Origin of the sequence: Azospirillum sp. Sh1 (assembly GCF_008365135.1) — a bacterium.
Lineage (GTDB): Bacteria > Pseudomonadota > Alphaproteobacteria > Azospirillales > Azospirillaceae > Azospirillum > Azospirillum oryzae.
In genome coordinates this window covers 172,294-227,330 of the sequence record NZ_VTTK01000001.1, presented here as the reverse complement: position 1 = coordinate 227,330, position 55,037 = coordinate 172,294, and the positions used below count along the sequence as shown (strand labels likewise).

Below are 55,037 nucleotides of genomic sequence, written 5' to 3'. Positions count from 1 at the left end.
GCGCCCGTCTGGTGCGACATCAACGGGCCGAATGAAGACCCAACGCTCCGCTTGGTCAAGGCAATCAACAGCATTCTGCGCATTCACGGCCCGATGACGGCCGAACAGGTGGGGATGGCTCTCGTCATCTATGGCTACGGCCCGATGCTTGTGGCACTCGACGCGCCGCCGACAAAGCGCCCGCGCCTCAACCGCGAATGCATCAGCCCACGCTGGAGGCAGGGCCGCCTGCCGGGAGTCGCATGATGTCCGAGCGGACCTTCAGCCCCGAGATCACCAGCGAACTGACCGACATCCGCGACCATATGCCGAGGGCTTGAGCGATGCCGACCCCGCCCAGCAACATCACCCGCCTCCCGGTGCAGCCCGCCCGACGGATCGTCGCGCGCCATCCGCCGGCGGAGCGGGCGCGGGGCATCGCCGCCGACCTGCGCGAGGCCATCGCGGAGCGTGCCATCAGCCGCGACGACCTGCGGACCATCGTCCAGCGCCTGGATGCGCTGGCTCGCGATCTGGAGGGCTTGCCGACGTGAGCCATGCCATCGCCCTGCCGGAAGTCAGGGTCCCGAGCAACGAAGATGCGGAACAGGCGCTGTTGGGCGCGATCCTGGTCAACAACCGCGCGTTCGAGCGGGTCGCCGATTTCCTGCGGCCGGAGCATTTCCACGATCCCCTCCACCAGCGCATCTTCGCCGCCATCGCAGCGATGATCGACCGTGGCCAGACGGCCAACCCGGTGACGCTCCAATCCGTCTTCGAGCGCAAGGCAGACGGCGGCCGGGACGAGGTCGCCTATCTCGCGGAGCTGGCTGGCAACGTCGTGACGGTGGTGAACGCCGCCGACTATGGCCGCACCATCCGCGATGCCTTCCTGTGTCGCCAACTGATCGAGATCGGCTTCGACATGATCGAAACCGCCGGACGGCCGGGAGTGGACAAGGACGCGACGGTGCTGATCGAGGAAGCCGAATCGCAACTGTTCGAGTTGGGCGACCGCGGCAGCGCCCTGCGCCCGGTGCTGTCGTCGGCCGAAGGGGTGGAGGCTGCCCTCGCAGCCACCGAACGCGCCTGGCGGAACCGCGGCCAGCCGCTTGGCGTCACGACGGGGCTGGCGGATCTCGACGCGAAGCTGGGCGGTCTTTTGCCCGGCCTCTATGTGCTGGGCGCCCGGCCCTCGATGGGCAAGTCGGCGCTGGCATTCAACACCATCATGCTGTCGGCCGCGCGCACCGGCGCCCGCGTCCTGGGCTTCTCCACCGAGATGACCGCGGAGAAGGTGTCCCGCCGGCATCTCGCCGCCCACACCGGGATTCCGGCCGACCGTCAGGCGCAGGGCGACCTGACCGACGACGACTGGTGCCGGCTGATCAACGCCAAGGCGGAGCTGGGCTCGCTGCCGATCCATCTCGACGACACACCGGGCGTCACCGTCTCCCACATCCGCCGGACTTGCCGCCGGCACAAGCGGCGCCACGGCCTGGACCTGATCATCGTCGACCACCTCCACCGCATGCGCGCATCGGCGCAGGCCGAGAAACAGGGCGAGACGGCGAAGATCACCGAGATCACCGCGGCACTGTGCTCAATTTGGAAGGAGTTCCGGGTGCCGGTCCTGCTGCTGGCGCAGTTGAACCGCGGCCTGGAGATGCGGGAGGACAAGCGCCCCAGCATGGCCGACCTCCGGCAGTCTGGCTCCATTGAGCAGGACGCGGACGTCATCGCCTTCCTCTTCCGCGAAGAATACTACCTCTCGCGCACCGAGCCCGGCCGCAGGCCGGACGAATCCGACGAGAAGTTCAACGAGCGTTACGAGCGCTGGACCCGGCGCTCCGACGAAGCCCGCGGCATCGCCGAGATCATCATCGAGAAGAACCGCGACGGCCCTATCGGTACCGTCCGCGCCCATTTCGACGGGCCGCGCACGCTCTTCAGCAACCTTCATCGCGACCACGGGAACGCCTGAGCCATGGCACGGATCCGCACCATCAAGCCCGAGTTCTGCACGTCCGAACAGGTCGCCGAGTGTTCGCCGAACGCTCGCCTACTGTTCGTCTGCATGTGGTGCTTCTGCGACGACAGCGGCATCCACCCCGACAGCGCGAAGCGGCTCAAGATGGAGGTGTTCCCGGCCGATGACTTCACTGCGGCGGATGTTGCGGCCATGGTGGACGAGTTGATCGCGGCCGGGTTGCTGGAGCGTTACGAGGTGGGCGGATCATCCTTCCTGCGGGTAACCGGGTGGCGGAAACACCAGAAGATCGACCAGCCGAACTACCGGCACCCACTTCCGGGTGGTGAAGTGCCCGCCGCACCGTCACGACGCAGTGGTGGAAGTTCGCCGAACGCTCAGAAGGATGACGACGAACGTTCGCCGAGCGTTCGGCGAACAGGTGACGACGCATCGGCGAACGCTCACCGAACGCTCGACGAGCGTTCACCCCCGGAAGGGAATGGAAAGGAAAGGAGTAGAGAAGAGAAAGACTCACCACCCCCTACCCCTCCTCCAACCACCGGACGCGCATCGCCGGGGGCGGTGGCGGTGGTCGATGCGTTCGTCGCAGCGAAGGACGCCAGATGGCCGGAGCATGCCGAGCGGATTGCCCCCCGGATGACCCTGGAGGCGCTGGCCCAGCAGCACCTCGACGCCGGCGGCACGGTCGAACTGCTGACCGAGGTCATCCAGCGCGCCGTGCGGGACTGGAAGAACCCGACCCCACCGACCAGCCTTTCCGCACTGAAGAACTCGCTCGCCGACCGGGTGGCGCAGCATCGGCGCGCTCTAGACGGCGGTGGCGGTCGCAGCGCATCCGGCTCGGCCGGAGATCCGCTCGACGTCGATCCCCACGACCAGTCCCGCCAGCGGTTGCGGCATTGGCTCCGCACCGGCTGGTGGGAACCGCGTTGGGGCGAGATTCCAGGGCACCGCAGCTGCCTGATCCCCGACCGGGTGATCCTGGAGGTCATCCCGGATTTCACGCCAGGGTGGCGCCCTCCCGCCGCCGCTGGCAGCGCCGGAGGTGCCGCATGACCGCCCCGTTACCCGACGCGTTGAACGAACTCGCCACCCGCCTTCGCCGGCTGACGCCGAGCTGGCAGAACCCGGAGCGGTTCCACGAGGCGAAGTCCGAGCTGATCGCTGACCTGCGCCGCCTGGCCCGGCAAGCTCCGGAACCGACCGTTCGCCGGGTGCTGGTGCCGGTGGAGCGGATCGTCGAGCGGGAGCGCGTTGTGTACCTGCCGCGCCCGATCCGGCGCCGCGGCAGCCAGGCCGAACAGCCAGTGGTCCGGGACCTGTTCGGCGATGGCGGACAGGATGGCTTCGACCAGACGCCTGCCAACGCGGGAGAATCGGCTTGAGCACGAAGGCGAAGAAGGCTGCACGCCGCCGCGGCCGCAAGCGGTCTATGGGGGGCCGGGAACCGAGCGGCCGGATCAGCCGAGCCGATCGGGAGCAGCAGGGCCCGGTGATCCTCGACGAGGCGCTGGCGCAGCGGGCAAGGGCGATGGGGGTGGAGTGCATGACCGTCGACGCGAAGCTCCGGAAGGCGATGCAGGATGAATGGGCCGGGTTTCCGCTCGGTCGGCTGCGCCTGCTGGGGGAGATCACCGACCGCCAGTTCCGAGCTGGCGCCAGCTATGCCATCCTCCGCCGGCGCTGGGACCGCCTGGCCGAAGTGCCGAGCCGGCATGCCAAGGTGGCGCGCCTGCCGATCGCGTCCGAGTGCCCGCAGGACCTCGCACCGCAGGTGATCGACCTGCTGGCGCTGGAACGGGAATCCGACATGGACGGCGCGTGGCTTCGGGCCAAGCTGCACCTCCGGAAACTCGGGCGCCTGATCGGGCAGGGTGAAACTGTGTCGGTGCTGGAGGCGGTATGCGTCGAGGAGGCCGCGCCAGCGGTGCGCGATTGGTTGCCGCTGCTGCGGGTGGCCCTGGATCGGGTGGCTGAGCACTTCCGCCTTCCGCCGGAGAGAGAGAGACGAACCACGAAAGTCGAAAGTGGTGCCATCTTCAGAATTTGTTAACGGATAAGAGGTAGGGCTGTGAGTGTCATTAATTCAGGCTCGACGTAATCCGCCAGCCTGATCGCCAACCCGCCCGGTTCCGCCGCGGCGGGTTTTTCGTTTCCAGACCCTGAGAGCATGGAGCGGCGCTTGCGGCCTGGGGGTACGCCACTCTCCCCGTAACGGTCGATGGTTCCCCATCCACCGAACCGGACCGGCGGTTTCCCGGTTGTCGAGGCCACAAGCGCACCGACCATACACCCGGCGGCCGGCTTCGGCCCGCCATCCTTCGCCCGCCCGGCTCTGCTGCGGCGGGCTTCGTCGTTTCTGGAGTTCCGCCATGGCCGATCCCACTGCTCACGACCTTGCCCAGATGGCGAAGTCACTCTCCCCCACGGCCATCGGCGTTGCCGCCGGCATGGTCGCCCGCTGGTCCCGTGAAGCCCGCAACAGCGGCTGGAAGGGGCTGGTGCGCATGGTCGTCCTCGACCTGCCCACCATGGGCGCGCTGACCATCGCCGCCGGCTCGGTCGCCCAGCAGCTCAACGCCGACACGCTGACGGCGACGGGCATCGGTACCTGCGCCGGCTATGCGGGCTCCGAGATCCTCAAGACGCTGCTGGCGTGGCGGGCGGGCAAGCTTCCCGGCGGGCAGGGCTGATCCCATGGACCGCAAGCCCCTGTCCCAGTCCATCGCCGACGCTGCCGATCTGATCGACTGCGTCGCCCAGCGCGAAGCCTACCGTCGCGCGACCGAGCTGATCGGGCCGAGCCTGGAGCGTGTCGCCGGCCGCATGCCTGCCGGCGCCCTGGACGGCTGGACCCTCGATGCGTCTGTGACGGCCTGACGCCATGCGCGCCAGCGTCACGATCACCGGCAGCCTGGAGGACGCCTTCAACGAATGGACGGAAGGGACCGCCCGTCGGCTGACCGACGTCACGGAACAGGCGGCTTCCACCATGCGGGACGAGTTGCGGGCTGCCATGTCGACTGCCGGTCTCGGCAAGCTGGGGCGGGCATTGGGCCATGCCGGCTATCCGGGAGGCGGCAACTACAGCATCCATCCCGCCGCCGAGGTGTTCGTCCGGGGCCGGGCAGCATCGGCTGCGAAGTGGGAAGGGGTCATCGACGCCTTCAACGACGGCGCGACGATCCGCTCCAAGCGGGGCTGGCTGGCGATCCCGACGAAGAACTGCCCCAAGGGCTCGCGCGGTCGCTTCCTCACCCCTGACCAAGTCGCCGAACGGTTCGGCCCGCTGCGCTCCATCGCCGCCGGCAAGTCCGTCCTGCTGTTCGCCGACGTCATCGCCGGCAAATCCGGTGGTGTCCGTAAGGCGACGGCCGGGCGCATCGCACAGGGCCGGGAGTCGAAGTTGACGCTGATGTTCGTCCTGGTGAAGGACGCGACGATCCGCAAGCGCCTGGACCTGGACGCCGTCATCCGGCAGTGGGAGACGCGCTTCCCTGCCATGATCGCCGACGTGCTGAAGGACGGGTGAGGCCAGTCCCATGGGGCGCCCGCTGATGCGTCCTCCTCCGTGACCATCCCGCGCGTCCGATCCGCCAGAGGCCAGCCACGGGCCGCCTGACGGGCGGGACAGGGGCGCCTAGGGGTATGGGGTGGGGTAGGGGGTGGTGTCGTGGGTCCTTCCGGGTGGCCCCCCCTATCAGGGGTGGGACAAGTCCGATCATCGTCCAGGTGTGAAAATTCCATAGGGGGGTTCCGCTTCCGGTTGGGCCGTCCGGTGAGGTGCAACCATGGCAACCCAGGCTGAGATCGCAGCGCATCTCGATCTGACCGACCGCACCGTCCGCGATCTCAAAAAGCGAGGCGTTTTCAACGCGGACAGGCGTGGTCAGCTGGATTTGGACGCCTGCCGCGTCGCCTACATCCGCCACCTTCGGGAACGTGCCGCCGGCCGGACTTCGGACGAAGCCGAAGCGGAAGGCCTCGACCTCGTCGCGGAGAAAGCCCGGCTGGCGAAGGAGCAGGCCGACCACTACGCGATGCGCAACGCGGAAAAGCGGGGCGAGCTGGTGCCGGTCGCCGATTACACCGCCGCGGTGCTGTCGGTCATCGAGATGGTCAAGGCGAAGCTGCTGCGCATCCCGGCCAAGGTCGCCAAGACCGACAGCCGGCTGAAAGACCGCATCGCCGATGCGCTGGAGGATGCGCTGGACGAATTGAGCATGGCCCGGATCGCCGAAGAGCGGGGCGGCGCAGACGAGGACGACGATGCAGACGAATGACGTCGTCCGTGTCCGCGGCGCCGTGCTGGCCGAGCATGTCGCCCGCTGGCTGCTGGCGCTGAAACCCCGCCGGCGGATGACGCTGTCGGACTGGTCGCTCCGCAACGCCCGGCTGGAGGACGGCACGCGCTACCGCCCGTTCCCCTTCCAGGTCGGCATGATGGACGCCTTCACCGAGCCGGGGGTGCGGCAGATCACGGCGAAGAAGTCGAGCCGCATCGGCTACAGCCAGATCGTCAAGAACTACATCGCCTACTGCGCCGATCAGCTGCCCAGCCGGGTGCTGGTCTATCAGCCGACCATCGACGACGCCGAGGACTTCGCCAAGGATGACGTCGCCAAGCTGATCCTCTGGCCGGCGGTGCGGAGGCTGTTCTCCACCAAGACGCGGAACAGCAGCAACACCATCCGGTCGAAGCGCTTCCCCGGCGGCTGGATCAAGATCAAGGGGGCAAACAGCCCGAAGGAGTTCCGCCGCATCACCGCCGACAAGGTCATCCTGGAGGAGCCGGACGGCTATCCTCCGACGGCTGGTGTCGAGGGCGATCAGGTGGAGTTGGCTTTCAAGCGGTGCCTGACCTCCGACGATCCGCTGAAGGCGGCCGGCTCCACCCCGACAATCAAGGGGCATTCCAAGATCGACGCGCTGTTCGAGCAGGGGACGCAGGAATACCGCTACGTCCCCTGTCCGCACTGCGGCGAGATGCAGATCCTCACCTTCGGCGCCGGCAGCGGCGCCGGCATCCGCTGGGAGCCGAAGGAGGCGCCGGCCAAGGCCTGGTACGTCTGCGTCAACGGCTGCGTCATCGAGGAGGAGCACAAGGCCGGGATGGACGAGCGCGGCGAGTGGCGGGCGCATGCGCCGCAGAACTGGCCGCACCGCTCCTTCCACATCTGGGCCGCCTATTCGCAGTTCCCCGGTGCCGCGTGGCTGGAGATCGCCAAGGAGTTCGTCCGGGCCAAGTCGGACCCGAACAAGCTTCGGGTGTTCGTCAATCAGGTGTTGGCCGAGACCTACGAGGTGAAGGGAGAGGCGCCGCAATGGCGCGTCCTCTACGACCGCCGGGAAGACTATCAGGGCGTTCCGGCCGACGGGCTGGTGCTGACCGGCGGTCTCGACGTCCAGAAAAGCCCCGGCCGCATCGAGCTGTTCGTCTGGGCCTGGGGGCGGGATTTCCAATGCTGGCTGGTCGATCACGTCGTGATCCCCGGCAATCCCTACGACGCCGCGGTGTGGGACGAGGCGTCGCGCGTCGTCCAGGGCACATGGCGGCATCCGTCGGGCGTCGATCTGCGGCTGTCGAAGGTCGGGGCCGACACCGGCTTCGCCACCACCCAGGTGGAGGCCTGGGCGAAGAAACATCCGGGCTTGGTCATCCCCGTGAAGGGCGCCACCACCATCGGCGCGCCGTCCTTCGCATGGTCCAGCGTGCGCGAGGCCAACGCCAAGGGCGGTAAGCGCAAGCGCGGCCTGCAACTCGGCATGGTCGGCGGCCATGTCCTGACCCTGGAACTGTACGGCAAGCTGAGCCTGCAGCCGCCCACCGACGAGGCGGCGGCCGGCGGTGCCGGCTTCCCGGCCGGCTATGTCCACCTCAACAGGCTGGCCACCGAAGAGCTGTGCAAACAGCTGGTCGGCGACCAGTGGATCGAGGGCCGCGGCGAGTGGAAACAGGTCCACGCCACCGAGGCGCTGGACGGCTGGAAATATGCCCGCGCCTGCACCGTGGCCATGGGGATGGAGCGCTGGACCGCCGCGCGCTGGGCGGAGTTGGGCAAGGTGCTGGCGCCGCCGGTGAAGACCGAGCAGCCGCGGGCGAAAGCGACAGAGATGCCGCCGGCACCGCCGGTCGATCCGGAACCCGAACAGGAACACCCCGCCCGGCAGAGCGAGCGGCGCCCATCCGCCGGCGGCTGGCTTGGCGGGCGCGGCGGCGGATGGGGAAGGCGGTAGAGCATGGCACTGACGCAGACGCACCTGAATACGCTGGTCGAAGCGTGGGCATCCGGCACCACCAGCGTCACCATCGACGGCAAGCGGGTGGACTATCGCTCCATGCGCGACCTCGCCGCGGCCATCGCCACCACCGTGGCGGCGCTGGGGGTGGCGAACCCGCTCTACGCAACGCAGGCCGCCCCGCGCACCAGCGTCACCAAGTTCTCCCGAGGCTGAGCCATGAACATCCTGGACCGGGCCATCGGCTGGTTCGCCCCGCAGACCGGCGCCAAACGGGCGCGGGCGCGTGTCGCCATGTCGCTGATGGCGCGCAGCTACGACGGTGCCAGCACCGGCCGGCGCACCGACGGCTGGAACACCAGCGGCACGTCGGCGAATGCCGAAATCGGCCCGGCCCTGGCCCGGCTGCGCGCCCGCTCCCGCGATCTGGTGCGCAACAACCCCTATGCCGCCCGCGTGGTCGACATCTGGGCCGCCAACGTCGTCGGCACCGGCATCATGCCGCAGAGCCGCACCGGCAATGACGATCTGGACAAGCGGGTCAACGCGCTGTTCCGGCGCTGGTCGGACCAGTGCGACGCCGAAGGGCAGCTGGACTTCGCCGGCCTGCAGACCCTGATCCTGCGGACGGTGGTCGAGGGCGGCGAAGCGCTCCCCCGCCACCGCAACCGCCGCCCGGAAGACGGCCTGCCGGTGCCCTATCAGGTCCAGGTGCTGGAAGGCGACTTCCTCGACTCGTCCCGCGACAGCACGCTGACCGGGCGCCGCACGATCCAGGGCGTCGAGTTCGACCCGCTGGACCGGCGAACCGGCTATTGGCTGTTCCGCAGCCATCCCGGCGATCCCTACAGCATGACGGCGGAGGGCCTGACCAGCGCCCTGGTTCCGGCGTCGGAGGTGATGCACGTCTATCGCAAGCTGCGGAGCGGGCAGGTGCGCGGCGTGCCGTGGTTCGCTCCGGTGCTGCTGAAGGCGCGCGACCTCGACGACTTCCACGAGGCCGCCATCGTCCGGGCGCGGATGGAGGCCTGCATCGGCATGGTGGTGACGCAGGCCGAGGACGGGACGGAACGGCCCATCGGCGTCACCAGCGAAACCGCGGACGGCCGGCGGGTGGAGGGGATGGAGCCGGGCATGGTTCCGTATCTGAAGCCCGGCGAAAGCGTGCAGTTCCTGAACCCGACGGCGTCGCCGTCCTTCGATCCCTTCACCCTGCACACCCTGATGGCGATGGCGGTCGGGACGGGCGTCACCTACGACCAGATGACCGGCGATCTGCGGCAAGCCAACTATTCCAGCCTGCGCGCCGGCAAGGTGGAGTTCCGCCGGCTGGTCGAGCAGGCGCAGTGGCAGATGCTGATCCCGATGTTCTGCGCGCCGGTGTGGCGGCGCTTCATCGAGACGGCGGTCCTGTCCGGTGAACTGCCGGCCGGGGACTATCCGGTCGAGTGGGCGACGCCGGCCCATGAACCCATCGACCCGGTGAAGGACATGCAGGCCGACATTCTCGCCGTCCGCACCGGCCGGCTGACCTGGGAGCAGTTCGTCGCGCTGTGGGGCTTCGATCCGAAACGGCAGCTCGCCGACATCGCTCGCATCAACGCCGCCATGGACGAGGCGGGCGTCACCCTCGACACCGATCCCCGCAAGGTGACCAAGGCCGGCGGGGCGCAGCAGGCGCAGCAAGGAGACCCGCAGAATGCCTGACAGCCAGACCCCCGGCGGCCAGACCATGGACATGCCGATGCAGACCCGCGCGGCGGCTGTCCAGACGGTGGACGAAGCCGCGCGCACCATCGAGCTGGTCTGGTCGACGGGCGCCGCGGTTCCGCGCATCAACCCCATGACCGGGGAGCGCTACCTGGAGGAACTGTCCCTCGATCCGGCGCACTGCGACCTGACCCGGCTCAACAGCGGCGCGCCCGTCCTCAACAACCACGGCAAGTACGACCTCAGTCAGGTCATGGGCGTGGTGGAGCGCGCCGCGGTCGATGGGACCCGCGGCACGGCGACGGTGCGCTTTTCCGACCGGCCCGACGTCGAGCCGTTCTGGCGGGACATCCGCAGCGGGATCATCCGCAACGTCTCCGCCGGCTATGTCGTCCGCAAGTTCGAGGTGGCGCGCGAGGACGGCAAGCCGCCGACCTACAGCGCCATCGACTGGGTGCCGATGGAGCTGTCCCTGGTGCCCATCGGTGCCGATGCCGGCGCCGGCACCCGTTCCGCCAACCCCTCAACCACCCCCTGTGAACTCGTCAACCGGGCGTCGCCCGCCAACAAGGAGAGTGCCACCATGCCGGACAGCGTCCAGCACGAGCCGGGCAGCGAACTGCCCACCGAACAGACCCGGTCCGCCGCCCCGGCCGCCACCGATGCCGCGGCGCTGACCGCCGCCGTCACGGCCGAGCGCGCCCGCATCGCCCATGTCAACGACGTGGCGCAGCGTCACGCGCTGGGGGCCGAGTTCATCCGCACCCATGTCGACGGCGGCACCACCATCGAGGCGGTCAACGCCGCCGCCCTGACCGCGCTCGCCGCCCGGTCGGAGCAGTCGCCGACCTCCCCGATCCGCGTCGGGCTGTCCCATGACGATCCGGCGGCGGTCCGTTCGGCCATGGCCGATGCCATCGTCGCCCGTGCCACCTACGCCGCCCCGGAGAACGAGCGGGCGCGCGGCTACATGAACGTCAGCATGCTGGAGATGGCGGCCGATCTCTGCGGCATCCGCTCGCGCAACCCGGACGACATCCTGCGCCGCGCCATGCACAGCACGTCGGACTTCCCGCTGCTGCTGGAGGCCGCGGCCAACAAGGTGCTGCTGCGCACCTATCAGGCGGCGCAGCCGACCTACCGCCGCATCGCCCGGCGCCGCGACTTCAACGACTTCAAGCCGACCAAGTTCCTGCAGGCCGGCGACTTCCCGCCGCTGCTGGAATATGGCGAGACCGGCGAGATCAAGGACGGCACCGTTTCGGAAGGTCGCGAAACCGTCACGCTGTCCAGCTTCGGCCGGATCGTCACCATCAGCCGCCGGGTGTTCGTCAACGACGACCTGGGCGCCTTCAACGATCTGGTCAACATGGCGTCGCGCCGGGTCGCCGATTTCGAGAACGCCACCTTCTACGCCATGATGCTGAAGAACAGCGGCGCCGGCCCGACCCTGTCGGACAACAAGGCGGTGTTCCATAGCGGCCACGGCAACCTTGCCGCATCCGGCGGCGCCATCGGCGTTTCGACCGTGAGCGACGGGCGCGCGGCGATGCGCAAGCAGACCAGCCTCGACGGGCTGAAGATCAACGTCACCCCGTCGATGATCGTCTGCGGCCCGGACAAGGAGACGGAGGCCGAGCAGCTGCTGGCGACGATCCAGCCGCAGCAGGCCGGCAACGTCAACCCGTTCTCCGGCCGGCTGTCCACCGTGGCGGACGCCAATATCACCGGAAACCAGTGGTGGCTGTTCGCCGATCCGGCGGTCGCTGAGGTGTTCGTCTACGGCTATCTGGCGGGCAACCCCGGCCCCCGCTTCATGACCGAGGAGGGGTTCCGCACCGACGGCGTGGCGCTGCGCGTCACCCTGGATTTCGGCTGCGGCGCGGTCGATTACCGTGGCGGCTACCGCAACCCCGGCAACTGATCCACCGCCCCCATAACGACGGCATGAGGGCGCCCGCTGCGGCGCCTTCGCCGTTTCTGGAGATCCCGAGATGAAGAACTTCGTTCAGCCCGGCAAGACGGTGACCGTCACCGCCCCCTATGACGTGGCCAGCGGCGCCGGCTGTCTGGTCGGCTCCCTGTTCGGCGTCGCCACCATGGACGCCGTCAGCGGCGCCAGCGTCGATATCACGACCTGCGGCGTCTATACCCTGCCGAAGACCAGCGCGCAGGCCTGGACCGTCGGCGCCAAGGTCTATTGGGACGACACCAACAAGGTGGTCACCACCACGGCGACCAGCAACACGCTGATCGGCTGCGCCCTGGCGGCCGCCGCCAACCCGTCCGCCACCGGCACCGTCCGCCTCAACGGCACGGTCTGACCGTGAGCGTCTTCGACGCCATGTTCGGCGTCCTGTTCGCTGATCCGAACATGGCGTCGGACGCCGCCTATACCCCGCCCGGTGGCGGCGATCCCGTGTCCTGCCGCGCCATCCTCCGTCAGCCGGACATCGATTGGCGCGGCGGCGAAGTGGAGGTCACCACCCCGTCCCGCATCGCCGAAGTGCGGGTCTCGGAGGTCCCCTCGATGAAGGAGGGCGGCGTCCTGGCTGTCGGCGGGAAATCCTACACGATCCAGAAGACCTGCCGGCCGGACACCGACCGGCTCCTCTGGCGCCTGGAGTTGCGCTGATGCCGACATCCGTCCGTGAACAGGTGCTGTCCGCCTTCCTGACGATGCTCGGCACCGTCGCGGCGGAGAACGTCCCCGGCACGATCAAGGTCTATCGTGCCCGCCGCAAGCCGCTGTCCGACGACGACGAAGCGGACCAGTTGCCGGCCCTGCTGATGCGGTCCGGCCCGGCCGGAGCGGAACAGACCAGCGCAGCGGTAACCCGCAACCTGGAGCGGATCACCATCACCGCCGTGCTGAAGGCCGACACCGACGAAGCTCTGGACCAAGCCCTTGCCGACATGTGGGCCGCCCTGCAGCGCGCCGTTGAAGCCGACCCGACGCTAGGGGGTGTGGCGATGGACGTGACCCTTGCCGACGCCGACCAGAGCGCGGCCGACGGCGACGGCATCGGCGGAGTGGGCGACGTCTTCGCCGCCTATGACGTCGAGTATTGGACCCGGCCGGGCGACCCCTACGCCTTCGCCCCCTGACCTCTCTTCATCCTGGAGACCAGCCCATGACCATCCCGTCCCACCGGGCGGCGGCGGCGGTGCCGACGTCTGCCCACAGCTTCGAGCTTCGCGCGGGCGAACTCGTCAACCTGACGGAGGCGGAAGAGGCCGCGCGCAAGGCCGCTGAAGCGCCCGAAACCGCCGCGGCGCCTGTCGCCAAGTCCCGCCGCCCCGCCAGCGACGCACCCGCCGGGGCCATCCCGTCGGCCGAACAGTAAGGAGCCGTCCCATGGCACTGCGCACCCGTAACGCCGCGCTGTTGGCGAAGATCGAGACCACGGAAGGCGTCGACGCCTCTCCGGTTGCCGGCACGGACGCCGTGCTGGTCGAGAACCCCCAAATCAGCTTCAATCCCAACAACATCCAGACCAACGAAGCGACGGGCAGCCTGGACGGGCGCGGCCCGATCACCGGCGGGATGACGGTGCAGATCACCTGCGACGTCTACCTGAAGGGGTCCGGCGCTCCCGGCACCGCCCCGGAGTGGGGCAAGCTGCTGAAGGCCTCCGGCTGGGCCGAGACCATCACCAGCACCGCCGTTCCGGTCGCGGCTGAAGCCGCCACCGCCGGCACCACCACCAGCCTGACGCTGGGGGCCGGAGCCAGCAGTACCGCGCAGACCTATCGCGGCATGCCGCTGCTGCTGACCGGCAACCCGGCGGCCGGCGCCACCTCCTTCGTGGCCGACTATACCGCCGGCAAGCTGGCCACGCTGACCGACCTGTTCGGGACGGCCCTGTCGACCGGGACCAGCTATCAGGTTCCGGTGAACGTGCTGTACCGGCCCGCCTCCACCTCCATTCCGTCGCTGACCCTGTACCTCTACATGGACGGCGTGGTCTACAAGGTGGTGGGCGCCCGCGGCAACGCGACCATGCGGCTGACCAGTGGCAACGCCGGCCGCTTCAGCTTCACCTTCACCGGTATGTTCGTGTCCAAGGCGGACGCCAGCGTGCCGGCCGGTCTCGTCTATGACGCCACCCGGCCCCCGATCTGGAAAGGCGGCAAGGCGCTGGTCAACCGCGTGGCGTCGGCCATGTCCAGCCTGTCGGTGGAGTTCGGCAACAGCCTGACCAACCCGGACAACCCGAACGCCGCCGAGGGCTACGACCCCTCCATCATCACCGCCCGCAACATGACGGGGTCGTGTGACCCGCTGGAGGTGCTGGTCGCCACCCGCGACAGCATGGCTGCCTTCCGCGCCGGCACGGCGCAGATCGTCCACGCCAGCTATGGCGCGGTGGCGGGGAACCGGATCGGCCTGACCCTGCCGGCGGCGCAATACACCAACCTGCAGCCGGGCGACCGCAACGGCCTAATGACGCTGACCCATCAGTTCGCCTGCACCGGACAGGACGCGGGCGGCTTCATCTGCATTTTCTGACCCTGCGACCCCGGCGGCAACCGGGCAACCGGTCGGCGACGGCCGACGGGGCACTGTCTTGCGCCCGACGCGGGTGGTGTTGCCGGCACCACCTGCCCCCTTCCCGGCAGAGGACCCCTTCCATGCTCCCCATTTCGTCCAAGGACATCGTTCCCTTCACCCCGCGGCTGGACTTCCTCGCCACCCTGCGCGACCTGCTGAGCAAGGCGGAAAGCGACAAGGCGCGGGCCGATTTCCAAGCGATGATCGACGCCGTGCAAGCCGAGATCGACGCGGCCCCGCAGCCGGTCTACCGCCTCGCCGTGCCGAGCCACCTCCAGCGCGCCGCCTTCCGCCGCGACCTGCTGGCCACCGGCGCCACCTATGCCGGCGACAAGGCGCTTTATGCCGCCCTGCGCGCCGATATCGAGGCCATTTCCCCCGACAATCTGGCGGAAGCGCTGGAGATCATCGACGCCGTGGAGGCGGTCGGCAAGCCGGCCGACGCGGACCCGGAGTTGCGCGACCGCTACACGGAAATCGCCCGCATTGCCCGCGGGCTTGGCGGACGCTATGCCGGAGTGGAGGGCGACTTTGAATATTACCTGTCGGTCGCCCCCTTCATCGCCTGCCGTCACTTCCTGATGGGATGGGAGGGCGTGAAGGAAGCCGCCGGCACCGATGCGCCGTTCATCCGCCGGGGCAACCTCACCACGGACGAGACGCTTGGCCATCTGGACGAAAACGAGATCCGGGCGGTCGGCTTCAAGATCCTGAACCTGATGCAGCCGACCAAGGCCGCGGAAAAAAACTCCGCATCGCCGTCGCGGTCAGCCTCCAGCCGGACGCTTTCCCCGACGGCGAAGAAGAAGCGCCCGACGGCTCGGCGTGGAACCTCTTCGGCGAGCGCTACAAGCGCAACCCCCGCCTGACCCTGTCCGACGGGGACCTGGAAATGGTGCGCTACTGGCGCGCCTACCGCCCCTATCCCGGACGCATCGCCGGCATCATCCCCGCCACCGGGCACCTCCCGGAGTCCGGCGGCTACGGCGACCAAGCCGCGATCATGCTCGACGCCTTCGAGATCATGAGCGGGGCGGAAGCCGAACTCCTCGCACTGGAACGGTGAGACCATGGCCGGACGCAACGTCACCGCCCGCTTTGCCGTCGAGGCCGACGTCGCACAGGCGAAGCGCGACCTCGAAGCGGTGACGCAGCAGATCGACCAGTTGGGCAAGACCCGCGTCGACGGCGCCCGGCAGGAACTGGAGCAGCTGAACGCCGCCACGGGCAAGTTGGCGGCCGGCTATACCGCGCTGACCGAGGACCAGCGCAAGCTCTACCAGCAGCGCGAACAGGATGCCCAGCAGGTCGACAAGCTCCGCCGCACTTACAAGACCCTGGAGGGGGCGCTGGAGACGCTGGACGTCCAGGTGAAGAACGGCTGGCGGTCGATGGAGGAGGCCGCCCGACTGCAGCCGCAGCTTGCCGCCGCCTATACCCGGACGGGACAGGCGGTAAGGCAGGCCGGGGCCGATCTGCAGGCGGGCGCCGCGGCGACGAAGATGGCGGCGGCGGCACAGGACGCGGCGGGGGAAAGCGCCGGCCGGCTGCGTGGCGTGATGGGCAATCTCGGCTATCAGATCCAGGACGCGGCGGTCCAGGCGCAGATGGGGACGAACGCCTTCGTCATCATGGCGCAGCAGGGGCCGCAGATCGCGGGCGCCTTCGGCCCGGCCGGCGCCGCCATCGGCGCGGTGATCGCCGTCGCGTCGGTGGCGGCCGGGGTCGTCTTCGGCATGGGCAAGAGCGCGGAGACGGCGGAAACCGCCTTCACCTCCTATGCCAAGGCCCTGGAGTTCGCCGCGGCGGCGTCGGAGAAGACGCGCACCGCCTCCGAAGGGGCGAAGGCAGCCGTCGACGCCGAGGCGCGCTCGGTGTCCGCCGCAGCCGAAGCGCGGCTGGCCAAGGCGCAGGCGGAGCTGCGGGCACTGGAAGCCGCGATGACCTTCACGGCATCGGGCGACGCGAGTGCCAATGCCGGTGCGGCGATCACCTACCTGCTGAAGTCGGGCGACGTCCGGGCGCTCGCGCAGGAGGTGCTGATCCTGCGGGCCGCTCTCGGGCAATATGCCGACGGCGCCCGCGACGCGGTGCTGCAGACCGAGATCGGCGCCAGCAAGCTGCGCGACGCGCGGAACGCCATCGAGGACTACCGCGCCGGTCTGCGCGAGCAGATCGTCGAGTTGGGCGTCGAGGTCGCCACCTTCGGCGCGTCGTCCGAAGCGAAGCTGCGCGCCAAGCTGGAGATGGAGGCGCTCGCCAAGGCGCAGGCCGCCGGCCGGACCGAGATCGACGCCGGCACCCGCGCGCTGATAGAGCAGGTGGTCGCCCTGCAGAGCCAAGTCGATCACCTCGACGCCTCGAAGAAGGCGATGGAGGAGGCGGCCAAGGCCGCCACTGTGCTCGCCACCGCGCAGGCGCGGGCCGGCGCGTCGCTCTTCACCACCGAAGCCAACCTCGACGCCAAGATCGCGGCGCTGAAGGGCGGCGAGGAGGCGATGAAGGCCTATGCCGCCGAACAGGTCCGGTCGGCGGCGCGGTCCAAGGCTTATGACGACGCCATCCGGGCGGGGCTCTCGCCGCTTGACGCGACGGCGGAGGCCAACCGCGTCGCTGCCAAGGCGGCGGAGGCCTATCGGCTGGAGCTGGAGCGCACGGAGAAGCAGAGAGCCGGCAGCAAGGCGGAGTCGCAGGCGGAGCGCGAGGCCAAGGCGCATGAGAAGGCCATCGAGCAGGCCGACAAATACATCGACCGGCTGAAGGGCGAAACCGACGCGCTCGGCCTGACGGAGCGCGAGCGGTTCGTCGCCAACAAGGCGATGGAGTTCGAGCTTCAGAACCGCGGCAAGCTGTCCGGCGCGGAGATGGACGCCTATCTCGCCAAGGTGAAGGAGGAGGCCGGCGCGCTCTACGACAGCACGGAAGCGCGCAAGGCCAAGGCCAAGGCGGACGCGGAGGCGCTCCGCGCGCTGGAGAAATACCAGCAGGACGTCACCCGCGTCGCCACCGACATCGGCAAGGACATCTCGGAAAACCTGTGGGACCAGATCACCGGGCAGGCCAAGGCCGGGGACGCGCTGCAGTTCTTCAAGAACTGGGCGAAGCGGCTCGCGGTGGAGATGCTGAACCAGAACATCGTCCTGCCGATCACCATGCAGATCGTCGGGTCCATGCTGTCGCTGTTCGGCATCCAGGCGCCCGCCGGTGCGGCGGGAGCGGCGGGCAACGCCACCGGCGGCCTGACCAACACCGTCCTGTCGAAGGCGATCAGCTGGGGCGCCGACAAGCTGGGGCTGACCGGCGGCATCACCAACGCCATCGACAAGTTCGGCTATTCGACGCTGGGCATCGGCACGATGGTCGGCACCCAAGGCACCATGATGACCACCGCCGCGGGCGGGCTGGCCGCCGACATCGGCGTCATGCCGACGCTGGGCGGCGTCAGCAACGCGGCGGCGGCCGGCAGCACCACGGTTGGCGGCATCACTGGCGGCCTATCCGGCTTTTTGGGAGCGGGCGCCGCTGGTCTTGGTGGCGGCATGCTGGGTGGCGCACTCGGCACGGCAACCAACAGTAAGGCGGTTGGCGGCCTGTCCGGAGCGGCCCTTGGCGCTGGGGCGTCTTACCTTGGCGGTTCGCTCTTGGGCATCGGCGCGATGACCGGCGGCATTGGTCTGGCCATCGCGGCGGCTGTCGGCCTCATCACCGGATTGCTCAGCACGCAGAAGGCGACTGTCGGTAAGACAGCGTCGGCAGACGTGACGATCAATTCGGGTGGCAAATCGGCGACTTTCGGCAACATCCTGACCGACAATGATGGCGATCCGGAAGTTGGCAAGGCTCTCGGCACTGCCCTGTCTGGCATCTATACCATCGCCGCGATGGGTGGCGGCAAGCTGACGAAGGACTTCGGCATCGGCCAGACCGCCGCCAAGGGTCTCTATGTCGGCGGCTCGGTGCCCTACAAGGAGTTCGGCAAGGGCGACAACGCCATAGGCGACCTGCTGCGCTACACGCTGCTGGATCAAGGCGGGCTGAAGGACGGCGGGGCGAACACCATCGCCGCGCTGAAGGCGACCAAGGCGAAGGATTGGGAAGAGGCCGCCAAGGACATCGGTCTCGGCGCCAGCATCGACGCCGGCACCACCGCCCTGGCTGCGCTGGACAAGTCGCTGAACAGCTTCACCAAGTCCGCCAAGGAGACCACGGCGGAGGCGATGAAGCCGATGCTGGAGGAGTTCGAGCGGGCCAAGAAGCTGGGCATCGACGGGGCGTACAAGGCCCTCGCCACCGACCAGCTGAAGGCGTACCTCGACCAGCTGAAGAACCCGGTCGACTATACCCAGACCGAACAGGACATGGCGTCGCTGACCGGGCGGTTCCAGGCGATCCGGGAGGCGGTGACGCAGCTCAACCCGGCGATGGCGGCTTATGTCGACCAGATCGAGGCCGAGACCCGCGCCCGCATCAAGGCGAGCGTCCAGAATGACGCCAATCGGCAACTGAACAGCGCATTGGGCCGCGACTACATCAACTCCATCAACGATCTGGTGGAGGCGCGGGACGTCAATGCCCGCAATCTCACGGCGGTTGGTCTCAGCACCCAGCGCGCCACCGAGATTTACGATGCATCGCTGCGGAGCCTGCTGAATGGGCTGGACTCGTCGCAACTCGATGTCGTCGCAACCCTGTTCAGCGGGTCTATCCACGATCTGGCCGTGTCGATGCGTAGCACCAGCGCGGCGACGGTCCAGGCCGCCGCCAACCTGCGGGCCTACAATGCCGACATCGCCGGGCGGGTGCAGACGGCGTTGGGCAACGACCGCGGCGCGGGGCTGATCGCGCTCGACGCGCAGCAGGCCGCCGACCTCGCCGCCGCCCGCGCCAACGGGTACGACATCACCACGCTGCAGCAGGTCCAGGCGACCGAACGGGCGCAACAGGCCTTCCGGCTGGCGCAAAGCGACCTGTTGGCCGCCTATGACCAGCAGATTGCGGCGCAGCAGGACTATGTCGCCTCGCTCACCGACGGCGCGGTGAAGATGGCGCAGTCGGCCCGCGAGTTCCGCTCCGCCTTCGACGCCCTGGCGCTCAACGACAACTCGCCGCTGAACGCCAAGGACCGGCTGGAGGAGGCGCGCCGGCAGTTCGCCAACGCCCTCACCACCTACCGCGACGATGCGGCAACCGCCGACGCGCGGGATGCCGCCAAGCAGACCTTGCTGTCGCTCGGGCCCTCGCTGGTCCAGCTGGCCAAGGGCTTTTTCGGCTCCACCAGCACCACCGATTACGACCATGTCCGATCGGTGTTCGCCGAGTTGGGCGACGTCGCGGCGATGGGGGTGGACACCGCCGACAAGCAGTTGGAGGCCGCGAACGCCACGCTGAAGGAGATGCAGCGCCAGCGGGCGGACGCCGCGGCCATGGGGCAGAAGCAGTATGGGGCGCTGACCGACCTCAACAGCATCATGCAGCAGTCCTACGTGCTCTGGCAGGCACAGTTGACGGCGCTTCAGGCCAGCACCGGCGGCACCACCGGCACGCCGCCGACCTATGTCGACAGCAGCTTGGCCGGCAAGCGGGCGCGTCTGGAAGCCTTCACGAACGCAGACATCGAGAGGACCTTTGGCGGCTTCTCGGACATCATCGCGGCACGGGCGGCTGATCCGACTTTCAACCTTGCCCTGTGGTTCAAGACCTACGGACTGAACGAGGTGCTGGCCGGCACCCGCAAGATCCCCGGCTTCGCCACGGGCACCCTCTCCACCCCGCCGGGCGCGGTGTGGGTGGGAGAGAACGGCCCGGAACTGCTGTGGCAGGGCGGGGCGGCGGCGGTCGCCTCCTCCGTCGATAGTCTGCGCATCGCCAAGGCCTTCGAAGCGGCCAATGACCGTTGGTCGGGCAATGTCACCCCGCCCCGGTCCAACACCTCCTCTGCGCCCGGCATGGGCGGGATCGAGCGGCGCCTGGATCGCGCCATCGCGGTGCTGGAGCGGGTGGTGGCGGCCATCGACGCCGGCAACGACGAAGCGGTCCCGGCGCTCAAGACGCTGGTCCGGCAGGCCGGCCGGTCGGCAGCGCCGCTCGGCCGGCGCCTGTAATTCGCGAGGACCCTCATGCCCTACCTGATGCGCGCCGAGCCGTACGACGCCAGCCTTGGCACCGTGCGGCCGATCTACCGCTCCGACACCGGCTTCACCACGGAACCGCGGGACAGCCCGGCCAACACCTATTTCGTGCGCCGGATCGATACCCCGCTGACCGTCAAGCGCAGCCTCTACAACAGCACCGCCATCGGCGGCTATTCGGAGACCAGCTTCGGCGCCGTCACGCTCGGCAACGACGACGGTGCCGACGATTGGCTGGCGGACCTCGATTGGGACGGCCGGCTGGTGGAGATCCTCTACACGCCGAAGGAGCGTCCGGCCCTGGCCGACTTCGGCGTGCTGTTCAGCGGCGCCGCCGAACAGCTGGTATTGGGCGACGCCATCGAAATCCAGCTGCGCGACCTGCTGGTGCTGCTGGACACCCCCGCCAGCCGCGGGCAGTTCGGCGGGGCCGGCGGCATCGACGGCACGGCGGAGTTGAAGGGGCGGGAAAAGCCCTGGCTGGTCGGCCGGCGCCGGCAGATCGAGCCGGTGCTGATCGACGCCGCCAACAACGTCTATATGGTCGATCCGCTGGGCTTCTCCGCCCTGCTGACCGCCCGCGACAAGGGGGTGGACTATCCGGCAACGGTGGGGGATTACCCCTCCTATGCCGCCCTGGTCTCCGCGCCGCTGACCGGCACCGACGTCGCGACATCCAAGGCCGCCGGGCTGATCCGTCTCGGGCAGAAGCCTGCCGGGCGCTTCACCATCGATGCCGACGGCGTGTCGGTCTCCGGCGCCTGGATTTACCGTTTCGCCGATCTGGTGCGCCATCTGGTCACCGGCATGACGACGCTGACCGACGCGGACCTCGACGGCGACTCCTTCACCGCCTTCAACCTGAAGCAACCGGCGGTGCTGGGCTACTGGAGCGACGGCTCCAGCGTGCCGAAGGTGCGCGACGTCATCGACCAGTTGTCCGCCACCGTCGGGGCCTATTGGGGCTTCGGTGACGACCGGCTGCTGTCGCTGGGCCGCTACGAGGGGCCGGCGGCCACCGCCGACTATGCTTTCGACGCGCGGGACATCCTCGACCTGACGCCCGAACCGGTGGAGCGGCGGATGAAGTCGCTGAAGCTGGGCTATCGCCCCTTCGGCGTCGTGTTCACCGCGCAGGACCTCGATCAGGTCAACGTCACCGATGCCAACGCCGAAGCCTTCCAGACCGAATATCGCTGGACCGCCGTCGCCACCGACGCGGCGGCTGAGGCGGCGTCGCTGCTCGCAACCGAGGACGAGGCGCAGACCCTGTTCGACTCCGAAGCGGACGCCGTGGCGGAGCGGGACCGCCGGCTGACGCTCTATGCCGCCAAGCGCAAGGGCTTCTCCGTCACGGTGCCGATCACGCCGGGCCTGACCACAGGCCACACGGTCAAGCTGACCGACGAGCGCTATGGGCTGGATGCCGGCTGGCGCGGCGTCGCCCTGGAGATCGAGCGGAACGCCAACGATGAAACCCTGACCATGAAAGTGATGGGCTGATGCACGCGCTCTGGAAGAAGCCGACCGACGACGGGAGCTATTCCAACGGCTCCTGGGTCGGCACGGGCGGCTTGTCGTTGGACAACCTGAAGACCCAGGACGTGATGGAGCTTGCCCGCTCCACCGACACGGCGGAGGCCTCGACCTGCTGGCGGGTGGACCTTGGCCGGCTGACGCCGTTGTCGATGTTCGCGATCCTCAACCACAACGGCAGCACGGTGGCCCGCCGCCGGCACGTCGTCACCAACAGCCCGACCGACAGCGGCACCCCGGTCTACGACACCGGGTTCGAGCGGATGCGCAAGCCGACCGAAGTCTGGGGCTCCCGCCCGTTCGGGGCGTTCTCCTTCGACGGAATCGACACGGCAGCCTACCCAGGCGGCACCATCGACCTGCATTTCGCGCCGTCCACCGTCTATGGCCGCTATCTCTTCACCTATGTGAGCGACGTCGACAACCCGGCCGGCTATTTCCAGGCCGGCCGCTTCATGGCGGGTGAGGCGTGGTCCCACCGGGTGAAATACGGCTTCCAGGTCCGGACGGTGGACCCCAGCGAAACCCGGCGCACCCGCGGCGGCCGGCGCCTGGTCAGACGGCGCCCGCGCTACCGCACCATGACGATGACCTTCGAGGCGATGACGCAGCGCGACGCCTTCGCCACCGGCTTCGAGATCGACAATCAGCTGGGGAAGGACGGCGACTTCCTGTTGGTCTACGACCCGGACGACGATCCGACCGTCCAGTTCCGCCGCACCATCTACGCCGCCCTAACCGACACCGCCGGCATCACCACCACCTCGCACGGCCGGTACGGCTGGGCCATCAACGCTGAGGAACTGATCTGATGGCGACCTTCAACGGCACCGACTGGACCTTCGCCGATTTCTCCGGCGCGGACGGCTATGCCTACACCGAGAACTGGGACCCTTTCTGGGATGACGTCATCGCCGAGATGGACGCGCGGCGCGAAGACCTGGGCAGCGCGCTGGCGGCGACGTCGGCGACCAACAGCGTCGCCATCGGCACCGGCTCCAAGACGCTGACCATCACCACCGGCAAGGGCTTCGTCGCCGGCATGTGGGTGGCGGCGACCGATGCCGCCAATGCGGCCAATACGATGGTCGGACAGGTGACGAGCCACGTTCCCACCACCGGGGCGCTGACCCTTTCGGTGCTGGCCGGCAACACCACCGGCGGCGGCACGCCGTCATCCTGGACCATCGGCATCAGCGGCAAGCCGGGACCGACACCCTCCAGCTTCCCGGCCGGCACGGTCGGTGCGCCGGGTTGGGCGGTGACCGGCGATCCGAACACTGGCCTTGCACAAATCGGCGGTGCGGACACCATCAGTCTTGTCGCTGGCGGCACTGAGGCCCTTCGCGCCACCACCGGCGGCAACATCGCTGCGGCTGGAACGATGACAGCGAGCGGTATCAGCGCGACGGTGCGCGTAGACATCGGGGGGACTGACCCCACGCTCTGTATGACCGAAAGCGACGCCGCGGCGGACAACAGGAAGTGGGATTGGCTCCCGATCAACGGTGCTCTGAACTGTCGTCTGGTGAATGACGCCTACAGCGCTGCATATACATGGCTGACCGTTAGTCGGGTCGGCGTGATGTCGGCCCGCATGGCGTTTGGAGGGCCGGCGACTGCAAAACAGGCGACCGTCGCTTATGCATCCACCATCACCCTGGATTTCGCGTCGCAGGATTACGTCATCGGCGACCTGACCGGGCCGCTGACCCTCGCCAACCCGTCCGCCTATCCGGTGGGTCAGCGCGGCGAAATTCTGGTGCATGAGGACGGCACGGGTGGCCGGACGGTCGGTTTCGGTACGAACTGGATCAAGATCGGCAAGGACACGGTCAACTCGGCGGCGGGAAAATACAGCGTCATCACCTATTGGGTGGTCTCCGGCAGTGTCGTCATCTACAGCATCGCCGGTGGTGCGTGATGGCGGTGTTCGGCTCCTTCCGCATGGCGTCGTCCAAGGCGTGTGCCGTCGACCCTTCCGCCGGATCGCGGACCTTCCTCATGCGCGGCGATGGCACTGCTGGATTGGCTCCGACACAGGACAATCTTGGCGCCGCCGTGACAATGAGTGCAAGCGGGCGCACCAAGTATCAGGCCTCGCCGAAATATTGGGGCGATTACGCCACGGCTCTGTACTTCGACAATTCGGGCTACACGACAGCTGGCGCGCCCTTCAACTTCGGCCCAGGAGGCGCTCCGTTTTCCTTGCTGCTGCGCAGTTGGTTTATCTCCGGCGTCGGTGGCGAGACGGCGCAGCCGATTTTGGGGACCGGCAATGGCTTCGGAAGCTGGGGGCCGGGCGGCCTGCAGAACGAGTTTCGGTTGATCGGCGCGGGTGCCATCCGCTTCGGCTACTGGACGGGGTCGACCAACCAGTTCTTTGACTTTGTTGCGCCCTCCTCGCTGATGGATGCCGGACATGAGGTGCTGATCACGTATGACGGCATCACGCTACGCGGCTATACCGACGGCTCTCTCCGCGGCAGCGTTGCCGCATCCATGGCCGGTATCGGCGGCACGCTGACTGCGCGGGTCGGCGACCCGACAGAAGCCTCCTACGTCCGCGTCGGCATGACGGATTTCACCGCCTATGCGGTCTGCCTGACGACGGCGTCCACCTACACCCTCCCGACACTCCCGCCCTGCTGAGGATCGCTGACATGCAGCTTCCTGCCATAATCGTCTACCCGGACGGCACCCGGTCGGTGTTCCATTCCCCCGCCAGCTTTCCCTACACGGCCGTCATCGCGCCCCACGCCCAAACCGTAACGACGACGGAGCAAGAGCCTTATGAAGATCCCGATACCGGTGCCATTGTCTGGCGGTCGGTCGAGGTCGAAACGGTCGCGGTGGTCGGTGCGGGAGATGTGCAGACCATCCTCCACCCGCCGGAGGCATGGGTGCTGTGGACGCCGGAGGATTGGGCCGCTACATGCCCGGGACTGACCGTGCGCCCCGTGATTGATCCCGGGCCGCAGATCATTTATGGCAAGCGCGCCGTCCGTCTCCCCGCCGATCTGTGGGACATCGGTGACGAGGTGGCGACGGTCACCTATGCCATGGAAGGTCTGACCGCCGAAGAGAGGGCCGCGCAGATGGCGGGCGCCCGCGTCGGTCGGGTCGCGGCGATCAACGAAGAACGCGACCGTCGGCTGGCCGCTGGCGCACCATACGGGGGCAAGCGGATCGACGTGAGCGACCGCGGCCGCGCCGACCTGGGCGGCATGGCGATCGCTGCCATGCTGGCAACGGCTGGGACCGTGCCATGGACCGGGGGCTATTCGGCCGGCTGGATCACGATGGACAACACGCGCTTTCCCCTGCCGACCCCGGCGGATGGGCTGGCGCTGTCGGCGGCGGTCGGCGACTGGTACGGCCGCACCATGCAATACGCCCGCGACATGAAAGACGCCGTGTTGTCGGCGGCCGACCCGGCCGCCATCCCGATCGCCGACGGCTGGCCCGACTGACCGCCGCGACAACGCTCCAACCTCTGACCGATCCGGCCGCCCGTGAGCGGCCTTTTTCATGACGAAAAGAAGGAGCGGCCCTCGCACACAGGGCCGCTCCAAGGGATAGACAGCATATCCCTTGAACTCGTTCTCACGCCCGCCGCCGGACATCACCCCAGCGTGTCACTGATGGGTGATCCCTCCTTGTGCCGCCGGGCGAACCCGCCACGGCCCCAACTATTCCGCCGAAAGGATCTGAACCATGGTGACGCAGACCACTGCGGCAATCCCGCGCGACCCCACCGAAGCCATCATCGACACCATCCTGCGTCGGGAGGGCTGGCCCCGCTACACCGACCGGCCCAGCGACCGCGGCGGCCCGACGAAGGGCGGCATCACCCTGGAGACGCTGGCCAGCTGGCGGAAGCGCCCGGTCACGGCGGCCGACGTCGCAGCCCTGGACGAGGCCGAGGTGCGGGCGATCTACCGCGCCCGCTACATTGAGGAGCCGGGCTTCGCCGGCATCACCGACGATGCGCTCCGCGCCCTGGTTATCGACTCGGGCGTGAACCATGGCCCGGCCCGCGCCGGGGCGTGGCTGCAGGATGCGGTCAACGATCTGGCTGGCCGGCCGCTCCTGAAGGTCGACGGCGCCGTCGGGCTGAAGACGCTGACCGCGGTGAACGGCAGCGACGCGGGCGGGCTGTGGCGCTCGGTCTTCGCTCAGCGGATGCGCTTCTATGGCCAGATCATCACTGGCGACGCCCGCAAGCGCGGCAGGACCGAGGATGACGCCCTGAATGCCGCCGGGTGGCTCAACCGGCTGGCCGAGTTCATGGAAGTGTGAGCGCCGGGGAGGACGCCACCCCCTCCGTATTCCGTACCCGCTGCCAGGGCGGGATCGGCGAGCCGGTTGCGGTATTTGCCCGGTCGTCCGGCGGTCTCCGTCTGCGACGTGAACGTGCTGAGCAGATGCTCCCCCGCCACTAAACGGCCGAACCGCTTCGCAGGTCACCAGCCTATCACGACATCCCGCCCGCGCCATCCCGGCAGCGGGCTTTTTTATGCCCAACAGGAGGCACCCATGGCTGTAGCCATCCCCCTCATCACCGCCCTGACGCCCGTCATTGCCGACCTGATCGACAAAATCCCGGACCCCGACGCCAAGGCGAAGGCCACCGCCGCGGCGAATGCGCAGTTGGTGGCCATGCTCCAGGCCGGCGACACGGCGCAGCTCGGCGTCAATGCAGCAGAGGCCGCCAACCCCAACCTGTTCGTCTCCGGCTGGCGGCCGGCGGCCGGCTGGGTATGCGTTCTCGGCTTGCTCGTCCAGACCGTCGGTTATCCGCTGATGGGGTGGGCACTGTCGATGTGGTCGCCTGGCACGCCCATGCCGCAGATCGACACCAGCACGCTGATGGGGCTGTTGGTGCCGATGCTGGGCTTGGGAGCCTACCGGAGCTACGAGAAGGCGAAGGGGGTGGCGCGGTGATGCGGCGACTGATCGAGACAATGCCCCTGAACGATAGCCCGCACGGACCGGTGCTGCGCTCAGCCAGGGACGCCCTGTGCGCGGCCGGGCTGGCGGCCGGCGTCACGCTGGTGCTGGTCGAGGAATGGGAGGCGCTGGCGGAGCTGAACGACCGGCACCGTGGCGACTGGTTTCCGCTCTTGCCCCGGCCGGCGGCGGCGCAGTCCTTCTGGGTAGCCGAGGTCAACGCCGACGGCGAGTTCGTCGCCACCCATGGCGTGGTGCTGCTCGACTGCTCGGCTGCCAGCTTCGGCGCGCGGGTCGGGGACCTGACGGCGTTCCATGATCCTGGTGCTGCTCCATCGGAAGAGTTCGGGTTCTGCGCCTCGCCGGCGGCGCACAAGACGTGCGGAGCGGTGGCCTGGATCGTCGCCGGCTGGAACCGGCCGGACTGGCGCGGACGGGGGCTGTTCCACCTGCTGGGCGCCGTGGCGCGTCTGGTGGCGCTGGACCGCTGGTCGCCACGCTGGGTGGTCGGGCTGGTCGATCCGGAGACGGTGCCGGTTTGGGTGCGGCGTTGCGCCGGGCGGGCGCTGCTGGAGCCCATGCCCGCGGTGCTCTACCAGCAGGCCGGCGTCGGGCGGCTGCCGCTCCACTTCATGCGCTGGAGCCGGCCAGCGGTGCTGCTCGACCTGCAGGACGCGGCGCAGGCTTGGTCAATGCAGGGTCTGGACGTCGACGGCGGACAGAACGGCACGGCGGCCCCGATCCTCCCACCCATAGAGCGCGTGGGTGTAGACGAAGGGCCGGCCGACACCCGAGACGGTCACCCGGTTGAAGACGGCCTCGCCGGCGCCGATGCTCTCGGCATACTGCGCCCCGATGCTGTGGGCGAACTCGACATGCGGATCCGCTTCGTCGGGCTGGTTGATGACGGCCCGGCCCCAGGCGCGCCCCAACACCGACAGGGTCGGCACCCCCAGATGCCGGAAGCACAGCGGCTCGGCCGGCCCGGTGCTGGACAGGAAGGTGCAGCGGTCCATCAGGCCGGCACGCTTCAGGAAGGCCGGGAGGGACGGGGTCAGCACGCGCTGGCGCCGGCACTCCGCCACGATGGTGCGCTGCCAATCCTTCGCCTCGGCGAGCGTCAGCCGGACGATGGCGGTCTCCGGCCGGATGGTGGGGCGCTGGGCGCCCCGGTCCTGGGTGGGAAAGGCGAGGATGGTCATGCGGCGCGCTCCAGCTTCAGGGCCTCCACCGCGGCGGCGTAGGCCGCTTGGAACTGCGCCGGGGTGATGCCGGCGGCGCTGGCGCCGGCGTCGACCATGCGGCCGGTCGGCTCCAGCGGCAAGGCCAGCGTGGCGGGCGCCTCGGCCTCGAAGGCGGCGATCGTGTCGGCGAAGGCGTCGGGTTCCTGGCGCTGGTCGTTGGCGGCCGTCGGCAACGCCTCCAGCATTTTGATTGTCCGCCACAGGATCCGAGCCTGGAAGTCGGTGAGGTCTTCCTCGTTCGGTTCGCTTCCGCTGAGAATGGCCCTCTCCCCCTCGAGCGTGCAGCAGGTTCGCAGGAACAGGTAGCGCAGCAGGATCGCAGCGCCGCAAGGGGTTTCAGGAGAGAGGGTCACAAGGTAATCCGCCGCGGCTTCCATCGCCTCTTCGTATGGCTGGCGCTCCTCTTCCGATGCGCTGTCCGAGAGTGCACTTTCGGCCCTCATCGCCTCCAGCAGTGAACTGTAGGCGCTCGACAAATCCACGTCGCCAACCGGGTCTTTCAGAATCTCTCCACCCACTGCGGTGCCGTCCTGCTCGCCTGCGACATCGGCCAGCTGACCCTGCAGCCATTCGCGGTAATGCCGGGTCATTCCATGCTCGCGAGCAAAGTCCAGCATGGCGTCGTGCAGGTGCGATGAAACGGGCAAGAAGCGCATGAACGACAAGAAGCACTTGCGGCTTTCCAGATTCAGCGCACGGAAGAGGCTGAGCGCCTTCTCCTGCTGTCCATGTACGTGATCAGGCGCCCGAGCATCCTCTTCCGCCTCTTCCGCACTCGCGGCGCTGTTGCGCGCGCACGCCGCCTGCATAGCCCGGGAAACCTCCTCGGGGAGCTGGTAGGTTTCGGCCCGGCGCTCAGCCTCCTCCGCCAGCTTCACATGCCGCTGCATCAGCTGCCGCAGCCCAGCCACCATTGCCCGAAACGGTTCCCGGATATCGACGGCCAGTTGCTCGGCGCCGTCCTCGATCAGGAACAGCAGGCGCGGCCATGGGCGCGAGCTGCTCTCGTCGATATTCGGCAGAAGCTCATCATCAAGCAGATCGTTCGATCTCTTGAGAAAATAGCCCAGCTTTACAATGGCGCCACTAAGATGCTGCACCGGCTCCAGTTCCAGCCGGTCTTCGATTTCGTCGAGAGCCGCTTCCGCGGCTTCGTGCTCCTCTTCGGACAGCCCTTCATCAAGGTAACGAGCGCGCGCAACGACCCACCGTACATAGAGGCTGGCGAGGGTGTCCTGTGGCGCCTCTTCTACAGCTTCAGGAACTGAAAGGTGGGGTCCGGTCAGCAGCGACCGCAGCCGCTTCACATCATCCTCCAGCATGATGATCTCGGCTTCGAGATATTCCATCTGGCGAATACCAAGCGAAGGGCATGCAAACCTCTCCACCTTCGCGAAGAGATCGCCGACGGTCTGCGCGGGGGTGGACATGATGGCCTTTTCGATTCGGCTCCACTCCTCGCAATCGGCGTCTCTGGCAGCCTCTCGCCGTTCGAGTTCCGCCTTGTCCTCTACGCCGTCGTCCTCACCCCTCGGGCTGCTATTCGCACGCTCCACCATCTCCCGCACCCGGTCAGCAGCCTCCCGGAAGGTCATGCCGATGCTGTGGATGATGCTGGTCTCGTCCGGAGACGCGCTTCGAGCCGTTTCCACGACTTGGTGCAGGAAGGCCGCAACTCGGCGCACGGCGGGAATGTCGCGCTGGGGAATGTGGGTGGCATCGTCCGGAAAGATGCGGTCCAGGATCGACGCAGCGTCCAAGATGGTGCTGGGCACGGCGGCGATGACAGCGTTTTCCAACGCGCTCCACTGGGCGGCAAAGGCGTCGGCCTGTTCGTCGGTCAGCGGGCCGGAACCATCGTGCTCGGCCAGCAGATCGGCGGTCTTCCGGCTGGCCTCGGCGATCGTCATTCCCAGGTGGGGGAGGGAGGTGCTTCCCAGCAGCATCGCTCGCAGGTCCTGGACTTCGCGCTCGGCGGTGCGTTCGTGCGCCGTGACGGTGTGGCGGGTAACCCAGACGATGGGCGTAGCTGAGGCGTTCGCGCCCTTGGGCGCGTTGGTGATGGTCGTCATGGTGGGGAACTCCTGTCGGTGCTTTACGCCCAGCGGGTGATGCGGACATACGGCGCGCCGGCCGAGTCCATGACATAGCGATGGCCGTTCGCGATCTCCGCTCGAAGCACATCGGCGGGGTCGTATTCATCGTTATGCAACACCAGGCTGCCATCGACCTTCAGTTCGGCAATGAGGCCATGGATTTCGGTGGCGGAACGCGGTTCGGGCGCGTTGGTCGGGTTCATAATGATGGGGAACTCCAGGGGAGGGCCTTGCCCTGGACTCCGGGCGAGAGGCCATCGTTCCAAGGGATCAGCGAACCGACAGGTCGGTGCCGAACCAGCGGCCGGACAGGCGCGCGGTGGTGCCGTCCTCGGTGGCGCTGGCGATGGCCTGGGTGAAGCGGGCGGACAGCTGGTCGCCCTTCCGGACGGCGACAGCCACGCCGCCGCCCAACACACCGCCGCTGAAGGCGGGGCCGGCCGGGATCAGGTCTCCGCCGGCGGCGCGCAGGGCCTCCACCGATGTCCGGGCCGTCAGCATCGCGTCGACGCGGCCGGCGGCGAGGTCCAGGGCCGCGGCGTCCACCGTCTCGTAGAAGCGCAACCGGGCGCGGGGAAACAGCGTCTCCAGCATGTGGGCGTGGATGGTCGATGCCTGCACGGCGATCACCTTCCCGTCCAGGGCGCGGGCGGCGCTGCTGGCGATGCGCTGGCCGGCCGGGATGGACAGGTCCGCGCGCTCCACATCGGGCATAGCGTCGACCAGTTCGGAGCCCGGCCGCACAGCGAACACGGCGGGATCGGCGGCATAGGCGGCGCTGAAGTCGACCACGGTGGCGCGCTCAGCGGTGGCGGTGACGCCCGCCATCACGGCATCATATCGGCCCTGCTGCAGGCCGGGCAGGATGCCGGTCCAGTCCTGGGCCACGATGGCGCAGCGGACCCGCATCCGGTTGCACAGGTCCTGCGCGAGATCGACTTCGAAGCCCACCAGCTTGCCGTCGGCGGTGATGGCGTTCCACGGGGCGAAGGCGCCCTCGGTGGCGATGCGCAGCACCGGGGGCGGCTCCGGCTGCTGGTTGGCGAAGGAGGCGGCGCCGGCGGCGATGGTGATGGCGACAGCCGCGGCGGCGGCGAACATGGCAAGGCGGCTCATGCGGGATCCTCCAGGCATGGCGGGGGCGTTCGCGCCGGATGGCGCGCTGTGGACGCAGCGGTGAGAGGTTCGGATCACGGAGCTATCAGTTGGAGCGGAGCAGAGAGGCTTTCCGGCGTTCTTCCTGTTAAGCGTTGCGCTGTCTCGCTCGATAGGTACAATGTATCGACGGAAGGGGTAGCCCGTCAATACAAAATTGCTATCCGTCGATACAGGGTAACGCTTGATGATTACCGGGGATCAAATTCGCATGGCCCGTGCGGCAGTTCAGTGGGGTGTCCGCGAATTGGCGAAGGAGGCAGGCGTCACGCCGAACACCGTCAGCAGGATTGAGAGTGGTTGCGACGCCCTGGCTGGCACGCTGAGTAAGCTTCAAACCGCGCTGGAAGCGGCGGGCGTAGAGTTCATTCCAGCCGGTTCTTACCGGGGGGAGGGCGGTCCAGGCGTGCGCCTTCGCAAACCGGCGCCAACCGGCGGCGGAGCCTCCTTAGAATGAGCATGGTGGAGAACGAACGGACCAAACTCACTTTCGGTCCAATCTGCGCCCTGTCGTCACAGTTTATTCTCGATATCGACTTCCGGCTATAGCCTCTTCATAATCTCGGTTGCGCAGAGTCGATCCGGCTCGCGCCATGGGATGGGGGCGGGGATGCGGCGTGCCTGGATGATTGGATTAGGTCTAACGGCAGTGGCGCTGAGCGCTTGCCAATCGCCGCGTGGCGCAGCGAACCCGGCATTCTATTCAGGAGCAGCCGCTTCCAATGTCGGCGGGACCGCAACATGCCGTTCTGGCCTAACAGGAATCATTTATACGGTCCACGGTGCCAACTGCTCCAACGGCGATACGCCGGTACCGCAGGGGGCTGTTGACTCTCCGATTGCGACCACGTCGGCAACAACTTCGCCGTTGGCGAAACCAACTGTCGCTCAGCCTCAGCGCGGCTTGTCTTGTGAAGAGGCGGCGGCTCTGGGGCCGGCAAAGGCGATGAAGGTCGACGACCTATTGACAGCCCTGCGACCGCTCGCTCGGAAGAAGGGTGAGTTCGAAACGACGGCCGAGTATGAGGGGAAATTCACGCCTGCCCTGGAGAAGATCTCCGCAAAGGCGAGAGCAACAACCGACCAGGACCGCGTGATCCTCGCCTTCCCGATCCGGCCCAGCAGCATGTCGTACGATGCAGACAAGGGGCAGATCACGATCGGTTCAACCGTCTCCCGATACATAGGGCTGTTGCCTTCGAAGTGGGCGCTCGGGGCGGAGGGGTATATCCCGACTTCCTCGAAGCGCGTCGGTTCCTCAACCTATGTCGGTTCCAACGCGTTTGGTGTGAAGAAGAACGTGATCAAGGTTGCCACAATGGACACGGGCGTCTTCGTTCCCGGCAAGGCCCTGAGCGGCTGGCCGTCTGAATTTTCAGCGATAACGAGGGCCATGGCCCCGCGAGAGGCAATGGTTGCCAAGAACAGCATGTACGTGATGATGGCCGGTCGCCTTCAGCCGCCATTCGTTGTTACCGGGGAGGCTTATCAGGGGGCGACCATCAGCCTCCCAATCGAATCGGCCACGAAGGTCGAGGCCCTGAAATTTACCCCGGAGTGCGCCATCGTCTACGACGCCGGCTCCAGGCAGGTGATGGGCTCCGTACCATTCAAACGCTGATACTCGCGGCGGATAACCTTCCCATGGCCAATCTCCCCGCCCGCGCGGCCACCCTGGATCTGCTGGTCGAGAGCTTGGATGGGGTCGACGCGCTTGCGGTGGTGCTGGCGCGTGTGACTAATGGGCTGGCGGAGAGGTGAGATGATGAACCAAGAAGAAAGTGATCACCTTTACAAATCTCTTCTGATTTTGGGGTCTATTGCGGAAGCCCACATAAATAAGATCGACAGTCTAAATTTGGCTGTTCAGTTCTTGCTTTCAACCGTCGTGCCGAACTTATCAACTGATACAGGGGCGCTGGCGTTTATTGAGCGCCTACAAAAGCTTCTTGATGATGACGCCGAGCAAGTAAGGAAGTCCTACGAAATGGTTGAATTCGTTATGGAAGGCGCCAGAAAGCATCGGGGGGACTGATGGCGAGCGCACAAGAACGATTTGAGGCACGCCTTGCGGAGGCGGAGCGACGCCGGAAGGAACGCGGTCGTGACGGCGTCCCCCTTGACGGTGGCGGGGGTGGGGGCCATCCTCCCGATATGGAACAGCGCGTCGCAAAGCTCGAAACGAATGCCAGCGAGATCAAGGCAACACTGGGCCGCCTTGAGCCCATCCTGACGCGCATTGATACCAGTACTCGAAAGCTAGAGGCAGATGTCGGTGAGCTGAAAGGCCGCGTCGCTCAAATGCCCACCGCATGGCAGTTGTTGGTCGGTATCATAGGCATCATGGGCGCCACCTTCGGCCTGCTGAAGATGGCTCTGCCGCACTGACGCCCGCACTACTACGACAGCCCGCCAGAACCCGCTGGCGGGCTTTTTCGTGCCTACTTTTTCTCTAGCCGGAGCCTTTCCACCAGAGACAGGTTCGTTCCCCTGTGCGAGCGGGCGCCTCTCGGCGAGGGTTCGCGAACCAGTTTGATCGGCTTGGTCGAATCGATATACCGGGCGCTCTCCAGCACGTAGTAGCACCGCCCCTGTTTCTCCGGCGCCGGATAGATGCGGCAATCCCGGGCCCAACGTCGCAGGGTGGCCAGCGAAGGCGGGTTGTTTCCGTATACCTTCTCGGCCCATTCGGTGAGGGTCAGCAGTTTGTCCATGCTCGCATCGTTGTGAGGTCTACCGTTGCAACATGTGGGGCGGCGAGCGATCTGAATCGTCTGGTCGGAAGCGGTACAGGGACCAATTGGATACCGCCGGCCTCATCCATCTCGGCAATGCGGCCCGGCAACATCGGCCCGGCACAACCCACCGATCGGCAGCAATTTCCCACGGGAACAGGGTGCGAACAATCGGTCGACCCGTGTTGCGTCCGTGTTGCATGGAGTTTTCGGGAATGGTCGGAAAACGGCGGATTTGCTGGGTTTCGCCATGAAGCGCCATGCAACACGGCCATAGGGGGATTTCTCCCTCTATGGCCTTGTTCTAACAGCGTTTTCCGCCGTTCAGTTCGCGAAACGTCCTCAGAACGGCATGATGATGTCGTACAGCTGCTGCCCGTAGCGCGGCTGCTGGACGTCGGTGATCTGGCCGCGGCCGCCGTAGGAGATGCGGGCCTCGGCGATCTTCTCGTAGCTGATGGTGTTCTGCGCGGTGATGTCCTCGGGGCGGATCACGCCGTGGATTTGCAGGTCGCGCAGTTCGTAATTCACGCGGACTTCCTGGTGCCCCTGGATGACCAGGTTGCCGTTGGGCAGGGTCTGGGTCACCAGCGCCGCCACCTTCAGCTCGATCTTCTCGTTGCGGTCGACCGAGCCCTTGCCGTCGTTCGAGGTGTCGCTCGACAGGTCCACGAGGCTGGCGGCCGAGGCGCCGGCCGGCAGGACGCGGCTCAGCGTGGCGCCTTCCAGGCCGAACAGGTTCGGCATGCCGGCCTTTTCGGTGTTGGCGCGCGAACGCTTGCTCTCGTTCGACAGCTTGGCCTGGTCGGCGATGGAGATGTTGATGGTCAGAATGTCGCCGACCTTGGCCGCGCGCTGGTCCTTGAAGAAGGCCTTCGCGCCGGTCCGCCACAGCGAGTTCGGATTGCGCTCCGTCGGCAGCGGGGTCGGCATCGGCAGGCTGACCGGCTGGTAGCCGGTGCGGGCCTGCGGGTCCTGGATGCTGCTCATCTCCGGGGCCTTGCCGATGTCGGCGATGCGCGAAGCGGCGCCGCAGGCGGTCAGCGAGGTGGCGGCGGCGGCGATCATCGCGAAGCGGATCAGGCGGGTGGTCTGGGTGGCGGACATTGGAGCTTTCTCCTTACTGCGCGATGATGCCGGGCTTTGCCACGGCGACGACGTTGGGGCCTGCGACCGTCGCTTCGACGATGCGGTTGGATTGGGTGTTCACGACGCGGATGACCTCGCCCTTGCCGCCGTCCTGCAGGGCCTTGCCCTGGGTGGTCAGCGTCATGGCGGGGGTGGTCAGGGTGATGGTGACCATCGAGCCCTTGTCGACCATGCGCGGCGATTGCAGGTCGCGCAGGCGGACCGGCTGGTTGGTCGACACGCCGCGCTTCGGCGTCATGCCGATCAGCTGCGCGTCGGTGGCGGCGGTGTCGCTGGTGGTCTGGTCGGCACGCACGTCCTGCCAGTCGATGTCGCCCGGACCGATGATGTCGCCGGGGATGATCCGGCGCGACAGCACCGGGATCTGCACCACGCCGAAGGCGCGGCCCGACACCGGCAGGCGGACCTGGGTGCCGGTCACCACGATCTCGGCGGCGAAGCGGCCCTGGACCGGGCTGTAATAGAGGTTCTCCACCGCCAGCCCGCCGGCGCCCTGCGGCGCGCGCAGTTCCACCGCGCGGCTGTCCAGCTCCATCTGCAGCCGGCCGGCGGTGATGACCCGCGACAGCGCGTCGGACAGAACAGCCTCGACATGCGGCATGCCATAGACCACGTCGGGCGCCGGACCGGAGCCCGCCACGGTCGCCGCCGACACCGACGCCGCGGCTGCCGGCGCCATGCCGACGCCCATGACCGGAACGGTCATCAGGGCGGCGCCGAGGATCAGGGCGGGCAGGCGGCGGGTGGCGAGGTGGCGGATCATGGCGGTGGTTCCCGATGTGAAGGCTGAAGCGAAGCGCCGGCAGCGTTGCGTCACGCGGCGTTACTTCATCTGGCTGGCCTGCTGCATCATCTCGTCGGTGGTCTTGATGACCTTGGAGTTCATCTCGTAGGCGCGCTGGGCGGTGATCAGGGTGGTGATCTCCTGCACCACGTTGACGTTCGAGGTCTCCAGCGCGCCCTGGGTGACACGGCCGAAGCCGGGGGCGCCGGGGTTGCCGGTCACCGACTGGCCCGACGCGCCCGATTCCATGAACAGGTTGTCGCCGGTGGCTTCCAGGCCGGCGGCGTTGGCGAAGGTGGCGAGCTGGATCTGGCCGACATTCTGGGTGGCGGTCTGGCCGTCCAGCTTCACCAGCACCTCGCCCGACGAATTGATCGACACGTCGACGGCGTTGGTCGGAATGGTGATGTTCGGCTGGATCGGATAGCCGTCGGCGGTGACGATCATGCCTTCCGGCGACAGCTTGAAGTTGCCGGCGCGGGTATAGGCGGTGTCGCCGCTGGGCAGCGTCACCTGGAAGTAGCCCGAGCCGTTGATCGCCACGTCCAGCTTGTTGTCGGTGATGTTCAGGTTGCCCTGTTCCAGCACGCGGGCCACCGCGGCGACGCGCACGCCGGCACCCACCTGCACGCCGGTCGGCACCACGGTGCCGGCATCCGACGAGGTCGAGCCGATACGGCGGAAATTCTGGTACAGCAGGTCCTGGAACTCGGCCCGCTGCTTCTTGTAGCCGGTGGTGGTCGAGTTGGCGATGTTGTTGGAGATCGTCTCGACGTTGAGCTGCTGGGCGATCATGCCGGTGGCGCCGATGGCGAGGCTGCGCATTGTGGTCTTCTCCTCTCGTCGTCGGTCTGGTTCAGGCCGTCCGGCCCAGACGCTGGATCATCGTGCGGATACGTTCGTGCTCGTTTTCGATCATCCGCTGGGCGGACATGTACTGACGCTGGATTTCGATCATCTGCGTCATCTCGACCACGGGCTTCACGTTCGAACCTTCTAGCAAACCCTGTGCCACTTTCGTCTCGACCGGGGCCGGCTCCGGCTGCTCGTCGCTGACGTACAGGCCGTTGCCGACCTCGGTCATCAGCTGCTCGTTCTTGAAGGTGACGATGTTCAGCTTGCCGACCGGGCCCAGTTCGGTGGCGACCGTGCCGTCACCGCTGACCTTCACGTCGCCGGTGCCGGCCGGGATGGTGATGGGCTGGCCATTGTTGGCAAGGACCGGCAGGCCGCCTGCATCCACCAGCTGGCGCTGGTCGTTCAGGCGGAAATTGCCGGCTCGGGTGTAGCGGGGGCCGCTGGCGGTATCGACGGTGAAGTAACCCTGGCCGGTCAGCGCCAGATCCAGCGGGTTGCCGGTCTGGGTCATGGCGCCGTTGGCGAGGTCGCGCACCACCGCGCGGTCCTGGACGAAGCTGACCTTCTCGTGCAGGCCGGGCTTTTCCAGGAATTCGGTGAACATCATCCGCTGGTTCTTGTAGCCGGTCGTGTTCATGTTCGCGATGTTGTTCGACGTCACGTCCAGCTGGCGTTGCAGCGCCATCTGGCGCGACAGGGCGACGTAGATCGAATTTTCCATCTTGCGGCCTCTTCACCTTGCGAACGGATCGGGCGACAGCGTCCGACCGGCGAAAAGGGTATTGCAGGCGGCGTGCCAACTTCGGCAAGCGCTGGGAATCCGGGGAGTCCGGGCAAGGCGGTGGCATTCCCGCCGAATGGGGCAGGCGATGCCGGGCAGAATCTGCCGGGGTAGGGGCGCTCCTTGCCGGGTTGGACCGGGCAAGACTCTCCCGTTCCCGCCGCATGGTCGGTGCGGCGGGGCGATGGACCACGGCCCCGCCGGTCCCAGGGGGATTGCGGGCGGTCGCGGCCGGACTCCGGACGCGGAGTGCCAAGCAGCCCCAATCAAGAACCGTGCCGAAAAGGTGACAGAAGGGGGAAACCTGCCCGTCCGGGGCGGTCCATTCCCCACTCGAAAGGAGTTATTAACTATCCCAAAAGTAGCTTTGACCGTGTCAGGCGGCGCATGCCTGAGCCGTTGCGTACCTCGAACGATCCCAGGATGTCATGGCTGCCGAAACCGACGCCGGTGAACTGACCGACGGCCTGCCCCGGAAGAAATTCAGCGGCAAGAAGCTGGTCCTGTTCGTCGTTCTTCCCCTGGTCCTGCTGATCGGCGCCGGTGCCGGCGTCTATTTCTCCGGCCTGCTCGACAGCTTTCTGGGGAAGGAGAAGCCGGCGGAGGAGGGCGAACACGCCGCCGCCGAGGGTGAGCACGGGGCGGAGCCCGGCAAGGCCGATCCGCATGCGGCACCGATCTTCTACGATCTGCCGGACATGTTGGTGAACCTGAACACCGGCAACAAGCGTCCGGCCTTCCTCAAGATCAAGATCTCCATCCAGCTGTCGAAGCCGGAGGATGTCGGCGCGGTGGAGCATGTGCTGCCGCGCATCATCGACAATTTCCAGGTCTACCTGCGCGAATTGCGGCTGGAGGACCTGCGCGGGTCGGCCGGCATGTACCGGCTGCGCCAGGAACTGTTGCTGCGCATCACCGCCGCCGCTTTTCCGGTGAAGGTGAAGGACGTGCTGTTCAAGGAAATGCTGGTCCAGTGAGGGCCCGGGCAGCTGGGGATAAGGGCCGATGAGCGACACCGGTGAACTGAGCGAAGAGGAACGCCTTGCCGCCGAATGGGCGGCATTGGCCGAGGACAGCGGCGACGTCGGCGACATGGGCGGCGGCGGATCGACGCGCGTTCTGAACCAGGACGAGATCGACAGCCTGCTGGGCTTCGACCAGGGCGGTGCCGGCGACGGCGACAACTCCGGCATCATGGCGCTGGTCAACTCGGCGCTGGTCAACTACGAACGCCTGCCCATGCTGGAGGTGGTCTTCGACCGCCTCGTCCGCATGATGTCGACGTCTCTGCGCAACTTCACCTCCGACAACGTCGAGGTCAGCCTCGACCAGATTTCCTCGGTCCGCTTCGGCGATTACCTGAACTCCATCCCGCTGCCGGCGATGCTGTCGGTCTTCAAGGCGGAGGAGTGGGACAATTACGGCCTGATGGTCGTCGATTCCGCCCTGATCTATTCCATCGTCGACGTGCTTCTCGGCGGTCGGCGCGGCACGGCGGCGATGCGCATCGAAGGCCGTCCCTACACCACCATCGAACGCAACCTCGTGGAACGCATGGTCCATGTGGTGCTGTCCGACCTGTCCGCCGCCTTCGACCCGCTGTCGCCCGTCACCTTCCGCTTCGACCGGCTGGAGACCAACCCGCGCTTCGCCACCATCGCGCGGCCGGCCAACGCGGCGGTGCTGGTCAAGCTGCGCATCGACATGGAGGATCGCGGCGGCCGGCTGGAGCTGATGATCCCCTATGCGACGCTGGAGCCGGTGCGTGAACTGCTGCTCCAGATGTTCATGGGCGAGAAGTTCGGCCGTGACTCGATCTGGGAAACCCACCTGGCCTCGGAACTGATGGTGACGGACGTCGATCTGTCGGCCGTGCTGGACGAGGTGACGATGACCCTGCACGACGTGCTGAACTGGCGCGTCGGCACCCGCATCCTGCTGAACGCTACCCCCGACGGCGCCATCGAGCTGCGCTGCGGCGACGTGTCGATGTTCCAGGGGCGGATGGGGCGCAAGGGCGGGCACATCGCCGTCCGCCTGGAAAAGGAACTGCCCAAGCAGGAGGTCATGAGGCTATGAGTCCGCTGGTCTCCATCATCATCGACGTCGTGATGGTCGGCCTGCTGGCCGCGACCATCGCCTATGCGATCATCCTGAACCGGCAGATCATCGCGCTGCGCGAGAGCCGCGGCGAGATGGCCGAACTGATCCAGGGCCTGAACGACGCGATGGCGCGGGCGGAGACCGGTGTGCGCACGCTGAAGAAGGCGGCCAGCGACACCGGCGAGGATCTTCAGCGCACCGTCAACAAGGCGCAGACCCTGCGGGACGAGCTGGAATTCATGATCGAGGCCGCCGACGCGCTGGCCAACCGGCTGGGCAACGTCGGCGACCGCGATGGCGGCCGTGATGCTGGCCGGCGCGACAGCGGGCGTGATGGTGGCCGCTCCACCGCGGTGGCTCCGGCACTGGCGTCGCGCGCTCCCGCCAAGGCGCCGCTGGTGGCGCCGCGCCCGGCCCTGCGCAGCCTGCCGGTCGAGGACGACCACGACCATGACGACCACGCCCCGCCGCCGGCGCGGCTGGACGCGCCGCCGCGCCGCGCCGTCGCCCGCGCCGAACCACCGGCCGAGGCGCGCGACCCCATCACCCGGGATGGCGAGAGCCTGTCCAGGGCTGAACGTGAACTGCTGCAGGCGATCGAGAACGCCGGCAAGGGGCTTGGATGACCATGCGCACCAATGACGGCAAGCCCGCGTCGGCGGGCGGCGAACCCAAGGTCGTGATCCGCCCGGCCGGAGCCGCCCCGACCGGCGTCCGCACGTCGCCCACGCTCGCCGCCCAGCAGGCGCAATTGCCGGCGGTGCGTCCCGCAACCGGCAAGGTCCCGGCCAAGGCTTCGGCGAAGAAGGGCAAGGCGAAGGCCAAGGCGCGCAAGCCGGCGACACCCCGCGTTCCGCTGACCGAGCGGCTGCGCGCCCGCGCGCGCAATTTCCGCTTCCGCCTGCTGCCGCTGACCATCTTCGTGGCGGTGATGATGCTGGGGGTGCGCGTCGGCGACCTGTGGCGCCTCGCCACCCACGACGCCCGCCTGCCGGACTTCCCGGTCACGCTCGCCCAGGGGCCGCAAAGCTCGACTCCGGCGACGCCGCCCACTCAGATGCCACCGGGTCAGCCGCCGTCCGCCACGACGAAGCCGTCCGGCAAGGACGCGCCGCCGGCGCCCGGCGGGGCGAGCGGCCCGGCGAATGCTCCGGCCGCCAACGCACCGCTGGCGCCGCTCGGCCCCATCGACAACCAGGAACTTCTGCAGCATTTCGCCGAGCGCCGCGCCGAGATCGAGCGCCGCACCAAGGAGATGGAACAGCGCGAAGCCCTGCTGGCCGCCGCCGAAAAGCGGATCGAGCAGAAGGTGGTGGAGATGGAGAAGACCAAGGCCGACATCCAAAAGCTGATGGCCCAGGGTGACGAGAAGCAGTCGGCCCAGCTGGAAAGCCTGGTGAAGATCTACGAGACAATGAAGCCGAAGGAAGCCGCCCGCATCTTCGAGGAACTCGACATGCCGGTGCTGCTGGGCGTTATCCAGAAGATGAAGGAACAGAAGACCGCCCCGATCCTGGCCGCCATGGACCCAGTGAAGGCCAAGGAGGTCACCTCGGCCCTGGTCGAACGCCGCGTGCCGCTGTCGGCGACGGTCACGGCGCCGAAGTAGGGGGAGTGGTTACTTAGCGGGAGAAGTCTCGCTGTGGTGCCCCCTCCCTAACCTCCCCCGCTTCGCGGGAGAGGGGACTGCCGCCGCATTGCAAATCTACCCTCTCCCGCTGAAAGCGGGGGAGGGAGGGACCCGCGGCGAAGCCGTGGGAGGGAGGGGGCCCCCGTGAGCACCCCACCCAACCTCACATGAACCGGTTGTTCTTCGGGAAGCCGTTCGGCGGCATCTTGCCCTGGCCGGCGCGGTCGCCCATCCAGCCGGTCAGGTCGGTGACGTTGAAGTTGCGCTCGCCGTTCCTCCAGCTCAGGCCCTCGGCCAGCACGAAGGTCTTCACGTCGGCGACACTGGCGTCCTTGTACTTCTGAAGCTGGACGCCCTTGCCGCGGGTCATCACCGGCACCTGTTCCAGCGGGAAGACCAGCATCTTGCGGTTGTTGCCGATGATGGCGACGGTGTCGCCGGTCACCGGATGGCAGATGCGGGCGGACTTGCCGTCCTCCAGGTTCAGCACCTGCTTGCCGGCGCGGGTCTGGGCCAGCACCTCCGCCTCGTCGACGCGGAAGCCGCGGCCGTCCTCCGACACCACCATCAGGGTGCGGCCGGGCTGGTGGCGGAACAGGTCGACGATGTCGACGTCGTTGCCGAGGTCGATCATCAGCCGCACCGGCTCGCCGAAGCCGCGGCCACGCGGCAGCTTGTCGACGCCGATGGTGAAGAACTTGCCGTTGCTGGCGAAGACCAGAAGCTTGTCGGTCGTCTCGCACCGCTCGATGAAGCCGCGCGAATCGCCGTCCTTGTACTTCACATCCTCCGCCTCGGCATCGGTCAGATGGCCGCGCACCGTGCGGATCCAGCCCTTGGCGGAGCAGATGACGGTCACCGGCTCGCGCTCCACCAGCGCGTCCAGCGGCACCTCGATCACGGCGGGTGCATCGGCCACGTCGGTGCGCCGCTTGCCGAGCGCGCCTGTGCCGAACTTCTTCTTGATCTCGGCGACGCCGTCGGCGATCCGCTTCCAGCGCAGGGCTTCGTCGCCCAGCAGCTCCAGCAGGCCGTTCTTCTCCTTGGTCAGGGCCTCGTGCTCGCGCCGGATCTCCATCTCCTCCAGCTTGCGCAGGTTGCGCAGCCGCATGTTGAGGATGGCGTCGGCCTGCACGTCGGTCAGGGTGAAGGCGCGGATCAGCTCCTGCTTCGGCTCGTCCTCCTCGCGGATGATGCGGATGACCTCGTCCAGGTTCAGATACGCGGCGAGATAGCCGCCGAGGACCTCCAGCCGGTGGTCGATCTGTTTCAGCCGGTGGTTGGACCGGCGGACCAGCACCTCGTGCCGGTGGTCGAGGAAGGCCTGCAGCACCTCGCGCAGGTTCATCACCCGCGGCACATGATCGGCGCCCAGCACGTTCATGTTCATCGAGAAGCGGATTTCCAGGTCGGTCGCCTGGAACAGCGAGGCCATCAGCACCTCGGGATCCACGTTCCGGCTCTTGGGCACCAGCACGAGGCGGACATCCTCGGCCGATTCGTCGCGGACGTCCTCCAGCAGGATCAGCTTCTTGGCCAGCAGCAGCTCGGCGATCTTCTCGACCAGCCGGGCCTTCTGCACCTGATAGGGCACTTCGGTGACGACGATCTGCCAGGTGCCCTGGCCCAGCTTCTCCACCTCCCAGCGGGCGCGCAGGCGGAAGGCGCCGCGGCCGGTGCGATAGGCTTCGATCACGTTCTGCCGCGACTCGACCAGCACGCCGCCGGTCGGGAAATCGGGGCCGGGCATGAAGTTGACCAGCGTCTCGATCGAGGCGTCGCGGTGCTTGATCAGGTGGCGCAACGCGTCGCAGATCTCGCCGACATTGTGCGGCGGGATGTTGGTGGCCATGCCGACGGCGATGCCGCTCGACCCGTTGGCCAGCAGGTTGGGGAAGTTGGCGGGCAGCACCGCCGGCTCGTCGCCGTCGCCGTCATAGGTCGGGCGGAAATCGACCGCGTCCTCGTCGATGCCCTCCAGAAGGGCCTTGGCGACCTCGGTCAGGCGGGCTTCGGTGTACCGCATCGCCGCGGCGTTATCGCCGTCGATGTTGCCGAAATTGCCCTGGCCGTCGACCAGCGGATAGCGGACGGAGAAGTCCTGCGCCAGCCGCACCAGCGCGTCGTAGACGGAGGTGTCGCCGTGCGGATGGAACTTACCGATCACGTCGCCGACGACGCGGGCCGACTTCTTGGGCGGCGTCGTCGGTTCCAGCCGGAGCTGGCTCATGGCGAACAGCAGCCGCCTGTGCACCGGCTTCAGCCCGTCGCGCACGTCGGGCAGCGAGCGGGACATGATGGTGGACAGCGCGTAGCTGAGATACCGCTCGCCGAGCGCGTCGGCCAGCGGCTTTTCCAGAATCTCGGAGGCAGGGTTTTGCGGCTTCATGATGATGGGGTCTAGCAGTTTCAGGCGGAGCGCGCTACCGCGTTCGCGTAACGTTCTCTCAAGCGCTCACGCGCGGGCGGCAGCGGCCCGTTCAGCACGTGGCGTTCCAGGAAATGCGCGGTCAGCCGCAGCCCGTCGGAGACGGCAGCCGGTCCGCCGCCGCCGCGCCCGGCAAGGAAATCCGGTAGGGGAAGCAACCGGTCGCGATAGGGCTCCCCCACCGACGCGGTCACCGCGCGGCCGGTGCGCGGGCTGACATAGGCGAGATAGTCGTTGGCCCCCGACACCGCGCAGCGGTCGAGGTCGAGGCCGAATCCAAGCTCCGCTAGCAGTCCGACCTCCCACCGCACATAGCTCTCGGCCCAAGCCGGGTTGTCGAGCAGGTCGAACAGGGCGAGCAGCCCGTCGAACAGGGCAGGGTGCGCCTCCCGTTCCGGCAGGGCGGCCTCCACCAGCGCACAGGCGCTGATCAGCGCGGCCAGCGCTTGGGCGTCGTCGAAGAAATTGGCGGCATAGCCCTTCACCGACTCCAGCGTGAAATGGCCGAGATGCTCCGGCAGCCGTCCGCGCCAGCGGGCGTGGACCAGCGTGCCCGGTTCCAGCGTGCCGCGTTGGCGCGTTGACCGGCCGCCCATCACCATGCCGGCATGGCGGCCGTGCTCGCGCGTCAGCAGGGTCGCGACGGCGGACCCTTCCCCCTGGGGGCGGGTGGACAGAACGATTGCCTGATCGGACCAATCCATCGGTGCCGGTTTCGGATGAGGTGGCGAGCTATCCTAATATAGGAAAAAATTTCGCGGAAGGAACCCTCGGCAATCGGGATAACCGACCTGCGACAAGCATTTATGGTTTCTTCACCAAAACGCCCCTACAATCGGAGGCTCAACGGTGGGAGGCCCCACCAATCGCTGACCGCCGACGGGTCCGACGAGGGGTCTTGAACACCAACATCGACCGATATCTGCTGGCGGAAAAGGCCGGAACCGAAGGCGTCTGGGATTGGGACCTGCGTAGCGACACGCTGTACCTCTCCCCCCGCTTCAAGGAGTTCCTCGGGCTACCGCCGGGCGATTCAAGCCGCGAATCCAACCGGCCGAACGACTGGCTGTCGCTGGTCCACCCGGAAGATGTCGACTGGCTGCATGCGTCCTTCGAGGCGCAGATGGTCGGTCTGTCCGTCCCCTTCCAGATCGAACACCGCGTCCGCCGTGCCGATTCCGCCATCGCGGCGAAGCCGCACTGGCGCTGGCTGGTCTGTCGCGGCATGGCGGTGATGGACGATTCGGGGGAGCCGATCCGGCTGGTGGGATCGGTCGCCGACATCACCGACCGCAAGCATGCCGAAAAGGAACTGCGCCGCAGCGAGGAACGCTATGCGCTCGCCGCCGCGGCCAGCAACGACGGGCTCTACGACTGGGATCTGGTCACCGACCGCGTTTATTTCTCGCCGCGCTGGGCGTCGCTGCTCGGGCTGTCGCCGGCCGAACTGACCGACAACCCGCGGGAATGGCTGGGCCGCATCCTGCCGGCCGACCGGGCGATCCTGACCGACGCGATGGCCGCGCTCGGCGGCGCAGGGGCCGAACCGGAAGCGGCTTTCCAGGTCGAATACCGCATGCGCAACGCCGCCGGGGCGATCCGCTGGATGGCCTGCCGCGGCATCGCGGTACTGGACGCCGACGGCAAGCCGACCCGGCTGGTCGGCAGCCAGGCCGACGTGACCGACCGCAAGACGGCCGAACAGCGCCTGCGCCAGAGCGAGGAGCGCTATGCCCTCGCCGCTGCCGGGGCCGCCGACGGGCTGTGGGACTGGCACATCGACAGCGGCGAGGTCTATTACTCGCCGCGCTGGAAGGCGATGCTGGGCTTCGATGACGCGGAGATCGCCGGCTCCATCGAAGAATGGTTCCAGCGGGTCACGCCCGGCGACCTGGACGGGCTGCGCACCGCGATCAACCTGCACCTGACCGGCGAGCGCCCGCACCTCCAGCATGAATTCCGCATCCGCGACAAGGCCGGTCAGGAGATGTGGATGCTGGTGCGCGGGCTGGCGGTGCGCAACGACAGCGGCTGCGCCGTCCGGATGGCCGGCTCGATGACCGACATCACCGCGCGCAAGAAGGCCGAACAGCAGATCCTGTTCGACGCCGTCCACGACAGCATGACCGGACTGCCAAACCGCACGCTTCTGCTGGACCGCATCGGGCAGGCGCTGGACCGCAACCGGCGCGTCGGAGCCCGGCCCTTCGCCACCATCATCATCGACCTGGACCGCTTCAAGGCGATCAACGACGCGCTCGGCACCAGCGCCGGCGACGGCGTGCTGCGCATCGTCGCCAGGCGTCTCGACGCCAGCCGCCGCGTCGGCGACACGCTGGCCCGCCTGTCGGCCGACGAGTTCGCGGTGCTGGTGGACGAACTGGACGATGCCGGCGACGCTCTGGAGGCGGCGGAGCGCATGGCCCGCGCCATTTCACGGCCGGTCACGCTGGAGGAGGGGCGCGACATCGTGTTGACCGCCTCGATCGGCGTGGCGCTGAGCCAGACCGGCTACGACCGGGCGGAGGACATGCTGCGCGACGCCAGCCTCGCCATGTACCGTGCCAAGAGCGGCGGGCGGGCGCGCATCGACGTGTTCGACGCCAACCTGCGCCGGCAGGCGATGGCCGCCATGCGGATGGAGGCCGACCTGCGTGCAGGGCTGGAGCAGGGGCAACTCTGCCTGCATTACCAGCCCATCGTCCTGCTGGAGACCGGCGCCATCGCGGGATTCGAGGCGCTGATGCGCTGGAACCACCCCGACCGCGGTCTGGTCTCTCCCGCCGAGTTCATTCCGCTGGCCGAGGAGACCGGCCTGATCGCGCCGATGGGCCGCTGGGCGCTGGGCGAGGCGGTACGGCAACTGGCGGCGTGGCAGGCGCGATTCCCCCGCGCCACCCCGCTGTTCATGAGCGTCAACGTCTCCACCCGGCAGTTCCGTGACGACGACATCGTCGGCGCGGTGCGCGACCTGCTGGATGCCGTGCCGATCCCGCCCTCCAGCCTGAAGCTGGAGCTGACCGAAAGCCTGCTGGTCCAGGATCCGGACGAATGCCGGATGCTGATGCAAAGCCTGCGCGACATGGACGTGCGGCTGTCGATCGACGATTTCGGCACCGGCTACTCCTCGCTCGCCTACCTGCACAAGCTGCCGGTGGACGTGCTGAAGATCGACCGCAGCTTCGTCCGTGCGGTGTCGACGGGGGAGGGCAATGCCGCCATCGTCCAGGTCATCGCCGGCCTTGCCACCATTTTGCGGCTGGACTGCGTGGCGGAAGGGGTGGAAACGGCGGACGAAGCGGTGTATCTGCGCGGTCTGTGCCAATACGCCCAAGGCTATCATTTCGCCCGTCCGGCCTTGCCGGAGGCGGTCGAGCGGCTGCTGGCCGCCGAGGACGAGCACATTGCCCTGCCAGCACCGGTGTAAGCCGCTGCGAGCCGTCGTTTTTTGGAGTTTGTCCGATGTCCGACCGCAACTGCGGTGAATGCACCCTCTGCTGCAAGCTGATGGGCGTGCCCGAGTTGAAGAAGCCCGCCGCCAAATGGTGCGCGTCCTGCGATCAGGGCAAGGGCTGCTCGATCTACGAGGAGCGGCCGCAATCCTGCCGGAACTTCCAGTGCTTCTGGCTGATGGACGAGAATTTCCCCGACGAGTTCCGCCCCGACCGCATCCACGCGCTGGCCGCCTTCAACGACGTGAAGGACAGCTGCGTCCTGCATGTCGATCCCGCCAAGCCGCGCGCCATGGGCAGCCCCGAGGTGCAGGCGCTGACCGACGCGCTGCTGAAGGTCTATTCCAAGGTGTTCTTCCTGTGCGGCAAGGAAAGCGCGATGATGCAGCGCTGAGGGTGCGGGGCGCCGTGACGCCCCGGTTCCTTTACCGCTGAAGCCCGCTGTTGTGGATGCTCACCGCGTCCTCGATGCCGACCGCCAGCATGCGGGCGACACAGTCGTAGCCGACGTCGTTCTGATGGACGCCGTCCGGTCCGATCAGGTCGGCCATGGTCATCCCGCGGGTTTCCACCAGCGACCGCATCACGTCGAAGCGGCGGAACAGGCCGATATGCTGGTCGGTGGCGATCCCGGCGATGCGGGACAGCATTGGGACGACCCCAGTCTTTTCCAGCATCTTCGGGGCGTATTGCAGGTCCATCAGCACCACGTCGATCCCGGCGCGGCGCAGCCGCTCCACCCCCCGGCGAACCGAACGCTCGCTCAAGGTCTGGTCGCCGTCGCGCAGGACCGTGTTGGCGCCGACCTGCCAGATCACAAGATCGGGCTTGGCGTCCAACGCGTCGGCCGCGATCCGCTTTTCGGTCTGGTCGTCGGTCTCGCCGTTGATGCCGCGGTTCAGCACCGCGATGTCGGCGCTGCGGAACCGCTCGCCCAGGTAATGGGCGAGGCGGGCCGGATAGGCCTTGTCCGGCGAACTCGCCCCCGCTCCGGCGGTGGAGGAGGAGCCGATGGCGACGATCCGGATCGGCGCGCCCGCGGCGATGCGCTGGGACAACTGCGGCAGGGGAACCGACAGTGCTGAGGCACCGCGCGGCAACTGGCAGCGTGCGGCGGCGGGATCGGCGGCCAGGGCCGGGACGGAAACGGCCAGGGCGGCGATCAGCGACAGGACGCGGACGGCGGACGACAGGACAAAACTCAATTGGTCGCTCCGGTGCGCCGGGCGATCGACAGGGGGTCGATCATCGTCGCGACGCTTTGCGCCAGCAATTGTCCGATGCATTGGTGAACGAATTCATAAGCACGCCGTTTCGCCTCGTCCGATTCGTCGGCGAAATCGACCCGGCCGTCCTCCACCCAATGCCGCATGATGTCGTAGCGGGGGAAGTGGAAGACGTCCGAACTCTGTGCCAGCCAGGACATGTAGGACACGTAGGGGGCGAAGTCGATCAACTGCGCCGTGTGCATGCTGTACTGCATGTCCATGATGACGATGTCGGCCCCGCGGCGCTGGACCTCGGCGATGCCGGACTGGAGTGCTGTGCCGAAACTCTCGAGATCCAGGCTGCGCATGGCGTCGACCGTGCCGGTCTGCCAGACGACCAGCGCCGGTCGCCGCTCCTCCACCGCCTGGGTCAGCGGAGCGACCATGGCTGGGGCCGCCTCGCCGGGAAGGTTCAGCACGGCGGTGCTGACCTCGCGGCCGGGCAGGCGGCGCTTCAGCTCGTCTTCCAGTCGGGAGGGATAGCCGACGATGCCGGACTTGGCTGCCGATTTGGCGGAATTGACGACCAGGATCGACAGTGGATGCCCGGCAGCCAACTGCGCCGACACGCGCGGCAGCCCGCCGCCGGGGGCAAGGACGGATTCCGGCACGGCGCAAGTGGGGTCAATGGATGGAGCGGCCGCTTGGACAGCCAGGGCGCGATCCGGGGAAACGAACAGCGCGGCCGCCAGCAGGATCGCCGTGACCGTCAGCATCCGCCGTCCCTTCCGTCGTCCCGCCCTCGCGCCATGCACCCCTCATGCGCCCATCTTCGTGGTGGCCGCAACCCGGTGGCGCCGCGCCCGCTCCGCCGACTGGTACCAGTTCAGGAAGCGCGCCATCAGCACCATCGTGGCGATGCCGAGCACGGTAACAAGGAACTGGGCGGAAAGCGAGCCGCTGACATGGACAAGCACGGTCTGCCCGGCGAAGGACAGCAGCACGCCCAGGCAGAACACATGCAGCGACTGCCTCCCGCAGGCGAGCACCGGGGCGGCCAGGGACCCGCGCAGCCAGGACGCCTCCGCCGGCACCAGCCACAGCACCAGATAGGCCAGCGCGAAGAAATGCAGCAGACGCAGCGGGTCGATATCGGTCTTGCTGATGGGATAGAGGATGTCGGTCAGCGACGCCGGGATCAGCGCGTGCAGCGGGGCGAATTTCCAGGACAGCGTCAGGAACAGGCTGGCCAGCAGGACCGTCCCCGCCGCGACCGCCACCGGCATGCGGAAGCGGGTCAGTTCGCCCCGCAACTCCGGCTGGAATTGCAGCGACGCGCCCAGCACGAACAGGAATTGCCAGGTGAAGGGGTTGAAGTACCAGACACCGCCGTCCGGATAGGTGGGCAGGTTCCACCCCCATTGCCGCGCCGCGAGATACAATGCGGCCGACCCTGCCAGCATCCCCAGCGGCCGGCGGCGCAGCACCGGCAGCAGCATGGGAAAGCAGAGCAGAAGCACGATGTAGAGCGGCAGCACGTCCAGGTTCGCCGGCCGGAACTTCAGCACAAGCGCCTGGGTCAGGGCGGTGACGGGGTCCTGGAAATAGCCGGCGATGCCCATCTCCTCCGCGAACAGCGGGCTGTCGAAGGCGCGGGCGGTGTAGGCGATCTGGGCGGTGTAGGCGAAGAACAGGATGATGTAGGTGACGTACAGCGTCCAGCAGCGGTGCAGCACCTGCGCCGCCGCCATCGGCACCCCCTGCCGGTCCAGTGTCCGGCCATAGACCAGGGCCGCGGTGTAACCGGAGATGAAGACGAAGATCTCCGTGGCGTCGCTCAGTCCGAAATTGCGCGGGGTCGCCCACGAGATCTGGTTGGCCGGGATGTGGTTCACGAAGATGAACCACAGGGCCAAGCCACGGAAGAAGTCGAGCCGCAGATCGCGCGCAGCCGCATCGTTCCTGACGTCCGCCACAGTCGCGTTTTTCATGGCCTTCCAACCCGCAAGTGCCTGCTCCGTCCTCGTCAACAGTTCAGCACGGCCGGCGGTTCGCGCCGCACCCGTGCTGGTGTCGCTTTCCTGCGGCCGGGCGCGGTCATCGCAAAAGATGGGGGGCGTCGCCGCCGGATTCGAGAAGCCCGATGGTGAAAGCGCCGCCGCAGGCTGCCGGGCCGTGGTTGAATGGAACCCGCGGCTTCGCGCCGCAGCGTTAAACCTCTGAAATACAGACTTCTATTCCGGTTCGCGCTTGATCCCGACCGTTTGCTTCCTGCATAATCCGGTCAGCAAAAGAAAGCTGGGGCGGATCGGCCGAAAGGCTGGCGGCAAGCCCGGATGGACGGGAGGAAACGCACACCAACGTCGGGATGCCATGGAACCGGGCGGATGGCGCAACGCGCCGGTGCCCACCGGTTCCATGGCTGCCCGCGGTGCGCCGTCCGGGTCGGTCGAGCGTGCATCCCACTCATTCCCGCTTTCCCCGCTCACCCGGCATCGTCCGGTCCCGTGAGGGTCCTGGCATGCGCGGGTGCGGGCAGGCATGCCTTGGCAGGGCATCCGCCGGTCCGGCGATAAGAACGCATAACAGAGAATGGACAAGGGAGCTTCTGCATGAAACGTCGTGCATTTCTGACCTCCGCCGGTGTGGGCGTCGCCGCCAGCACGCTTGCCGCCCCCGCCATCGCCCAGTCCACGCCCGAGATCAAGTGGCGCTGCGCCTCCAGCTTCCCGAAGAGCCTCGACACCATCTATGGCGGTGCGGAGTTCGTCGCGAAGCGCGTGGCCGAACTGACGGACGGCAAGTTCCAGATCCGCGTCTTCGCGGCTGGCGAGATCGTTCCGGCTCTGCAGGTTCTGGACGCGGTCAAGGACGGCACGATCGAGTGCGGCCACACCGTCTCCTACTATTACGTCGGCAAGGATCCGACCTTCGCCTTCGACGCGGCGATGCCGTTCGGTCTGAACGCCCGCCAGCAGAACGCCTGGATGACCCATGGCGGCGGCAAGGAGCTGATGGCGGAGTTCTTCGCCGGCCACAATCTGGTCGCCATCGGCGCCGGCAACACCGGCACCCAGATGGGCGGCTGGTTCCGCAAGGAAATCAAGTCGGTCGAGGACCTGAAGGGCCTGAAGTTCCGCATCGGCGGCTATGCCGGCACCATCATGGCCAAGCTGGGCGTCGTGCCGCAGCAGATCGGCGGCGGCGACATCTATCCGGCGCTGGAAAAGGGCACCATCGACGGCGCCGAGTTCGTCGGCCCCTATGACGACGAGAAGCTCGGCTTCAACAAGGTTGCCAAGTACTACTACTATCCCGGCTGGTGGGAAGGCGGCCCGCAGGTCTCCATGATGTTCGGCAAGGAGAAGTTCGAATCGCTGCCGCCGGCCTACAAGGCGGCGCTGCAGGCGGCCTGCGCCGACGCCACGCTCGACATGCTGGGCAAGTACGACGTCCAGAACATGACCGCGCTGAAGCGTCTGGTCGCCGCCGGCACCCAGCTGCGTCCCTTCCCGAACGAGGTGATGCAAGCCTGCTATCAGGCCGCCATCGAGGTGTACGAGGACGAGGCGGCGAAGAACGAGAAGTTCCGCAAGATCTACGAGGCGTGGAAGAAGTTCCGCGAGGAAGAGTATCTGTGGTTCCGCGTCGCCGAATACAGCTTCGACCGCTTCGTCTACGCGGCCCCGCCGCTTGAAAAGAAGAAGTAAGGGGTTTTTGGGGTGGGGAGGGGCAGGCTCTTGCCCCCTCCCTAACCCTCCCCCGCCTTCAGCGGGAGAGGGAATTGTCGCCGCTCCGCAATCTCTCCCCTCTCTCGCCGAAGGCGGGGGAGGGAAGGGGCCCATGGCATTGCCATGGGAAGGGAGGGGGCAATCGCCGCAGAACACCTTGCCGCATCCCCTCACACCTCGATCACCAGCCCGTCATAAGCCGGCTCGACCCCTTCCGGCAGGATCCGCAGCAGGCTGTCGTAGTCCATGCTGTTGTCCATGTGGGTCAGGAACGCCCGCCGCGGCTTCACCCGTTCGATCCACTCCAGCGTCAGCGCCAGATGCGCATGCACCGGGTGGGGCGGCTCGATCCGGCCGCAATCGACCATCCAGGTGTCCACCCCCGCCAGCGCCTCGAAGGCCCGGTCGTCCAGCCTCACCACGTCGGTGGAATAGGCGAAGCGCCCGAACCGGTAGCCCACCGTCCGCATATAGCCGTGGTCCTGCTCGAACGGCGTGACCTCCAGCCCCTTGACGCGGAACGGCCCGTCGACCCGATGCGCCTTCAGCACCGGCCGGTAGAAGGGATAGCCCTCCGGCAGCGGATCGAAGCAGTAGGGGAAGCGGACCTCGATGTCCCGCAGATGTTCGTCCCAGCCATAGGCGTCGATCGGCGCATGCATGTGCCGGCAGATCTCGCGCAATTCGTCGATGCCGTGGCAATGGTCGGCATGCTGGTGGGTCCACAGCACGGCATCAAGCCGCGCACAGCCGCTGTCCAGCAGCTGCTGCCGCAGGTCGGGAGAGGTGTCGACCAGCACCGATACCTCGCCGCTCTCCACCAGCACCGACGGGCGCATGCGGCGATTCTTCGGATTGGCGGGATCGCAACGGCCCCACTGGCCGCCCGGCAAACCGGCGATCACCGGAACGCCGCGCGAGCCGCCGCAGCCGAGGACGGTCACGCGCATCGCGCCGGATGACGGGCCGGCTTCGCTCATTCAGCAGCCTTGTCTTGGGCGGCCTTGTCGAACAGGCGGAAGAAATTGTCGGTGGTGACCCGCGCCAGCTCCTCCGCCGACACTCCCTTCACCTCCGCCACGCAGGCGGCGGTGTGGGCGACGTAAGCCGGCTCGTTGCGCTTGCCGCGGAAGGGGATCGGCGCGAGGTAGGGCGCGTCGGTCTCCACCAGGATGCGGTCGAGCGGCACGTCCTTCACGATGGCGCGCAGGTCCTCCGACTTCTTGAAAGTGACGATGCCCGACAACGACAGGGTGAAGCCGTACTCCACCGCCTCCTCCGCCAGCGCGCGGCCGGAGCTGAAGCAGTGCAGCAGCCCCTTCACCTTTTGCCCGGCCGCTTCCTCCTTGACGATGCGCATGGTGTCGTCGTCGGCGTCGCGGGTGTGGATGATCAGCGGCAGGCCGGTCTCCAGGCTGGCGCGGATGTGCCGGCGGAAGCACTCCTGCTGCTGGTCGCGTGGGCTCTTGTCATAGAAGTAATCGAGCCCCGTCTCGCCTAGCCCGATCACCTTGGGATGGCGCGACAGCTCCACCAGCGTTTCGGTCGTGGTGATGGCGAACTCCTCCGCCGCCTGGTGGGGATGGACCCCCACCGAGCAGAGGATGTCGTCATAGCGCTCCGCCACCGCCAGGATGCGGTCGAAGCGGCTGATGTAGGTGCAGATGGTGACCATCCGCCCGATGCCGGCCTGCCGGGCGCGGTCGACGACCGCGTCCAGTTCTTCGGCGAAATCGGGAAAGTCGAGATGGCAATGGCTGTCGACGAGCATAAGGGAACTCAGGTCTTCGGTTCTTCGACGTAACGCGGGAAGACGCCCTGCGGCGTCGGCAGCGGCGTGCCGGCGGCCAGCGCCCCCGACGGACCCAATGTGCCGAAGCCGCGCGCATCCGGACCCAGCGCCAGCAGGTCGAGGATCTTGGCGGAGCTGTCCGGCATCACCGGCTGGGTCAGGATGGCGAGGTGGCGGATCGTCTCGGCCAGCACATAGAGCACGGTCGCCATGCGTGCCGGGTCGGTCTTCTTCAGTGCCCACGGGGCCTGTTCGTCGACATAGCGGTTGGCGTCGCCGACCACGGCCCAGATGGCGTCCAGCGCCTTGTGGAAGGCCTGCGCCTTGATCTCCGCCCGGACGATGTCCAGCATGCCGTAGGCCGAGCCGAGCAGCGCATTGTCCGCCTCGGTGAAGTCACCCGGCGTCGGCACGGCGGCGCCGCAGTTCTTGCCGATCATCGACAGGACCCGCTGCACCAGATTGCCGTAATCGTTGGCGAGGTTGCCGTTGATCCGGTTGACCATCTGCTTGTGCGAGAAGTCGCCGTCATTGCCGAACGGCACTTCGCGCAGCAGGAAATAGCGGGTTTGGTCGAGGCCGTAGGTGTTGACCAGCGCTTCCGGCGCGATGACGTTGCCGAGAGACTTCGACATCTTCTGGCCTTCGATCGTCCACCAGCCATGAGCGAAGACACGGCGGGGCGGCTGCAGGCCGGCGGCCATCAGGAAGGCCGGCCAATAGACGGCATGGAAGCGCAGGATGTCCTTGCCGACCATGTGCAGGTCGGCCGGCCAGTACTTGGCATACTCGCCCGT

General features: G+C 67.5%; 57 protein-coding genes (2 of these 57 only partly in view). 41 read left to right on the top strand and 16 right to left on the bottom strand.

Translation table 11 applies throughout. From position 1 onward, the window contains the following. The 30 genes from FZ029_RS01025 to FZ029_RS00885 all read left to right on the top strand — a co-directional run. Positions 1-246, top strand: the 3' portion of a protein-coding gene (locus FZ029_RS01025; protein WP_149267676.1) for a hypothetical protein. 63 nt of this gene lie to the left of the window's left edge; only the last 246 of its 309 coding nucleotides appear in the window; its start codon lies off the left edge, out of view; its stop codon occupies positions 244-246. Positions 247-323: 77 nt separating this feature from the next. Further along, a complete protein-coding gene (locus FZ029_RS01020; RefSeq protein ID WP_149267675.1) occupies positions 324-533 on the top strand; it encodes a hypothetical protein in 210 nt (69 codons plus the stop codon). Beyond that, complete coding sequence (locus FZ029_RS01015) at positions 530-1,963, top strand: DnaB-like helicase C-terminal domain-containing protein (protein WP_149267674.1); 1,434 nt, start codon at positions 530-532, stop codon at positions 1,961-1,963. The genes FZ029_RS01020 and FZ029_RS01015 overlap by 4 nt, the downstream gene beginning before the upstream one ends. Before the next feature lie 3 nt (positions 1,964-1,966). Further along, entirely contained in the window at positions 1,967-3,028 is a 1,062-nt protein-coding gene (locus FZ029_RS01010; protein WP_149267673.1) for a hypothetical protein, read from the top strand. Beyond that, the gene (locus FZ029_RS01005; RefSeq protein ID WP_149267672.1) at positions 3,025-3,357 is read left to right on the top strand and encodes a hypothetical protein; all 333 of its coding nucleotides are present in this window, start codon (positions 3,025-3,027) and stop codon (positions 3,355-3,357) included. Before FZ029_RS01010 ends, FZ029_RS01005 begins: the two co-directional genes overlap by 4 nt. Then, positions 3,354-4,025: a hypothetical protein gene (locus FZ029_RS01000; RefSeq protein WP_149267671.1), complete on the top strand. Its 672-nt coding sequence runs from the start codon at positions 3,354-3,356 to the stop codon at positions 4,023-4,025. The genes FZ029_RS01005 and FZ029_RS01000 overlap by 4 nt, the downstream gene beginning before the upstream one ends. Positions 4,026-4,344: 319 nt before the next feature. Beyond that, entirely contained in the window at positions 4,345-4,665 is a 321-nt protein-coding gene (locus FZ029_RS00995; protein ID WP_149267670.1) for a hypothetical protein, read from the top strand. A gap of 4 nt (positions 4,666-4,669) precedes the next feature. Next, positions 4,670-4,852, top strand: coding sequence for a hypothetical protein (locus tag FZ029_RS00990; protein WP_149267669.1), 183 nt, complete (start codon positions 4,670-4,672; stop codon positions 4,850-4,852). Between the two features lie 4 nt (positions 4,853-4,856). Continuing rightward, positions 4,857-5,504, top strand: a complete 648-nt coding sequence (locus FZ029_RS00985) for a DUF6441 family protein (protein WP_149267668.1) — start codon at positions 4,857-4,859, stop codon at positions 5,502-5,504. Between the two features lie 259 nt (positions 5,505-5,763). After that, complete coding sequence (locus FZ029_RS00980) at positions 5,764-6,255, top strand: hypothetical protein (protein ID WP_149267667.1); 492 nt, start codon at positions 5,764-5,766, stop codon at positions 6,253-6,255. Continuing rightward, positions 6,242-8,209, top strand: coding sequence for a terminase gpA endonuclease subunit (locus FZ029_RS00975; RefSeq protein ID WP_149267666.1), 1,968 nt, complete (start codon positions 6,242-6,244; stop codon positions 8,207-8,209). Before FZ029_RS00980 ends, FZ029_RS00975 begins: the two co-directional genes overlap by 14 nt. Before the next feature lie 3 nt (positions 8,210-8,212). Beyond that, positions 8,213-8,428, top strand: a complete 216-nt coding sequence (locus FZ029_RS00970; protein ID WP_149267665.1) for a hypothetical protein — start codon at positions 8,213-8,215, stop codon at positions 8,426-8,428. 3 nt (positions 8,429-8,431) lie between these two features. Then, positions 8,432-9,919 carry a phage portal protein gene (locus FZ029_RS00965; RefSeq protein ID WP_149267664.1) on the top strand — a complete coding sequence of 496 codons (1,488 nt, stop codon included), beginning with the start codon at positions 8,432-8,434 and terminating at the stop codon, positions 9,917-9,919. After that, positions 9,912-11,846, top strand: a complete 1,935-nt coding sequence (locus FZ029_RS00960) for a prohead protease/major capsid protein fusion protein (RefSeq protein WP_149267663.1) — start codon at positions 9,912-9,914, stop codon at positions 11,844-11,846. The genes FZ029_RS00965 and FZ029_RS00960 overlap by 8 nt, the downstream gene beginning before the upstream one ends. A 70-nt stretch (positions 11,847-11,916) precedes the next feature. Further along, positions 11,917-12,246: a capsid cement protein gene (locus FZ029_RS00955; protein ID WP_149267662.1), complete on the top strand. Its 330-nt coding sequence runs from the start codon at positions 11,917-11,919 to the stop codon at positions 12,244-12,246. A 2-nt stretch (positions 12,247-12,248) separates the two neighbouring features. Then, positions 12,249-12,557 carry a hypothetical protein gene (locus FZ029_RS00950; RefSeq protein WP_149267661.1) on the top strand — a complete coding sequence of 103 codons (309 nt, stop codon included), beginning with the start codon at positions 12,249-12,251 and terminating at the stop codon, positions 12,555-12,557. Further along, on the top strand, positions 12,557-13,030 hold the full coding sequence (locus FZ029_RS00945) for a hypothetical protein (protein WP_149267660.1): 474 nt from the start codon (positions 12,557-12,559) through the stop codon (positions 13,028-13,030). Before FZ029_RS00950 ends, FZ029_RS00945 begins: the two co-directional genes overlap by 1 nt. Positions 13,031-13,056: 26 nt before the next feature. Continuing rightward, positions 13,057-13,269, top strand: coding sequence for a hypothetical protein (locus FZ029_RS00940; RefSeq protein WP_149267659.1), 213 nt, complete (start codon positions 13,057-13,059; stop codon positions 13,267-13,269). 11 nt (positions 13,270-13,280) lie between these two features. Further along, complete coding sequence (locus tag FZ029_RS00935) at positions 13,281-14,435, top strand: hypothetical protein (RefSeq protein ID WP_149267658.1); 1,155 nt, start codon at positions 13,281-13,283, stop codon at positions 14,433-14,435. Between the two features lie 122 nt (positions 14,436-14,557). Next, complete coding sequence (locus FZ029_RS00930) at positions 14,558-15,346, top strand: hypothetical protein (protein WP_149267657.1); 789 nt, start codon at positions 14,558-14,560, stop codon at positions 15,344-15,346. Positions 15,347-15,369: 23 nt separating this feature from the next. Further along, positions 15,370-15,543, top strand: coding sequence for a hypothetical protein (locus FZ029_RS32825; protein ID WP_188051789.1), 174 nt, complete (start codon positions 15,370-15,372; stop codon positions 15,541-15,543). A gap of 4 nt (positions 15,544-15,547) precedes the next feature. Next, entirely contained in the window at positions 15,548-20,578 is a 5,031-nt protein-coding gene (locus tag FZ029_RS00925) for a hypothetical protein (RefSeq protein WP_149267656.1), read from the top strand. 15 nt (positions 20,579-20,593) lie between these two features. Beyond that, positions 20,594-22,108, top strand: a complete 1,515-nt coding sequence (locus FZ029_RS00920) for a hypothetical protein (protein WP_149267655.1) — start codon at positions 20,594-20,596, stop codon at positions 22,106-22,108. After that, entirely contained in the window at positions 22,108-22,953 is an 846-nt protein-coding gene (locus FZ029_RS00915) for a hypothetical protein (RefSeq protein ID WP_149267654.1), read from the top strand. Before FZ029_RS00920 ends, FZ029_RS00915 begins: the two co-directional genes overlap by 1 nt. Beyond that, positions 22,953-24,065: a hypothetical protein gene (locus tag FZ029_RS00910; RefSeq protein ID WP_149267653.1), complete on the top strand. Its 1,113-nt coding sequence runs from the start codon at positions 22,953-22,955 to the stop codon at positions 24,063-24,065. Before FZ029_RS00915 ends, FZ029_RS00910 begins: the two co-directional genes overlap by 1 nt. Continuing rightward, positions 24,065-24,793: a hypothetical protein gene (locus tag FZ029_RS00905; protein WP_149267652.1), complete on the top strand. Its 729-nt coding sequence runs from the start codon at positions 24,065-24,067 to the stop codon at positions 24,791-24,793. The genes FZ029_RS00910 and FZ029_RS00905 overlap by 1 nt, the downstream gene beginning before the upstream one ends. Positions 24,794-24,804: 11 nt before the next feature. Then, the gene (locus FZ029_RS00900) at positions 24,805-25,614 is read left to right on the top strand and encodes a DUF4376 domain-containing protein (RefSeq protein WP_149267651.1); all 810 of its coding nucleotides are present in this window, start codon (positions 24,805-24,807) and stop codon (positions 25,612-25,614) included. 244 nt (positions 25,615-25,858) lie between these two features. Next, positions 25,859-26,443: an N-acetylmuramidase gene (locus FZ029_RS00895; protein ID WP_149267650.1), complete on the top strand. Its 585-nt coding sequence runs from the start codon at positions 25,859-25,861 to the stop codon at positions 26,441-26,443. A 237-nt stretch (positions 26,444-26,680) separates the two neighbouring features. Beyond that, on the top strand, positions 26,681-27,088 hold the full coding sequence (locus FZ029_RS00890; protein WP_149267649.1) for a 3TM-type holin: 408 nt from the start codon (positions 26,681-26,683) through the stop codon (positions 27,086-27,088). 20 nt (positions 27,089-27,108) lie between these two features. Beyond that, the gene (locus FZ029_RS00885; RefSeq protein WP_149267648.1) at positions 27,109-28,338 is read left to right on the top strand and encodes a hypothetical protein; all 1,230 of its coding nucleotides are present in this window, start codon (positions 27,109-27,111) and stop codon (positions 28,336-28,338) included. Here FZ029_RS00885 and FZ029_RS00880 read toward each other — a convergent pair. The 3 genes from FZ029_RS00880 to FZ029_RS00870 all read right to left on the bottom strand — a co-directional run bounded on the left by FZ029_RS00880 (position 28,293) and on the right by FZ029_RS00870 (position 31,550). After that, positions 28,293-30,410, bottom strand: coding sequence for a hypothetical protein (locus tag FZ029_RS00880; RefSeq protein ID WP_149267647.1), 2,118 nt, complete (start codon positions 30,408-30,410; stop codon positions 28,293-28,295). The genes FZ029_RS00885 and FZ029_RS00880 overlap by 46 nt on opposite strands. Positions 30,411-30,433: 23 nt before the next feature. After that, positions 30,434-30,637, bottom strand: a complete 204-nt coding sequence (locus FZ029_RS00875) for a hypothetical protein (RefSeq protein ID WP_149267646.1) — start codon at positions 30,635-30,637, stop codon at positions 30,434-30,436. A 67-nt stretch (positions 30,638-30,704) separates the two neighbouring features. Further along, the gene (locus FZ029_RS00870) at positions 30,705-31,550 is read right to left on the bottom strand and encodes a transporter substrate-binding domain-containing protein (RefSeq protein WP_149267645.1); all 846 of its coding nucleotides are present in this window, start codon (positions 31,548-31,550) and stop codon (positions 30,705-30,707) included. A 226-nt stretch (positions 31,551-31,776) separates the two neighbouring features. Here FZ029_RS00870 and FZ029_RS00865 point away from each other — a divergent pair, with 226 nt between their 5' ends. From FZ029_RS00865 to FZ029_RS00850, 4 genes are all read left to right on the top strand, one after another. Continuing rightward, positions 31,777-32,046 (top strand): helix-turn-helix transcriptional regulator, encoded by a 270-nt coding sequence (locus tag FZ029_RS00865; protein ID WP_282184124.1) that lies wholly within the window; start codon positions 31,777-31,779, stop codon positions 32,044-32,046. Between the two features lie 489 nt (positions 32,047-32,535). Next, positions 32,536-33,210: a hypothetical protein gene (locus FZ029_RS00860; RefSeq protein WP_149267643.1), complete on the top strand. Its 675-nt coding sequence runs from the start codon at positions 32,536-32,538 to the stop codon at positions 33,208-33,210. Between the two features lie 141 nt (positions 33,211-33,351). Next, positions 33,352-33,624 carry a hypothetical protein gene (locus FZ029_RS00855; RefSeq protein ID WP_149267642.1) on the top strand — a complete coding sequence of 91 codons (273 nt, stop codon included), beginning with the start codon at positions 33,352-33,354 and terminating at the stop codon, positions 33,622-33,624. Next, positions 33,624-33,977 carry a hypothetical protein gene (locus FZ029_RS00850; RefSeq protein ID WP_188051788.1) on the top strand — a complete coding sequence of 118 codons (354 nt, stop codon included), beginning with the start codon at positions 33,624-33,626 and terminating at the stop codon, positions 33,975-33,977. Before FZ029_RS00855 ends, FZ029_RS00850 begins: the two co-directional genes overlap by 1 nt. 53 nt (positions 33,978-34,030) lie before the next feature. Here the strand turns inward: FZ029_RS00850 and FZ029_RS00845 are convergent, their stop codons facing one another. The 5 genes from FZ029_RS00845 to flgF form a co-directional block, all read right to left on the bottom strand. Beyond that, entirely contained in the window at positions 34,031-34,303 is a 273-nt protein-coding gene (locus tag FZ029_RS00845) for an excisionase (protein ID WP_149267640.1), read from the bottom strand. A 363-nt stretch (positions 34,304-34,666) separates the two neighbouring features. Further along, the gene (flgH, locus tag FZ029_RS00840) at positions 34,667-35,431 is read right to left on the bottom strand and encodes a flagellar basal body L-ring protein FlgH (protein WP_149267639.1); all 765 of its coding nucleotides are present in this window, start codon (positions 35,429-35,431) and stop codon (positions 34,667-34,669) included. Between the two features lie 13 nt (positions 35,432-35,444). Continuing rightward, positions 35,445-36,236 carry a flagellar basal body P-ring formation chaperone FlgA gene (flgA, locus tag FZ029_RS00835; RefSeq protein ID WP_149267638.1) on the bottom strand — a complete coding sequence of 264 codons (792 nt, stop codon included), beginning with the start codon at positions 36,234-36,236 and terminating at the stop codon, positions 35,445-35,447. A gap of 60 nt (positions 36,237-36,296) precedes the next feature. Then, the gene (gene flgG / locus FZ029_RS00830; protein ID WP_149267637.1) at positions 36,297-37,082 is read right to left on the bottom strand and encodes a flagellar basal-body rod protein FlgG; all 786 of its coding nucleotides are present in this window, start codon (positions 37,080-37,082) and stop codon (positions 36,297-36,299) included. 31 nt (positions 37,083-37,113) lie between these two features. Next, complete coding sequence (flgF, locus tag FZ029_RS00825; protein ID WP_149267636.1) at positions 37,114-37,836, bottom strand: flagellar basal-body rod protein FlgF; 723 nt, start codon at positions 37,834-37,836, stop codon at positions 37,114-37,116. 488 nt (positions 37,837-38,324) lie between these two features. Here flgF and FZ029_RS00820 point away from each other — a divergent pair, with 488 nt between their 5' ends. Genes FZ029_RS00820 through FZ029_RS00805 form a run of 4 tightly spaced genes read left to right on the top strand, consistent with a single transcriptional unit; the run spans position 38,325 to position 41,608 of the window. Further along, positions 38,325-38,873 (top strand): flagellar basal body-associated FliL family protein, encoded by a 549-nt coding sequence (locus FZ029_RS00820; protein ID WP_149198403.1) that lies wholly within the window; start codon positions 38,325-38,327, stop codon positions 38,871-38,873. A gap of 28 nt (positions 38,874-38,901) precedes the next feature. After that, a complete protein-coding gene (gene fliM / locus FZ029_RS00815; RefSeq protein ID WP_085089732.1) occupies positions 38,902-39,975 on the top strand; it encodes a flagellar motor switch protein FliM in 1,074 nt (357 codons plus the stop codon). Continuing rightward, on the top strand, positions 39,972-40,625 hold the full coding sequence (locus FZ029_RS00810) for a DUF6468 domain-containing protein (RefSeq protein WP_149198404.1): 654 nt from the start codon (positions 39,972-39,974) through the stop codon (positions 40,623-40,625). The genes fliM and FZ029_RS00810 overlap by 4 nt, the downstream gene beginning before the upstream one ends. Next, a complete protein-coding gene (locus FZ029_RS00805) occupies positions 40,622-41,608 on the top strand; it encodes a hypothetical protein (RefSeq protein WP_149267635.1) in 987 nt (328 codons plus the stop codon). Before FZ029_RS00810 ends, FZ029_RS00805 begins: the two co-directional genes overlap by 4 nt. 184 nt (positions 41,609-41,792) lie before the next feature. Here FZ029_RS00805 and parC read toward each other — a convergent pair whose 3' ends face one another. Both parC and recO read right to left on the bottom strand, forming a co-directional pair. Then, complete coding sequence (gene parC, locus FZ029_RS00800) at positions 41,793-44,018, bottom strand: DNA topoisomerase IV subunit A (protein WP_149267634.1); 2,226 nt, start codon at positions 44,016-44,018, stop codon at positions 41,793-41,795. Between the two features lie 20 nt (positions 44,019-44,038). Further along, positions 44,039-44,761: a DNA repair protein RecO gene (gene recO, locus FZ029_RS00795; RefSeq protein WP_149267633.1), complete on the bottom strand. Its 723-nt coding sequence runs from the start codon at positions 44,759-44,761 to the stop codon at positions 44,039-44,041. A 194-nt stretch (positions 44,762-44,955) separates the two neighbouring features. Here recO and FZ029_RS00790 point away from each other — a divergent pair, with 194 nt between their 5' ends. Both FZ029_RS00790 and FZ029_RS00785 read left to right on the top strand, forming a co-directional pair. Next, positions 44,956-47,484 carry a GGDEF and EAL domain-containing protein gene (locus FZ029_RS00790; RefSeq protein ID WP_149267632.1) on the top strand — a complete coding sequence of 843 codons (2,529 nt, stop codon included), beginning with the start codon at positions 44,956-44,958 and terminating at the stop codon, positions 47,482-47,484. 35 nt (positions 47,485-47,519) lie between these two features. After that, positions 47,520-47,903: a hypothetical protein gene (locus FZ029_RS00785; RefSeq protein ID WP_085089726.1), complete on the top strand. Its 384-nt coding sequence runs from the start codon at positions 47,520-47,522 to the stop codon at positions 47,901-47,903. 31 nt (positions 47,904-47,934) lie between these two features. Here FZ029_RS00785 and FZ029_RS00780 read toward each other — a convergent pair whose 3' ends face one another. From FZ029_RS00780 to FZ029_RS00770, 3 genes are read right to left on the bottom strand one after another with little or no spacing between them, the layout of a single operon-like run. After that, positions 47,935-48,714: an SGNH/GDSL hydrolase family protein gene (locus FZ029_RS00780; protein WP_247892086.1), complete on the bottom strand. Its 780-nt coding sequence runs from the start codon at positions 48,712-48,714 to the stop codon at positions 47,935-47,937. After that, a complete protein-coding gene (locus tag FZ029_RS00775; RefSeq protein ID WP_149267631.1) occupies positions 48,711-49,493 on the bottom strand; it encodes a hypothetical protein in 783 nt (260 codons plus the stop codon). The genes FZ029_RS00780 and FZ029_RS00775 overlap by 4 nt, the downstream gene beginning before the upstream one ends. Positions 49,494-49,535: 42 nt before the next feature. Then, positions 49,536-50,708, bottom strand: coding sequence for an OpgC domain-containing protein (locus FZ029_RS00770; RefSeq protein ID WP_149267630.1), 1,173 nt, complete (start codon positions 50,706-50,708; stop codon positions 49,536-49,538). A 621-nt stretch (positions 50,709-51,329) separates the two neighbouring features. Here FZ029_RS00770 and FZ029_RS00765 point away from each other — a divergent pair. Continuing rightward, a complete protein-coding gene (locus FZ029_RS00765) occupies positions 51,330-52,427 on the top strand; it encodes a TRAP transporter substrate-binding protein (RefSeq protein WP_149267629.1) in 1,098 nt (365 codons plus the stop codon). 191 nt (positions 52,428-52,618) lie between these two features. On the opposite strand, the gene FZ029_RS00760 is transcribed toward FZ029_RS00765, so the two are convergent. The 3 genes in view from FZ029_RS00760 to metG are tightly spaced (at most 8 nt apart) and all read right to left on the bottom strand, a layout consistent with a single transcriptional unit that may run on beyond the window. After that, positions 52,619-53,428, bottom strand: a complete 810-nt coding sequence (locus FZ029_RS00760) for an MBL fold metallo-hydrolase (RefSeq protein ID WP_149267628.1) — start codon at positions 53,426-53,428, stop codon at positions 52,619-52,621. Further along, the gene (locus FZ029_RS00755) at positions 53,425-54,219 is read right to left on the bottom strand and encodes a TatD family hydrolase (RefSeq protein WP_149267627.1); all 795 of its coding nucleotides are present in this window, start codon (positions 54,217-54,219) and stop codon (positions 53,425-53,427) included. Before FZ029_RS00755 ends, FZ029_RS00760 begins: the two co-directional genes overlap by 4 nt. 8 nt (positions 54,220-54,227) lie before the next feature. Further along, positions 54,228-55,037: the 3' portion of a methionine--tRNA ligase gene (gene metG, locus FZ029_RS00750; RefSeq protein WP_149267626.1), read on the bottom strand. It continues 741 nt past the right edge of the window; only the last 810 of its 1,551 coding nucleotides appear in the window; its start codon lies beyond the right edge, outside the window — the gene reads right to left on this strand; the stop codon is at positions 54,228-54,230.

Bases quoted from the DNA above. Each gene is read 5' to 3' on its own strand.
- FZ029_RS00860 (WP_149267643.1), top strand. From the start codon at position 32,536: ATGAAGGTCGACGACCTATTGACAGCCCTGCGACCGCTCGCTCGGAAG.
- FZ029_RS00850 (WP_188051788.1), top strand. From the start codon at position 33,624: ATGGCGAGCGCACAAGAACGATTTGAGGCACGCCTTGCGGAGGCGGAG.
- FZ029_RS00785 (WP_085089726.1), top strand. From the start codon at position 47,520: ATGTCCGACCGCAACTGCGGTGAATGCACCCTCTGCTGCAAGCTGATG.
- FZ029_RS00770 (WP_149267630.1), bottom strand. From the start codon at position 50,708: ATGAAAAACGCGACTGTGGCGGACGTCAGGAACGATGCGGCTGCGCGC.
- FZ029_RS00895 (WP_149267650.1), top strand. From the start codon at position 25,859: ATGGTGACGCAGACCACTGCGGCAATCCCGCGCGACCCCACCGAAGCC.
- FZ029_RS00885 (WP_149267648.1), top strand. From the start codon at position 27,109: ATGCCCCTGAACGATAGCCCGCACGGACCGGTGCTGCGCTCAGCCAGG.
- FZ029_RS00945 (WP_149267660.1), top strand. From the start codon at position 12,557: ATGCCGACATCCGTCCGTGAACAGGTGCTGTCCGCCTTCCTGACGATG.
- FZ029_RS00890 (WP_149267649.1), top strand. From the start codon at position 26,681: ATGGCTGTAGCCATCCCCCTCATCACCGCCCTGACGCCCGTCATTGCC.
- FZ029_RS00775 (WP_149267631.1), bottom strand. From the start codon at position 49,493: ATGCTGACGGTCACGGCGATCCTGCTGGCGGCCGCGCTGTTCGTTTCC.
- FZ029_RS00990 (WP_149267669.1), top strand. From the start codon at position 4,670: ATGGACCGCAAGCCCCTGTCCCAGTCCATCGCCGACGCTGCCGATCTG.
- FZ029_RS00865 (WP_282184124.1), top strand. From the start codon at position 31,777: ATGATTACCGGGGATCAAATTCGCATGGCCCGTGCGGCAGTTCAGTGG.
- FZ029_RS00965 (WP_149267664.1), top strand. From the start codon at position 8,432: ATGAACATCCTGGACCGGGCCATCGGCTGGTTCGCCCCGCAGACCGGC.
- FZ029_RS00960 (WP_149267663.1), top strand. From the start codon at position 9,912: ATGCCTGACAGCCAGACCCCCGGCGGCCAGACCATGGACATGCCGATG.
- FZ029_RS00980 (WP_149267667.1), top strand. From the start codon at position 5,764: ATGGCAACCCAGGCTGAGATCGCAGCGCATCTCGATCTGACCGACCGC.
- FZ029_RS00810 (WP_149198404.1), top strand. From the start codon at position 39,972: ATGAGTCCGCTGGTCTCCATCATCATCGACGTCGTGATGGTCGGCCTG.
- FZ029_RS00955 (WP_149267662.1), top strand. From the start codon at position 11,917: ATGAAGAACTTCGTTCAGCCCGGCAAGACGGTGACCGTCACCGCCCCC.
- FZ029_RS00995 (WP_149267670.1), top strand. From the start codon at position 4,345: ATGGCCGATCCCACTGCTCACGACCTTGCCCAGATGGCGAAGTCACTC.
- flgA (WP_149267638.1), bottom strand. From the start codon at position 36,236: ATGATCCGCCACCTCGCCACCCGCCGCCTGCCCGCCCTGATCCTCGGC.
- recO (WP_149267633.1), bottom strand. From the start codon at position 44,761: ATGGATTGGTCCGATCAGGCAATCGTTCTGTCCACCCGCCCCCAGGGG.
- FZ029_RS00845 (WP_149267640.1), bottom strand. From the start codon at position 34,303: ATGGACAAACTGCTGACCCTCACCGAATGGGCCGAGAAGGTATACGGA.
- FZ029_RS00760 (WP_149267628.1), bottom strand. From the start codon at position 53,428: ATGAGCGAAGCCGGCCCGTCATCCGGCGCGATGCGCGTGACCGTCCTC.
- FZ029_RS00970 (WP_149267665.1), top strand. From the start codon at position 8,213: ATGGCACTGACGCAGACGCACCTGAATACGCTGGTCGAAGCGTGGGCA.
- FZ029_RS01005 (WP_149267672.1), top strand. From the start codon at position 3,025: ATGACCGCCCCGTTACCCGACGCGTTGAACGAACTCGCCACCCGCCTT.
- flgG (WP_149267637.1), bottom strand. From the start codon at position 37,082: ATGCGCAGCCTCGCCATCGGCGCCACCGGCATGATCGCCCAGCAGCTC.
- FZ029_RS00930 (WP_149267657.1), top strand. From the start codon at position 14,558: ATGCTCCCCATTTCGTCCAAGGACATCGTTCCCTTCACCCCGCGGCTG.
- FZ029_RS00905 (WP_149267652.1), top strand. From the start codon at position 24,065: ATGGCGGTGTTCGGCTCCTTCCGCATGGCGTCGTCCAAGGCGTGTGCC.
- FZ029_RS00870 (WP_149267645.1), bottom strand. From the start codon at position 31,550: ATGAGCCGCCTTGCCATGTTCGCCGCCGCCGCGGCTGTCGCCATCACC.
- flgF (WP_149267636.1), bottom strand. From the start codon at position 37,836: ATGGAAAATTCGATCTACGTCGCCCTGTCGCGCCAGATGGCGCTGCAA.
- FZ029_RS00765 (WP_149267629.1), top strand. From the start codon at position 51,330: ATGAAACGTCGTGCATTTCTGACCTCCGCCGGTGTGGGCGTCGCCGCC.
- FZ029_RS01010 (WP_149267673.1), top strand. From the start codon at position 1,967: ATGGCACGGATCCGCACCATCAAGCCCGAGTTCTGCACGTCCGAACAG.
- FZ029_RS00875 (WP_149267646.1), bottom strand. From the start codon at position 30,637: ATGAACCCGACCAACGCGCCCGAACCGCGTTCCGCCACCGAAATCCAT.
- FZ029_RS00925 (WP_149267656.1), top strand. From the start codon at position 15,548: ATGGCCGGACGCAACGTCACCGCCCGCTTTGCCGTCGAGGCCGACGTC.
- FZ029_RS00805 (WP_149267635.1), top strand. From the start codon at position 40,622: ATGACCATGCGCACCAATGACGGCAAGCCCGCGTCGGCGGGCGGCGAA.
- FZ029_RS00880 (WP_149267647.1), bottom strand. From the start codon at position 30,410: ATGACGACCATCACCAACGCGCCCAAGGGCGCGAACGCCTCAGCTACG.
- FZ029_RS00975 (WP_149267666.1), top strand. From the start codon at position 6,242: ATGCAGACGAATGACGTCGTCCGTGTCCGCGGCGCCGTGCTGGCCGAG.
- FZ029_RS00900 (WP_149267651.1), top strand. From the start codon at position 24,805: ATGCAGCTTCCTGCCATAATCGTCTACCCGGACGGCACCCGGTCGGTG.
- FZ029_RS00820 (WP_149198403.1), top strand. From the start codon at position 38,325: ATGGCTGCCGAAACCGACGCCGGTGAACTGACCGACGGCCTGCCCCGG.
- FZ029_RS00910 (WP_149267653.1), top strand. From the start codon at position 22,953: ATGGCGACCTTCAACGGCACCGACTGGACCTTCGCCGATTTCTCCGGC.
- FZ029_RS00985 (WP_149267668.1), top strand. From the start codon at position 4,857: ATGCGCGCCAGCGTCACGATCACCGGCAGCCTGGAGGACGCCTTCAAC.
- FZ029_RS00920 (WP_149267655.1), top strand. From the start codon at position 20,594: ATGCCCTACCTGATGCGCGCCGAGCCGTACGACGCCAGCCTTGGCACC.
- FZ029_RS00755 (WP_149267627.1), bottom strand. From the start codon at position 54,219: ATGCTCGTCGACAGCCATTGCCATCTCGACTTTCCCGATTTCGCCGAA.
- FZ029_RS32825 (WP_188051789.1), top strand. From the start codon at position 15,370: ATGGTGCGCTACTGGCGCGCCTACCGCCCCTATCCCGGACGCATCGCC.
- FZ029_RS00940 (WP_149267659.1), top strand. From the start codon at position 13,057: ATGACCATCCCGTCCCACCGGGCGGCGGCGGCGGTGCCGACGTCTGCC.
- FZ029_RS01020 (WP_149267675.1), top strand. From the start codon at position 324: ATGCCGACCCCGCCCAGCAACATCACCCGCCTCCCGGTGCAGCCCGCC.
- flgH (WP_149267639.1), bottom strand. From the start codon at position 35,431: ATGTCCGCCACCCAGACCACCCGCCTGATCCGCTTCGCGATGATCGCC.
- FZ029_RS00935 (WP_149267658.1), top strand. From the start codon at position 13,281: ATGGCACTGCGCACCCGTAACGCCGCGCTGTTGGCGAAGATCGAGACC.
- FZ029_RS00855 (WP_149267642.1), top strand. From the start codon at position 33,352: ATGATGAACCAAGAAGAAAGTGATCACCTTTACAAATCTCTTCTGATT.
- parC (WP_149267634.1), bottom strand. From the start codon at position 44,018: ATGAAGCCGCAAAACCCTGCCTCCGAGATTCTGGAAAAGCCGCTGGCC.
- FZ029_RS00915 (WP_149267654.1), top strand. From the start codon at position 22,108: ATGCACGCGCTCTGGAAGAAGCCGACCGACGACGGGAGCTATTCCAAC.
- fliM (WP_085089732.1), top strand. From the start codon at position 38,902: ATGAGCGACACCGGTGAACTGAGCGAAGAGGAACGCCTTGCCGCCGAA.